This is a genomic window from Streptococcus sp. 400_SSPC (assembly GCF_001072745.1).
Classification (GTDB): Bacteria; Bacillota; Bacilli; order Lactobacillales; family Streptococcaceae; genus Streptococcus; species Streptococcus xiaochunlingii.
On record NZ_JVIQ01000057.1, the window covers coordinates 1 to 57,504 of the forward strand.

57 protein-coding genes, 1 riboswitch and 1 other annotated feature (1 of these 59 only partly in view) are annotated in these 57,504 nt (G+C 40.8%); of the genes, 15 read left to right on the plus strand and 42 right to left on the minus strand.

Annotated features, from left to right (window positions below; genetic code table 11):
• Positions 1-242: 242 nt before the first annotated feature.
• The 8 genes from ADH49_RS07220 to ADH49_RS07255 all read left to right on the plus strand — a co-directional run bounded on the left by ADH49_RS07220 (position 243) and on the right by ADH49_RS07255 (position 10,152).
• A complete protein-coding gene (locus tag ADH49_RS07220) occupies positions 243-1,211 on the plus strand; it encodes a thiamine pyrophosphate-dependent dehydrogenase E1 component subunit alpha (protein ID WP_048691175.1) in 969 nt (322 codons plus the stop codon).
• Positions 1,212-1,227: 16 nt separating this feature from the next.
• Positions 1,228-2,220 (plus strand): alpha-ketoacid dehydrogenase subunit beta, encoded by a 993-nt coding sequence (locus ADH49_RS07225; RefSeq protein ID WP_023026810.1) that lies wholly within the window; start codon positions 1,228-1,230, stop codon positions 2,218-2,220.
• A gap of 218 nt (positions 2,221-2,438) precedes the next feature.
• Entirely contained in the window at positions 2,439-3,482 is a 1,044-nt protein-coding gene (locus ADH49_RS07230; protein WP_048691178.1) for a dihydrolipoamide acetyltransferase, read from the plus strand.
• 41 nt (positions 3,483-3,523) lie between these two features.
• Positions 3,524-5,230 (plus strand): dihydrolipoyl dehydrogenase, encoded by a 1,707-nt coding sequence (lpdA, locus tag ADH49_RS07235; RefSeq protein ID WP_048691180.1) that lies wholly within the window; start codon positions 3,524-3,526, stop codon positions 5,228-5,230.
• A gap of 228 nt (positions 5,231-5,458) precedes the next feature.
• Positions 5,459-6,448: a lipoate--protein ligase gene (locus ADH49_RS07240; RefSeq protein ID WP_048691183.1), complete on the plus strand. Its 990-nt coding sequence runs from the start codon at positions 5,459-5,461 to the stop codon at positions 6,446-6,448.
• A 219-nt stretch (positions 6,449-6,667) separates the two neighbouring features.
• The gene (locus ADH49_RS07245) at positions 6,668-8,677 is read left to right on the plus strand and encodes a DUF1430 domain-containing protein (protein WP_048691185.1); all 2,010 of its coding nucleotides are present in this window, start codon (positions 6,668-6,670) and stop codon (positions 8,675-8,677) included.
• A 1-nt stretch (position 8,678) separates the two neighbouring features.
• Positions 8,679-9,305 (plus strand): ABC transporter ATP-binding protein, encoded by a 627-nt coding sequence (locus ADH49_RS07250; protein ID WP_048691188.1) that lies wholly within the window; start codon positions 8,679-8,681, stop codon positions 9,303-9,305.
• Between the two features lie 205 nt (positions 9,306-9,510).
• Positions 9,511-10,152: a hypothetical protein gene (locus ADH49_RS07255; protein ID WP_048691191.1), complete on the plus strand. Its 642-nt coding sequence runs from the start codon at positions 9,511-9,513 to the stop codon at positions 10,150-10,152.
• A gap of 83 nt (positions 10,153-10,235) precedes the next feature.
• Here the strand turns inward: ADH49_RS07255 and xerS are convergent, their stop codons facing one another.
• The 7 genes from xerS to ADH49_RS07290 all read right to left on the minus strand — a co-directional run bounded on the left by xerS (position 10,236) and on the right by ADH49_RS07290 (position 16,416).
• Positions 10,236-11,306, minus strand: a complete 1,071-nt coding sequence (gene xerS, locus ADH49_RS07260) for a tyrosine recombinase XerS (RefSeq protein WP_048691193.1) — start codon at positions 11,304-11,306, stop codon at positions 10,236-10,238.
• 192 nt (positions 11,307-11,498) lie between these two features.
• Positions 11,499-12,482 (minus strand): acetylxylan esterase, encoded by a 984-nt coding sequence (locus tag ADH49_RS07265; protein ID WP_048691195.1) that lies wholly within the window; start codon positions 12,480-12,482, stop codon positions 11,499-11,501.
• A 105-nt stretch (positions 12,483-12,587) separates the two neighbouring features.
• A complete protein-coding gene (locus ADH49_RS07270; protein WP_048691197.1) occupies positions 12,588-13,355 on the minus strand; it encodes an alpha/beta hydrolase in 768 nt (255 codons plus the stop codon).
• A 65-nt stretch (positions 13,356-13,420) separates the two neighbouring features.
• Entirely contained in the window at positions 13,421-14,992 is a 1,572-nt protein-coding gene (ffh, locus tag ADH49_RS07275) for a signal recognition particle protein (RefSeq protein WP_009731038.1), read from the minus strand.
• Between the two features lie 17 nt (positions 14,993-15,009).
• Positions 15,010-15,225, minus strand: a complete 216-nt coding sequence (locus tag ADH49_RS10390; RefSeq protein ID WP_048691199.1) for a hypothetical protein — start codon at positions 15,223-15,225, stop codon at positions 15,010-15,012.
• 2 nt (positions 15,226-15,227) lie between these two features.
• A complete protein-coding gene (locus tag ADH49_RS07285; protein ID WP_003001435.1) occupies positions 15,228-15,560 on the minus strand; it encodes a putative DNA-binding protein in 333 nt (110 codons plus the stop codon).
• Between the two features lie 157 nt (positions 15,561-15,717).
• A complete protein-coding gene (locus ADH49_RS07290) occupies positions 15,718-16,416 on the minus strand; it encodes a GntR family transcriptional regulator (RefSeq protein ID WP_048691202.1) in 699 nt (232 codons plus the stop codon).
• Between the two features lie 138 nt (positions 16,417-16,554).
• Between ADH49_RS07290 and guaA the strand changes: the two genes are divergently transcribed.
• The 3 genes from guaA to ADH49_RS07310 all read left to right on the plus strand — a co-directional run bounded on the left by guaA (position 16,555) and on the right by ADH49_RS07310 (position 21,052).
• Complete coding sequence (gene guaA, locus ADH49_RS07295; RefSeq protein WP_048691204.1) at positions 16,555-18,120, plus strand: glutamine-hydrolyzing GMP synthase; 1,566 nt, start codon at positions 16,555-16,557, stop codon at positions 18,118-18,120.
• 353 nt (positions 18,121-18,473) lie between these two features.
• Complete coding sequence (locus ADH49_RS07300) at positions 18,474-19,856, plus strand: hypothetical protein (protein WP_048691206.1); 1,383 nt, start codon at positions 18,474-18,476, stop codon at positions 19,854-19,856.
• Between the two features lie 890 nt (positions 19,857-20,746).
• Positions 20,747-21,052, plus strand: coding sequence for a hypothetical protein (locus tag ADH49_RS07310; protein ID WP_048691209.1), 306 nt, complete (start codon positions 20,747-20,749; stop codon positions 21,050-21,052).
• A gap of 203 nt (positions 21,053-21,255) precedes the next feature.
• Here the strand turns inward: ADH49_RS07310 and ADH49_RS07315 are convergent, their stop codons facing one another.
• Genes ADH49_RS07315 through ADH49_RS07350 form a run of 8 tightly spaced genes read right to left on the minus strand, consistent with a single transcriptional unit; the run spans position 21,256 to position 27,744 of the window.
• A complete protein-coding gene (locus tag ADH49_RS07315; RefSeq protein WP_048691211.1) occupies positions 21,256-21,858 on the minus strand; it encodes a lysozyme family protein in 603 nt (200 codons plus the stop codon).
• On the minus strand, positions 21,858-22,832 hold the full coding sequence (locus ADH49_RS07320; protein ID WP_048691214.1) for a nucleoid-associated protein: 975 nt from the start codon (positions 22,830-22,832) through the stop codon (positions 21,858-21,860). The genes ADH49_RS07315 and ADH49_RS07320 overlap by 1 nt, the downstream gene beginning before the upstream one ends.
• A gap of 8 nt (positions 22,833-22,840) precedes the next feature.
• A complete protein-coding gene (gene glyA / locus ADH49_RS07325) occupies positions 22,841-24,097 on the minus strand; it encodes a serine hydroxymethyltransferase (RefSeq protein WP_048691216.1) in 1,257 nt (418 codons plus the stop codon).
• Positions 24,098-24,135: 38 nt separating this feature from the next.
• The gene (locus ADH49_RS07330) at positions 24,136-24,747 is read right to left on the minus strand and encodes an L-threonylcarbamoyladenylate synthase (protein WP_048691218.1); all 612 of its coding nucleotides are present in this window, start codon (positions 24,745-24,747) and stop codon (positions 24,136-24,138) included.
• Positions 24,740-25,570 (minus strand): peptide chain release factor N(5)-glutamine methyltransferase, encoded by an 831-nt coding sequence (prmC, locus tag ADH49_RS07335; protein ID WP_048691220.1) that lies wholly within the window; start codon positions 25,568-25,570, stop codon positions 24,740-24,742. Before prmC ends, ADH49_RS07330 begins: the two co-directional genes overlap by 8 nt.
• Entirely contained in the window at positions 25,570-26,649 is a 1,080-nt protein-coding gene (prfA, locus tag ADH49_RS07340) for a peptide chain release factor 1 (protein ID WP_048691222.1), read from the minus strand. The genes prmC and prfA overlap by 1 nt, the downstream gene beginning before the upstream one ends.
• A gap of 9 nt (positions 26,650-26,658) precedes the next feature.
• Positions 26,659-27,138 (minus strand): GNAT family N-acetyltransferase, encoded by a 480-nt coding sequence (locus tag ADH49_RS07345; protein WP_048691223.1) that lies wholly within the window; start codon positions 27,136-27,138, stop codon positions 26,659-26,661.
• A gap of 21 nt (positions 27,139-27,159) precedes the next feature.
• Positions 27,160-27,744: a thymidine kinase gene (locus ADH49_RS07350; RefSeq protein ID WP_048691226.1), complete on the minus strand. Its 585-nt coding sequence runs from the start codon at positions 27,742-27,744 to the stop codon at positions 27,160-27,162.
• Positions 27,745-27,856: 112 nt separating this feature from the next.
• Between ADH49_RS07350 and ADH49_RS07355 the strand changes: the two genes are divergently transcribed.
• Complete coding sequence (locus ADH49_RS07355; protein ID WP_001117401.1) at positions 27,857-28,039, plus strand: 4-oxalocrotonate tautomerase; 183 nt, start codon at positions 27,857-27,859, stop codon at positions 28,037-28,039.
• A 177-nt stretch (positions 28,040-28,216) separates the two neighbouring features.
• Here ADH49_RS07355 and ADH49_RS07360 read toward each other — a convergent pair whose 3' ends face one another.
• The 14 genes from ADH49_RS07360 to nox form a co-directional block, all read right to left on the minus strand.
• Positions 28,217-29,563 carry an MATE family efflux transporter gene (locus ADH49_RS07360; RefSeq protein ID WP_048691228.1) on the minus strand — a complete coding sequence of 449 codons (1,347 nt, stop codon included), beginning with the start codon at positions 29,561-29,563 and terminating at the stop codon, positions 28,217-28,219.
• Positions 29,564-29,678: 115 nt separating this feature from the next.
• Positions 29,679-30,941, minus strand: a complete 1,263-nt coding sequence (locus ADH49_RS07365; protein ID WP_048691230.1) for a nucleobase:cation symporter-2 family protein — start codon at positions 30,939-30,941, stop codon at positions 29,679-29,681.
• Complete coding sequence (locus ADH49_RS07370; protein ID WP_048691232.1) at positions 30,941-31,522, minus strand: xanthine phosphoribosyltransferase; 582 nt, start codon at positions 31,520-31,522, stop codon at positions 30,941-30,943. Before ADH49_RS07370 ends, ADH49_RS07365 begins: the two co-directional genes overlap by 1 nt.
• Positions 31,523-31,597: 75 nt before the next feature.
• Positions 31,598-31,693: riboswitch (purine riboswitch) on the minus strand.
• Positions 31,686-32,669, minus strand: coding sequence for a GMP reductase (gene guaC, locus ADH49_RS07375; RefSeq protein ID WP_048691233.1), 984 nt, complete (start codon positions 32,667-32,669; stop codon positions 31,686-31,688). It overlaps the preceding riboswitch by 8 nt.
• A 191-nt stretch (positions 32,670-32,860) precedes the next feature.
• A complete protein-coding gene (locus ADH49_RS07380; RefSeq protein ID WP_239681823.1) occupies positions 32,861-33,526 on the minus strand; it encodes an alpha/beta hydrolase in 666 nt (221 codons plus the stop codon).
• 41 nt (positions 33,527-33,567) lie between these two features.
• Positions 33,568-34,128, minus strand: coding sequence for a sugar O-acetyltransferase (locus ADH49_RS07385; RefSeq protein WP_048691238.1), 561 nt, complete (start codon positions 34,126-34,128; stop codon positions 33,568-33,570).
• A gap of 56 nt (positions 34,129-34,184) precedes the next feature.
• On the minus strand, positions 34,185-34,310 hold the full coding sequence (locus tag ADH49_RS10430) for a hypothetical protein (RefSeq protein WP_023023285.1): 126 nt from the start codon (positions 34,308-34,310) through the stop codon (positions 34,185-34,187).
• 254 nt (positions 34,311-34,564) lie between these two features.
• Positions 34,565-34,762, minus strand: a complete 198-nt coding sequence (locus ADH49_RS07390; RefSeq protein ID WP_048691241.1) for a twin-arginine translocase TatA/TatE family subunit — start codon at positions 34,760-34,762, stop codon at positions 34,565-34,567.
• A gap of 2 nt (positions 34,763-34,764) precedes the next feature.
• A complete protein-coding gene (tatC, locus tag ADH49_RS07395; protein ID WP_048691243.1) occupies positions 34,765-35,484 on the minus strand; it encodes a twin-arginine translocase subunit TatC in 720 nt (239 codons plus the stop codon).
• Positions 35,474-37,156: an FTR1 family iron permease gene (locus tag ADH49_RS07400; RefSeq protein WP_048691245.1), complete on the minus strand. Its 1,683-nt coding sequence runs from the start codon at positions 37,154-37,156 to the stop codon at positions 35,474-35,476. Before ADH49_RS07400 ends, tatC begins: the two co-directional genes overlap by 11 nt.
• Complete coding sequence (gene efeB, locus ADH49_RS07405) at positions 37,134-38,342, minus strand: iron uptake transporter deferrochelatase/peroxidase subunit (protein WP_048691247.1); 1,209 nt, start codon at positions 38,340-38,342, stop codon at positions 37,134-37,136. The genes ADH49_RS07400 and efeB overlap by 23 nt, the downstream gene beginning before the upstream one ends.
• Before the next feature lie 2 nt (positions 38,343-38,344).
• Positions 38,345-39,214: an iron uptake system protein EfeO gene (gene efeO, locus ADH49_RS07410; RefSeq protein ID WP_048691249.1), complete on the minus strand. Its 870-nt coding sequence runs from the start codon at positions 39,212-39,214 to the stop codon at positions 38,345-38,347.
• 93 nt (positions 39,215-39,307) lie between these two features.
• Positions 39,308-40,849: a ClC family H(+)/Cl(-) exchange transporter gene (locus ADH49_RS07415; RefSeq protein ID WP_048691251.1), complete on the minus strand. Its 1,542-nt coding sequence runs from the start codon at positions 40,847-40,849 to the stop codon at positions 39,308-39,310.
• 107 nt (positions 40,850-40,956) lie between these two features.
• Positions 40,957-42,333: a H2O-forming NADH oxidase gene (gene nox / locus ADH49_RS07420; protein ID WP_048691253.1), complete on the minus strand. Its 1,377-nt coding sequence runs from the start codon at positions 42,331-42,333 to the stop codon at positions 40,957-40,959.
• 245 nt (positions 42,334-42,578) lie between these two features.
• On the opposite strand from nox, the gene ADH49_RS07425 reads away from it, so the two are divergent.
• Genes ADH49_RS07425 through ADH49_RS07435 form a run of 3 tightly spaced genes read left to right on the plus strand, consistent with a single transcriptional unit; the run spans position 42,579 to position 45,356 of the window.
• Positions 42,579-43,472 carry an FAD:protein FMN transferase gene (locus tag ADH49_RS07425; protein ID WP_048691256.1) on the plus strand — a complete coding sequence of 298 codons (894 nt, stop codon included), beginning with the start codon at positions 42,579-42,581 and terminating at the stop codon, positions 43,470-43,472.
• Between the two features lie 24 nt (positions 43,473-43,496).
• Positions 43,497-44,102 (plus strand): NADPH-dependent FMN reductase, encoded by a 606-nt coding sequence (locus ADH49_RS07430; RefSeq protein WP_006596326.1) that lies wholly within the window; start codon positions 43,497-43,499, stop codon positions 44,100-44,102.
• An 18-nt stretch (positions 44,103-44,120) separates the two neighbouring features.
• On the plus strand, positions 44,121-45,356 hold the full coding sequence (locus tag ADH49_RS07435; protein ID WP_048691258.1) for an NAD(P)H-dependent oxidoreductase: 1,236 nt from the start codon (positions 44,121-44,123) through the stop codon (positions 45,354-45,356).
• Positions 45,357-45,540: 184 nt separating this feature from the next.
• Here ADH49_RS07435 and ADH49_RS07440 read toward each other — a convergent pair whose 3' ends face one another.
• The 13 genes from ADH49_RS07440 to clpX form a co-directional block, all read right to left on the minus strand.
• Positions 45,541-46,113 (minus strand): TlpA family protein disulfide reductase, encoded by a 573-nt coding sequence (locus ADH49_RS07440; RefSeq protein WP_048691260.1) that lies wholly within the window; start codon positions 46,111-46,113, stop codon positions 45,541-45,543.
• 22 nt (positions 46,114-46,135) lie between these two features.
• Positions 46,136-46,843: a thiol-disulfide oxidoreductase-associated membrane protein CcdA2 gene (gene ccdA2, locus ADH49_RS07445; protein WP_023023299.1), complete on the minus strand. Its 708-nt coding sequence runs from the start codon at positions 46,841-46,843 to the stop codon at positions 46,136-46,138.
• 159 nt (positions 46,844-47,002) lie between these two features.
• The gene (gene brnQ, locus ADH49_RS07450; protein WP_048691263.1) at positions 47,003-48,316 is read right to left on the minus strand and encodes a branched-chain amino acid transport system II carrier protein; all 1,314 of its coding nucleotides are present in this window, start codon (positions 48,314-48,316) and stop codon (positions 47,003-47,005) included.
• Between the two features lie 197 nt (positions 48,317-48,513).
• Positions 48,514-49,068: a GNAT family N-acetyltransferase gene (locus ADH49_RS07455; protein WP_048691265.1), complete on the minus strand. Its 555-nt coding sequence runs from the start codon at positions 49,066-49,068 to the stop codon at positions 48,514-48,516.
• 120 nt (positions 49,069-49,188) lie between these two features.
• The gene (locus ADH49_RS07460; RefSeq protein WP_048691267.1) at positions 49,189-50,970 is read right to left on the minus strand and encodes an ABC transporter ATP-binding protein; all 1,782 of its coding nucleotides are present in this window, start codon (positions 50,968-50,970) and stop codon (positions 49,189-49,191) included.
• Positions 50,971-50,983: 13 nt separating this feature from the next.
• A complete protein-coding gene (locus tag ADH49_RS07465; RefSeq protein WP_048691269.1) occupies positions 50,984-52,720 on the minus strand; it encodes an ABC transporter ATP-binding protein in 1,737 nt (578 codons plus the stop codon).
• A 185-nt stretch (positions 52,721-52,905) separates the two neighbouring features.
• Positions 52,906-53,358 (minus strand): hypothetical protein, encoded by a 453-nt coding sequence (locus ADH49_RS07470; RefSeq protein WP_048691271.1) that lies wholly within the window; start codon positions 53,356-53,358, stop codon positions 52,906-52,908.
• Positions 53,359-53,669: 311 nt separating this feature from the next.
• A complete protein-coding gene (gene rplL, locus ADH49_RS07475; RefSeq protein ID WP_001196965.1) occupies positions 53,670-54,038 on the minus strand; it encodes a 50S ribosomal protein L7/L12 in 369 nt (122 codons plus the stop codon).
• A 76-nt stretch (positions 54,039-54,114) separates the two neighbouring features.
• Positions 54,115-54,615: a 50S ribosomal protein L10 gene (gene rplJ / locus ADH49_RS07480; protein ID WP_048691273.1), complete on the minus strand. Its 501-nt coding sequence runs from the start codon at positions 54,613-54,615 to the stop codon at positions 54,115-54,117.
• A 38-nt stretch (positions 54,616-54,653) separates the two neighbouring features.
• Positions 54,654-54,788 (minus strand) — a sequence feature (ribosomal protein L10 leader region).
• Positions 54,789-54,849: 61 nt separating this feature from the next.
• Positions 54,850-55,647 (minus strand): formate/nitrite transporter family protein, encoded by a 798-nt coding sequence (locus ADH49_RS07485; RefSeq protein ID WP_048691275.1) that lies wholly within the window; start codon positions 55,645-55,647, stop codon positions 54,850-54,852.
• 189 nt (positions 55,648-55,836) lie between these two features.
• Positions 55,837-56,535, minus strand: coding sequence for a glucosaminidase domain-containing protein (locus ADH49_RS07490; RefSeq protein WP_048691276.1), 699 nt, complete (start codon positions 56,533-56,535; stop codon positions 55,837-55,839).
• Positions 56,536-56,681: 146 nt separating this feature from the next.
• A complete protein-coding gene (gene yihA, locus ADH49_RS07495) occupies positions 56,682-57,278 on the minus strand; it encodes a ribosome biogenesis GTP-binding protein YihA/YsxC (RefSeq protein WP_048691278.1) in 597 nt (198 codons plus the stop codon).
• An 11-nt stretch (positions 57,279-57,289) separates the two neighbouring features.
• Positions 57,290-57,504: the final stretch of an ATP-dependent Clp protease ATP-binding subunit ClpX gene (gene clpX / locus ADH49_RS07500; protein WP_048691279.1), read on the minus strand. 1,018 nt of this gene lie beyond the right edge of the window; only the last 215 of its 1,233 coding nucleotides appear in the window; its start codon lies off the right edge, out of view; it ends in the stop codon at positions 57,290-57,292.

Below are 57,504 nucleotides of genomic sequence, written 5' to 3' on the forward strand. Positions count from 1 at the left end.
TGCGTCTTGCTCGACAATCCAAAGACAATTGAGAGGCTAGGACTTTTGTCCCAGCCTCTTTTTGATGTGACTAAATTAGTATGTGAAAGTTTGTGAAATATCAAATTAATCCACTTGAAAGCCTGCCTTTAGTACTATTAGAGGGTGTTTGGATTGTGATTTATTTGAGCAAATTCTTTGACAGTGCTTACATTTTTGGCTAGAATAAAAGAGAATGAATAATTGCTTAGAAAGGCGAAATAATGGCAACATTAGATAAAAGTCTCTTATTGGAAATGTTCCGTAAAATGGAAGAAATCCGTCGCATGGACTTAAAAATTGCACAGTTAGTAAAAAAAGGAAAAGTGCCAGGAATGACGCACTTTTCTGTTGGGGAAGAAGCGGCTAACGTTGGAGCGATGTTGGCTTTGAACGAGGATGATCTGCTAACTTCAAACCACCGTGGTCATGGACAAGCCATCGCTAAAGGAATCGATTTGAATGGTATGATGGCAGAAATCCTTGGTAAGTATACCGGTACTTGTAAAGGGAAGGGTGGATCAATGCACATCGCCGACCTGGATGCAGGTAACCTTGGTGCCAACGGTATTGTTGGTGGTGGTATGGGGATTGCAGTAGGAGCTGCTCTTACTCAACAAATGCATAAGACTGGCAAGATTGTTGTCTGCTTCTTTGGGGACGGCGCAACCAACGAAGGTGTCTTCCACGAAGCAGTGAATATGGCTTCTATTTGGAATCTTCCGGTAATTTTCTACTGTATCAATAACGGTTATGGAATCTCTGCTGACATCAAAAAAATGACCAATGTCAAGCATATCCACGAGCGTAGTGCTGCTTACGGTATTCCTGGAATGTTTATTCCTGATGGAAACAATGTTATCGATGTCTATGAAGGATTCCAAAAAGCTGTTGAACATGTCCGCTCTGGTAAAGGCCCTGTCTTGATTGAAAGTGTCACTTATCGTTGGCTCGGTCACTCATCTTCAGACCCTGGTAAATACCGGACCCGTGAAGAAGTTGAAGAGTGGAAGAAGAAAGATCCAATCGAAAACCTTCGCAAGTATCTCCTTGAGAATGAGATTGCGAGCACAGAAGAATTGGATCAGATCCAAGAAGAAGTAAAAGAAGCAGTGGAAGCTTCAGTTAAATTTGCGGAAGAAAGCCCATTCCCTCCACTCGAATCAGCTTTCGAAGATATTTACGCAGACTAAGGGGGAGTAAAGAATTATGGAAACTAAATTAATGTCTTTCCGCGATACCATTATCCTTGCTATGTCTGAGGAAATGCGTCGCGACGAAAACGTATTGTTGATGGGGGAAGATGTCGGAGTTTTCGGTGGAGACTTCGGAACTTCAGTAGGAATGCTTGAGGAATTCGGTCCAGAACGTGTTCGTGACTGTCCGATTTCTGAGGCTGCGATTTCAGGTGCGGCAGCAGGGGCAGCCATGACCGGACTTCGCCCAATCGTTGATATGACCTTCATGGATTTCTCAGTAATTGCCATGGATGCTATTGTCAACCAAGCTGCTAAAACTCGCTACATGTTTGGTGGAAAAGGGCAAGTGCCGATGACCGTTCGCTGTGCTGCTGGTAACGGAGTTGGTTCTGCAGCCCAACACTCCCAATCCTTGGAATCATGGTTTACTCATATTCCTGGTTTGAAAGTTGTTGCTCCTGGTACGCCAGCGGATATGAAGGGGCTTCTCAAGTCATCTATCCGCGATAATAACCCCGTTATCATTCTTGAATACAAATCAGAATTCAACCAAAAAGGGGAAGTGCCTGTTGATCCGGACTACACGATTCCACTTGGTGTCGGAGAAATCAAACGCGAAGGTACAGATGTCACTGTCGTAACCTATGGGAAAATGCTTCGTCGCGTGATGCAAGCTGCTGAAGAATTGGCAGAAGAAGGCATCTCAGTAGAAGTAGTAGACCCACGGACCTTGGTCCCACTTGATAAAGAGATCATCATTAATTCTGTCAAGAAGACAGGAAAAGTAGTGCTTGTTAATGATGCCCATAAAACGAGTGGCTATATCGGTGAGATTTCAGCTATCATTTCTGAATCAGAAGCATTTGATTACTTGGATGCACCGATCCGCCGTTGTGCGGGGGAAGATGTGCCAATGCCTTACGCACAAAATCTTGAGAATGCAATGATCCCAACAGTTGAAAGCATCAAAGATGCCATTCGTAAAACATACAACAAAGAATAATACATAACATAAATTATGTAATGTTAATTAAATTAGACTAGGAAACTTTGTATCTAGTGATGCAAAGTTCTCTACGTCCTTGATATCTTAGATTAGAGCATGGGCTAAAAGCTCGGAAAAAAGATAAATCTCCTTGACTTCATCGAAGTCTGCGTTGATTTCCTATTTTTCAGTCGCTTTTAAACGCCCTTTGCATCATAAATAGAATAGGAGAGGTCATGGCTGATGATAAGCTAAGAGCGACTCCTGCGGCTAGAAAATTAGCGGATGATCTTGGGATCAACCTCTATGATGTTTCTGGTTCAGGCGCAAACGGTCGTGTCCACAAAGAAGACGTGGAAACATATAAAGACACAAATGTGGTTCGCATTTCACCACTTGCAAAACGAATTGCTTTAGAACACAATATTGCTTGGCAAGAAATCCAAGGAACTGGTCATCGTGGTAAAATTATGAAGAAGGACGTCCTTGCTTTCCTTCCTGAAAATATTGAGAATGAGACCATTAAGTCACCTGCTCAAATTGAGAAAGTCGAAGAAGTTCCTGATAATGTGACACCTTATGGTGAGATCGAGCGGATTCCGATGACACCAATGCGTAAGGTAATCGCTCAACGGATGGTGGAATCTTACTTGACAGCACCAACCTTTACTTTGAACTATGACATTGATATGTCTCAAATGTTGGCCCTTCGTAAGAAGGTATTGGATCCAATCATGGAGGCCACTGGCAAGAAAGTCACTGTAACAGATTTGCTTTCTCTAGCAGTGGTTAAGACCTTGATGAAACATCCATACATCAATGCGTCATTAACAGAAGATGGCAAAACCATCATCACTCACAATTATGTCAACTTAGCGATGGCAGTTGGGATGGACAATGGATTGATGACTCCAGTTGTCTACAATGCTGAAAAGATGACCTTGTCAGAGTTGGTCGTAGCCTTCAAGGATGTTATCGGACGTACCTTGGATGGTAAGCTTGCTCCAAGTGAATTGCAAAACTCAACCTTTACCATCAGTAACTTGGGAATGTTTGGCGTTCAATCATTTGGACCAATTATCAACCAACCAAATTCTGCCATCCTTGGCGTTAGTGCAACGGTTGAAAAACCAGTGGTTGTGAATGGTGAAATTGTTATTCGTCCAATCATGAGCTTGGGCTTGACCATTGACCACCGAGTAGTCGATGGGATGGCTGGTGCCAAATTCATGAAAGACTTGAAAGCCTTGATTGAAGACCCGATTTCAATGTTGGTCTAATCAACGAGAGAGAATAGAAACAAGAAAAAGAGGGAAATAAAATGGCCTTAGAAGTAATTATGCCGAAAGCCGGCGTAGATATGACCGAAGGACAAATCGTTCAGTGGAATAAAAAAGTTGGCGAATTTGTAAAAGAAGGAGAAGTTCTCCTTGAAATCATGACAGACAAAGTCAGCATGGAGTTGGAAGCGGAAGAAGACGGTTACTTGATTGCTATCTTGAAAGGGGACGGCGAAACTGTTCCTGTAACAGAAGTGATCGGTTACCTTGGTGAAGAAGGGGAAAACATCCCTACAGCTGGAGCAGTAGCACCAGAAGCGAGTCCAGCACCAGCCACAGTAAGTGCTTCAAACGATGACAATAAGAGCGATGATGCTTATGATATCGTAGTAATCGGTGGGGGTCCTGCTGGTTACGTATCTGCTATTAAGGCAGCTCAATTAGGTGGTAAGGTTGCACTCGTTGAGAAATCTGAACTTGGTGGAACGTGCTTGAACCGCGGATGTATCCCAACTAAGACTTACCTCCACAACGCTGAAATCATTGAAAATATTGGTCATGCGGCAAACCGTGGTATTATCATTGAAAATCCAAGTTTCTCAGTGGATATGGATAAGGTTCTTGAAACCAAGAACAAGGTCGTAAATACCTTGGTTGGTGGTGTTGCTGGACTTCTTCGTAGCTACGGAGTGGATGTTCATAAGGGTATCGGTACCATTACGAAAGATAAGAATGTCTTGGTCAATGGCTCAGAATTGCTTGAAACCAAGAAAATCATCCTTGCTGGTGGTTCAAAAGTTAGCAAGATTAACGTTCCAGGTATGGAATCATCCCTTGTCATGACCAGTGACGACATCCTTGAAATGAATGAAGTTCCAGAAAGCCTTGTCATCATCGGTGGTGGGGTTGTTGGTATCGAACTTGGTCAAGCCTTCATGACCTTTGGTTCAAAAGTTACTGTTATCGAAATGATGGACCGTATTGTTCCAGCTATGGATGCAGAAGTATCTAAGAACCTTCGCTTGATCCTTGAACGCAAGGGTATGACCATCTTGACGGATACGAAATTGCAAGAAATCATTGAAGAAGATGGCAAACTCCGTATCAAGGTTGAAGGAAAAGATGATATCATCGCAAACAAAGCTCTTCTTTCAATCGGTCGTGTTCCAGATCTTGAAGGAATCGGTGAAGTCGAGTTTGAATTAGACCGTGGTCGTATCAAGGTTAACGAATACATGGAAACTTCTGTTCCAGGTATCTATGCACCAGGTGATATCAACGGTACTAAGATGTTGGCCCATGCTGCCTTCCGTATGGGTGAAGTGGCAGCTGAAAATGCTCTTAAGGGAAATCATGCTGTTGCAAAATTGAACTTGACTCCTGCAGCCATCTACACACTTCCAGAAGTGGCGGCTGTTGGTTTGACAGAAGAACAAGCTCGTGAGAAATACGACGTTCAAATCGGTAAATTTAACTTTGCGGCGAACGGTCGTGCCATTGCATCAGATGCGGCTCAAGGCTTTGTTAAAGTCATTGCAGACAAGAAATACGGTGAAGTTCTTGGGGTTCATATCATTGGTCCTGCAGCAGCTGAATTGATCAACGAAGCTTCAACCATCATTGAGATGGAAATCACTGTGGAAGAAATGCTCAAGACCATTCATGGTCACCCAACCTTCTCAGAAGTGATGTACGAAGCCTTTGCGGATGTACTTGGCTTGGCAGTTCACTCACCTAAGAAGAAATAATACTATTCTTTCAACTAAATTTTCTTAAAGTAGTACGGACGGCAGCGACCTCTCTTAGAGTTCCATGCCTAAAAATTGAGCCACTTGTCTCAATTTTTCCGAGAAATGTAACGAGTTATCGTTACATTTCTTTTTACTACTTCAGAAATTCAAGTGAAATTCAACTATTTCTGTCTAATGCTTATCTTACTATGAGTAGGATTTATAAAACGAATTTTTGGAATTACTATGAAATACATTATTAATTATTCAAATGATACTGCTTTTAATATTGCTTTAGAAGAGTATGCTTTTAAGCACCTCTTGGATGAGGATCAAATCTTCCTTCTTTGGATTAACAAACCTTCGATTATCGTTGGTCGTCACCAAAATACCATCGAAGAAATCAACCGTGACTATGTTCGGGAGCATGGGATTGAAGTGGTTCGCCGAATCAGTGGTGGTGGGGCTGTTTATCACGATTTGAACAATCTCAACTACACCATCATTTCAAAAGAAGATGAAAACAAGGCCTTTGATTTCAAGAGCTTCTCAACTCCTGTGATCAACACCTTGGCTCAACTTGGGGTTAAGGCTGAATTCACGGGTCGTAACGACTTAGAGATTGATGGCAAGAAATTCTGTGGAAATGCCCAAGCTTACATCAATGGTCGGATCATGCACCATGGTTGCCTTCTTTTTGACGTTGATTTGTCAGTCCTTGCTAATGCGCTTAAGGTGTCTAAAGACAAGTTTGAGTCCAAAGGGGTTAAATCAGTCCGTGCTCGTGTGACCAATATCATCGATGAGTTGCCAGAAAAAATCACGGTTGAAGAGTTCCGTGACTTGCTTTTGGACTACATGAAGAAAGAATACCCTGAGATGACAGAATATGTCTTCTCGGATGAAGAATTGGCTGAAATCAATCGTATCAAGGAAACCAAGTTTGGTACCTGGGATTGGAACTATGGAAAGTCTCCTGAATACAATGTCCGTCGTGGCACTAAATTCCCTAGCGGTAAGGTTGAAATCTTCGCAAACGTCATTGAATCCAAAATTCAAGATATCAAGATTTACGGTGACTTCTTTGGTATCGAAGACGTAGCAGCAGTAGAAGATATCCTTCGTGGTGTCAAATACGAACGCGAAGACGTCCTCAAAGCCCTTCAAACCATTAACCTAGGTCGTTACTTCGCAGGTATCACTGCAGAGGAAATTGCTGAAGCAGTGGTTGAATAAAGTCGTAAGAGATTCGCAGAAGCGGGTCTCTTTTTTGAAACTAGTTTCACATAGAAATTATTGTTTTACTAAGGATTTTGTAGTATAGTAAAGGTGGAAAAATGTATTCGATTACAAAAATATAAATATGATTTTTTAATACTCAGTAACCACTAAACAACGAAATTAATTGACTAGCTAGGTATTACTTTCCTTTTCTGCTTTAGAAAGTGTGATGATATGAAACGTGTCTTTATTATTTTATCAAACCTTTTCATCTCTAGCTTTTTGATTTGGATTGCCTTTATTTCTCCAAATACGGTTATCCACCGCAGTCTTCCGGTAGTAGGTGTGGTAAGACAAGAAAAGAGCATCAAATATGAAGACTTATCTACCTCTTTAGATCTCTTGGCAAGGGAAAATCATAGTATAATTGCTCGTCAGATACAAAGAACAGATTCTAAAGGGCAGGTTGTTTTCACCTATGATATCTACGGAGAGGGAAAACTTCCTTCTGGAATTAAAAGAGAGAAGAAAGAACTGGCTGCCAATGAAAGCCTGGTAGTGAATTATTATGTATTAACAGGTGATTTAGAAACTGAAAAGCTGGATCAAACGCTTCATACTCTTGGTTTCTCACAAACTTTTATAGAGAAACCAAATCCTCTGCAGACCTTTATTGCCTTTTTTGGCTCAGGTTCACAATCACTTGCCTTGGTTATTTTTATCATTAGTTTTAGCGCTTTGACGATTATCCAGAAAACACTTGAAATGAGAAGCGCTGGGATTCGATATATCTCAGGAATGAGACGCTTGCAGCTTTTCGGACATTCTTTAAAAGATGATAGTATAGAGTTGCTTTTGGGATGTATTGGCGCAAGTATAATGGGTGCGGTTCTGATTTATTCCTTTCAATTAACACCTTTTACCTATTCCGTCATCATTTCGAGTAGTATTATTTACAATGGGATGTTACTTATTTTATCTGCTATCTTATCCTTCCTCTTTGCATATAGTATTCAAACAATGCATTTAGTCACCCTTCTAAAAGGGAAAGTTCCATTAAAGCGCATTTTGCTCTTCCTCTTTATTTGTCAATTTCTTGCTGTCACACTAATTGGTCTTGCAGTTCATCGAATCAGTATTTATGGATCCGTCTGGCAAACTTACCAAGAGGGAAGTGAGGCTTGGTCTAAACAATCAAATTGGGTTCAAATTAGTACAAATCGAGAATATTTCTATCAGATTACCAGCAAAGAGACTATGAAGGAAAATGGTAAGAAATGGTCTAAGCTCATCGAGTCTGGTATTGAAAATGGTGGTCTTTTAGCTTATCATAATCTCGTATCTTTTAGCTCAAAAGGAGTTATGACGGATCCTAGTACAGGTAAAGAGTTTTCAATTACAGATTATGATCCTCTTGCACGAACTCTCTATGTAACTCCAAATTATCTTGATATTCAGAATGTTCCAGTTTCTCCTGAAGGAAAAGATCACTTAAATCATTTACAAGCAGGAAAATTTGGTCTCTTACTTCCGGAAAAACTAAAAAGTCGTGAAGAGGAGATGATCAAACGATATGAAGATTATCTATCTCCTCGAGATGATCAAGGGAACATCGCTTTATCGATGAAAGCACGGGTAACCTATCTTCCTAACAACCAAAAACGATTTATCTACAACAATACACCAATCAGCTATAAGCAATTCTTTACCGATCCGGTTTTAGTGATTGTTCAACCTGAAAGTTTTGGAGGCTACGAGAATCCTTATTTCACCCAACTAAATTCCTACCTTTATTTTAATGGACTTGAGAATAGTAAGAAGCTCGTTGCTGAGTATGATCTTGAAAAAAATGTTAGTCAATATGACTATGCGGCGTCTGTATACCAGCAGATGATCCAATCCATTCAATTAGAGAATCTCATTATCATTGCAGGAGGAATCTTTGCAATAGCTACTTCCATACTACTCTTTAACACCATGAATTTCCTCTATTTTGAAGAGTTTAGAAGACCAATCTTCTTGAAGAAGATTGCAGGTCTAGGATTTGTAAACATTCACCAAATGATTTTGCTTTCAGAAAGTATCCTCTTACTATTAGGAAGCCTCCTGACATTCCTTCTCACTCAAGAATGGTGGATTGCTCTTGCCACTCTCTTGCTATTTATTACTAATGCTTGGTTCATTCTCCTATACCGGTCTCATAAAGAAGACCACTTGCTAGCCACTGTATTGAAAGGAGCCTAATATGATTAGCATAGAACATTTAACCAAATCATTTGGCCAACGAACAGTCTTTCAAGATTTGAGTTTGCAGTTTACAGCTGGAAAAGTTTATGCTCTGATCGGAAATAGTGGGTGTGGTAAAACAACCTTGCTTAATATCTTGGCGAAGTTAGAGCCTTATGAAGAAGGGAGTATAAGCTATCAAGGGCAAGAACTGAAACAAATCAAACAGCATCACTTTTTTAAGCATGAATTAGGCTATCTCTTTCAAAACTTTGGCCTACTTGAAAACGAGACTATCGCTAAAAATTTAGACTTGGGATTGATTGGGCAAAAATTAACGAAAAAAGAGAAGAAGCAGCAAGAAGAAGAAGTGCTCAAAAAAGTAGGATTGGCTTACCTAGCTCTGGATCAAAAGATTTATGAATTATCGGGGGGAGAGGCGCAACGTGTCGCATTAGCTAAAGTTATTTTAAAAGATCCACCTTTGATTTTAGCGGATGAACTAACTGCAGCACTGGATCCAGAAACCTCACAAGAGGTGATGGACTTGCTCTTAATGTTAAAGAATCAAGAGCGTATAATCATTATTGCAACCCATAATCCAGTGATTTGGGAACAAGCTGACGAAGTGATAAGGCTTAACTAGTTCATGGTTGAAAAATGGTAGGATCTTCTAGTTTATCTTTTATAGCTATTCAGAGGAAAAGCTGATGAAAAAAGATTATGTCAAACAAAAATTTTTAAGTTTTATCATCAAAAGTTAGTTCATGACACGGCCTCTTTTCTTGATATTCAAAAATAATGAGAGTAGAATATAGAAGAAATCTGAACACAAAAGGGGATCATATTCAATGATGAAAATTCCAGTTGAAAATCTTGGTCTATTTGAACAGTTAGATCGTATAGTAGTGGCTTTTTTTAGAAAGAAACAATCTTCAAGTCCTTATGATTTGAATGTCAGTATTACACAAGAACACCTTGACCAGAAAAAGCAAGAGCTCGAACCATTAGGCTATCAAGCTGTCCAACTACCATTAGGAATGGCTTTAGATAATATCATTCAGCAACCTCATTATAAAAATTTAATCCTTGGCGGACTTGCTCCCGACGAAATTATAGTCAGCAAAGAAGAATTATTGCCTTTGAAAGATATTGTGGATAGTTTTTGTATTATGTACGCTGCAGCGAATAACAGACTGGAAAATAGTAAGGCTTATGAATTAATGAAAGATAAGACGGTTTATTTTATTGGTAAACTATTTACAGATTTTCCAAAAGCCGGTGATGAAATTGCTTATTTAGGAATTGATCGAATAGCGACTGATGGTACACCATATGAAGCAGTTAAATGCTTTCTAACGGAAGAGAGTGCAGAGAAGTTCAATGGTGAAAAAAGACCTGTCACCCCTGCAAACTTGGCCTATCTAAAATCATTCTGGGGAAAACCAGTCATTATTGAGCCACACCGTAATTATTGGATTGAATTTTTATAGAAAGTATAAAAGAGCGGTAGACATTCAAAAAATCTATCGCTCTTTTTAAAACTAATATATTACATAATTTACGTTATGTAATTTTATAAACTATCCAAGGCATTTTTCTGTTCATCATTAACGATATGCGTATACAAGTCGGTAACTTGGGTGCTAGCATGTCCCAGCTGGTGGCTGACCAAAACCTGTGATTTGGTTGCATCATAGAGACGCGTTGCTAATGTATGGCGAAGCTTGTGGGGTGTCACGCGGACTTTGAAGTCTTCTGAATACTTGGCGACCATCTTTTCCACGCTAGAAGCATCGATCCGGTTTGGAACACCTCGATACAAGGTCAGAAAGAGGGCTGTATCAGTCTTTTCTGTCTTGTAACGTTTGTCTCGAATAGCGAGATATTGCTCTAAATAAGGCTTAGCAAAGGCAGCCACATTGACTGAGTCTCGTTTTCCACCTTTTCGAGTGACGTCAATCACCATCATTTTAAGGTTGAGATCTCGAAGATCTAGGTTAACTGCCTCAGAAAGACGGACACCAGAGGCAAGAAGAAGTGCGATAATGGCTAAATCTCGCTCCTTATTCTTGTTAAAGGACGATAAGGCTCGATTTGAGAGAGTTTTAGGGTATTCCTCATCTATATAATTCAAAAATCCCTCTGTTTCATCACCTAAAAAGAGCTTTTGCTTGATATTTTCAGCTCGCGCAGCCAAGGTTTCTTTCTTTTTCTTGGTAGCAACCTTCTTCATGACATTGCGATAGAAATAAGGTTCACCTTGTTCATTTTCAACCTCCTCAGTCAAGTACTTATAAAGACTAGAAAGTGCCGAAAGGGTACGGTTAATGGTTGTTTGAGAAACCCCGTTTTTCGTCGTATTGGCATTGAGCAGTGGACGTTCACGCAAGTAAAGAATAAAAGATTCCATGTCTTTCTTGGTCATGTGCTCCAGAACGTCTAAGGGAATATTGACCATGGTGTCAGCATCTGATATGCCAGATTCTAAAACCCAGGTGAAAAATCGATCGTATTCCTTTAAGTATTCGTATAAGGTCGTAAAACTGTACGGAACAGCCAGTTTTGATTGGTAATATTCTAAGACGTACCAAGGCATGACTTGTTTGAGTTTATCGATACGTTCTAATAAGATCTCGCGTTTCATGTTTTTCTCCAAATCTTTCTATACTAGTAGTATAGCATAGCCAGATATATTTTTCAAGAAAATTATAGTTTTTCGGAAAGATGTTGTAGGGTTTATATAGGACTGTTTTGTATCTCTTTCTATACTAGATCACTTTTAAACACAATAAAATCAGCAAATCACATGGATCTACTGATTATTTTCTTCTCTAACTTATTTTTCTACATATTGAAATGGAATCTTGCTACCACAGAGCCAATTATAGACTCGATCATTGACTTGAACGTTCATAGCTTCGTGGGCATATTCTGGCATGATTAAATGCTCTTTTGGACATTCTAATCGATTATAAATGGCAAACTGTGTCACAGGATAACAGACATCATCATCTAGACCGGTAATCATGTGAACCTGTCCTTTGATGCGATGGGCAAAGTTTTTTACATCAATATAGGCCAATGTCTGCATCAAACGATCTTCGGTTTCGTGGAATGGATCATGGAACTTGAAATAACGGAAAAGCTCGTCATAGGCCTCACTGGTGTTCCCGATCTCTAATACTCGTCTGAAGTCTGATAAGAATGGATAAATGGCTACTGTTCGGCAAATTCGTGGATTCAATCCGGCAGCAACCAGAGCTAGGGCACCACCTTGAGAGGCTCCATAGCTGGCGAGTTTGCTGTCGTCTACTTGAGGAAGGCTGGCTACAATTTCAATTAACTGGTAAAGATCCAAGTAGACATCCTTATAAAAGAGCTCCTCAGGACCATCCACGGCTCCGCGGATAATCTGTCCTTTTACCGTATTACCAAGTGGTGAACGGTCACCGTCTGTTGAATAGCCTGACTGCCCTCTTACGTCCATAGACACAACACCATGGCCGGCTACTGTATAAGCCAGCATATCAGCCCAATCCCAACAACGACCCATATAGCCATGAAAATGGAAAATGACGGGAACCTTTTTATCCGTTTTTGGAAAAACAACCCGCGCATAAACTAGTCCATCTCGTGTTCCTTTAAAGGTTAATTCATAACAAATCACATTTGGAATGCTGAAATCTCGTTCTTCGAGCTTGTATTCAGGCAGTTCAGTCATCTTTGCTAGGGCTTGATCCCAAAAAGCATCAAAATCTGCGGGAACCTCATCCCGTCCCTTGTAATCTTTCATTGTTTCTAATAATTTGGGATCTTTCATAAAATCCTCCTTAAGTATGTGTAATCGCTACCAAAAATGTATCATATTTACTTAAGGATTGCAAGAGACAAACAAAAATTACATAACCGAAATTATGTAATTTCACTATAGATTCAAAAATAGACTTAATTGTTTCACTAGATCTGGATTAGTGGGTAAAGCTGAATGATGAGCCTTACGACCGTTTAAATTCACTTCTGTATAGGTTTGATTGTCAAAAATAGATTGTGCTGCTTGGGCACTAGAGAGAGGGACGATGCCATCTGATTTCCCAGCAAAGCTACCCACAAAGTTAAGGACCTCTACTTCTTTATCTAATCGATGCTTCCATTTTTGAAAATCATCATACATCTCTTGGTTGAATTGGTAAGGACTACCAATAATAGCGAGCTTCCTTACGGTCAGTTTTTTCTTTTCTAAAAAGCCACTTTCCAATAAACCAGTCAAAACTAGTCCACCATTGGAGTGCCCAACTGCCTTGAACTCTGTAAAATAATAGTGATCAAGAAGATAGGTTAAAGCAATCTTAAGGGATTCGATTTGCTGCTTGATATTGCTGTAGCCGTCTCGATTGTTCTCGAAGCCAATCACAATCATCGGATTCGGCTCTTTCGTATTCAGTCTTCCTTCCATCTCTATAGAATCATCTTTGTTGACTTTTATTTTTAAAAGACTTTGCTTTTTTCTAGAAAAGCGATGGAGCATGCGGATGGTTCCGTTGAATCGCTGGATACCGGCTGAACTCCCAGGTACAAAGATAATCGGTCTGATGGGTGGTTTCTTTGACCCTTTAGGAAATTCAAAGGGCTTTCTGTGCGAAGAAAACAATCTTGTAAAGAAACGAATGACTTGTTGAATTAGTTTTTTTAACATCTTTCCTCTAGTAGTAGTTTCTAAAAGAACCCAGAACAGTGTGTTCCAGGCCCTCTTATAAACGATTATTTCCGTTTTTTCTTATTTTTGCGCATTTGTTTGGCCATCTTGTTCATCGCCCGTTTCATCATGAATTCACCGGCTTTTCCTTTGAGACCACCACCAAACATTTGGCTCATATCAGGCATTCCAGCGCCTCCACCAAGAGCTGACAAGTCAGGCATCCCTCCTTGTCCCATCATCCCTTCAAGAGCAGACATATCAGGCATTCCACCAGGCATATTCTTCGGCATATTATTTGGATTGAGCCCCATTTGTTTCATCATCTTGTTCATATCGCCAGAGAGGACGCCTTGCATCATCTGTTTGGCTTGGTTAAAGTCCTTGATGAATTTATTGACTTCGACAAAGCTATTTCCTGATCCAGCAGCAATCCGACGGCGACGACTAGGGTTCAACAAATCTGGATTCTCCCGTTCAGCTGGGGTCATAGAAGATACAATGGCGCGTTTCCGAGCAATTTCTCGTTCATCGACCTTGAGGTTCTTCATGGCTGGATTGTTGGCCATCCCTGGAAGCATCTTGAGCAGGTCTTCCATTGGTCCCATGTTTTGAACTTGATCTAATTGATCGATGAAGTCATTAAAATCGAAGGTATTTTCCCGCATCTTCTCAGCGAGTTCAAGGGAACGTTTCTCATCGTATTCTTGAGAAGCCTTCTCGATCAGCGTCAGCATATCCCCCATACCGAGGATCCGACCAGACATGCGGTCTGGGTGGAAGGTTTCGATATCAGTGATTTTTTCACCAGTACCAGTGAACTTGATTGGCTTCCCAGTAATCTGACGGACAGAAAGGGCCGCACCACCACGGGTATCCCCATCAATCTTGGTCAAGATCACCCCGGTCACTTCGAGTTGTTCGTTGAACTCACGCGCCACATTGGCCGCTTCTTGACCGATCATGGCATCGACAACCAAGAGGATTTCATTTGGCTCAGCAAGGGCTTTGACATCACGCAACTCGCCCATGAGTTTTTCATCGATTTGCAGACGACCCGCCGTATCGATCAAGACATAGTCATTGTGGTTGGCTCTCGCTTGCTCCAAACCTTGACGAACGATCTCCACTGCAGGGACTTCTGTACCAAGTGAAAAGACAGGGACATTGATTTGTTGACCAAGAGTCTTTAACTGATCAATGGCAGCTGGACGATAGATATCGGCTGCAATCATCAAAGGACGTGCATTTTCTTCCTTGACCAATTTGTTAGCCAATTTACCAGCAAAGGTTGTTTTACCAGCCCCTTGAAGACCGACCATCATGATAATGGTTGGAATCTTTGGAGATTTGATAATGTCTGCTGTCTCAGAACCCAAAATCGCTGTCAATTCTTCATCGACAATCTTGACGATTTGTTGGGCAGGGTTGAGGGTTTCGATGACCTCATGACCTACGGCCCGCTCGCGGACGCGTTTGATAAAGTCTTTTACAACTGGAAGGGCAACGTCGGCCTCTAAGAGGGCTAGACGAATCTCTTTGGTCGCCTCTTGGACATCCGCTTCAGAGATTTTCCCTTTCTTACGAAGATTTTTAAAGACGTTCTGTAAACGTTCGGTTAAACTTTCAAATGCCATTATTTTCTCCTATTTTTTCAATTCAGTGGATATCGTCCGAAATGTTGCAAACATTCTAGTTCTTCGGGTGTGACTTCTTTCATGATTTCATTTGGATATCCCCAACAGCTAAAACCTATTTGCATAGCTTTGGAGATATCATTGGGCGAGATAATCTGTAGTCGAGTAGGAAATACTTCCTCTGCTACTAATAGTTTGCAAGGTATTCCTTGATAAATGACGAGACTGCTCATAATCACTCCCGATTGTCAATGCTTGATAAAATTTCAACCTGCTCTTGTAGAAAAGTATCTTCCGGATAGCGTTCTAAAATCTGATCAAAAATCTGGCTGCGTACAATGTAGTCAGAGTACATATGCAACTTCATCTCATAATCCTCTAGAATCTTCTCTGTCCGCTTGATATTGTCATAAACCGCCTGACGACTGACCCCAAACTCTTCTGCAATCTCAGCCAAGCTGTAGTCATCTGCGTAATAGAGCTCGATATAATTCATTTGCTTGTCTGTCAAGAGCGCTGCATAAAACTCAAAGAGCGCATTCATTCGGTTGGTTTTCTCAATTTCCATACCTTTCATTATATCAAAAAAGCCCGCCAAAGACTAGCGGGACTTACCTATTTTGACTCACGAGAAACAAGAAAGTCAGATTCTAAATGGTCTAAAACTAGATTGATGTTTCCTAGCGAAAGACTTCTGTGAATTACGTAATATAAATTATGTAAATCTAATTATTTTCTAAGTAAAACTCAAAGCGTTCTCCAACATATTGGCTCTTTACATACTCAAAAGCGACACCATTATCAAAATAAGAAACCTGGGTCAAACCAAGGATGGCCTGTCCTTTGGGGATTTCTAAGTAGTGGGCGATCTTTTCTTTGGCCAAGCGTGCGTAGATGGTTTGTTGAGATTTGCCAATTCGAAAGCCGTGCTTTTCCAAGGTTTGGAAGAAATGACTGGTCACTTCTTCTTTTTTGAAGTTCTTGATAAATTTCTCTGGGATGGATGTAACTTCATAAACGACTGGTACACCATCCGCATAACGAACCCGTTCCATTCGAACAATTGTTTCGGTCTTGTCGATACCAAGCTTATCTACTTCTTGAAGGCTAGGAATGGTACGTTTGTAGGAAATAACCTGTGTCGAAGGGATCTTCCCCTGTGCCTTCATGATTTCAGTAAAACTAGTCGTCCCCCGCATCTTTTCCTGGACGCGCGTGCTAGCGACAAAGGTACCACTACCAACACGGCGCTCCAGTACTCCTTCTTCTACCAAGAGTGTAATAGCTTGACGGAGGGTCATGCGACTCACTTGGAACTTCTCAGCCAAGTCCCGCTCACTAGGGAGGCGTTGTCCAATTTTCCAGATTTTCTGGTCAATTTCGGCTTTAATTTGATCGTGAATTTGTATGTAAGCTGGAATCATCTTGCTACTCTTTCTGTGTGTTATAACCTATTGTAGCGCAATTTTGTTAAATCTTCAATCCTAGTCAGTCTTGATTGGTAATGAAGGGGCTTTTGTGTTAGAATAGAGGAAAAGAATTTTCTAGAAGAAGGGGAAAAGATGACAAACCTATCAACTGATTTGCATGATGTTGAAAAAATCATCGTGCTTGACTACGGTAGCCAGTACAATCAGCTCATCTCTCGTCGTATTCGTGAGATCGGTGTCTTTTCAGAATTGAAGAGTCACAAGATTACTGCAGCTGAAGTGCGTGAAATCAATCCAGTTGGGATCGTTCTTTCAGGCGGACCAAACTCAGTGTATGAAGAAGGATCTTTTGACATTGATCCTGAAATTTTTGAACTTGGAATTCCAATTTTGGGAATCTGCTACGGGATGCAGTTATTGACACACAAACTTGGAGGAAAGGTTGTTCCTGCAGGTGATGCTGGTAACCGTGAATACGGTCAATCTGAGCTTAGCTTGACGGAGTCTTCTGCTCTCTTTGCAGGCACACCGGATAAACAATTGGTCTTGATGAGCCACGGGGATGCTGTTACAGAAATTCCTGCTGACTTTGTTCGTACAGGTACTTCTGCTGACTGTCCGTATGCATCGATTGAAAACCCAGATAAGAAAATCTATGGTATCCAATTCCACCCAGAGGTTCGTCACTCAGTACATGGCTATGATATCCTTCGTAACTTTGCCTTGAATATCTGTGGTGCCAAAGGCGATTGGACCATGGATAATTTCATCGAGATGCAAATCAAACAAATCCGTGAAAAAGTTGGAGACAAACGTGTTCTCCTTGGACTTTCTGGTGGTGTTGACTCTTCTGTAGTTGGGGTTCTTCTCCAAAAAGCCATCGGTGATCAATTGATCTGTATCTTTGTAGACCACGGACTTCTTCGTAAAGGGGAAGCTGACCAAGTGATGGATATGCTTGGTGGTAAGTTTGGTTTGAATATCGTCAAAGCAGACGCTGCTAAACGTTTCCTTGATAAATTGGCTGGTGTATCTGACCCTGAACAAAAACGGAAGATTATCGGTAACGAGTTTGTCTATGTCTTTGATGACGAAGCAAGCAAGCTAAAAGATGTGAAATTCCTTGCTCAAGGTACACTTTATACAGACGTCATCGAGTCAGGTACAGATACTGCTCAAACCATCAAGTCTCACCACAATGTGGGTGGACTTCCAGAAGACATGCAGTTTGAACTGATTGAGCCACTCAACACACTTTACAAGGATGAAGTTCGTGCTCTCGGTACAGAGCTTGGCATGCCAGACCACATCGTATGGCGCCAACCATTCCCAGGACCAGGTCTTGCGATCCGTGTCATGGGTGAAATCACGGAAGAGAAACTTGAAACTGTTCGTGAGTCAGATGCTATCCTTCGTGAAGAAATTGCCAAAGCAGGTCTTGACCGCGATATTTGGCAATACTTCACTGTTAACACTGGCGTTCGTTCTGTAGGTGTTATGGGTGATGGTCGTACTTACGACTATACCATTGCCATCCGTGCTATCACTTCTATTGATGGAATGACAGCTGACTTTGCCAAAATCCCTTGGGAAGTACTCCAAAAAATCTCTGTACGTATCGTAAACGAAGTTGATCACGTTAACCGTATCGTCTATGATATCACAAGTAAACCACCTGCAACTGTTGAGTGGGAATAGTATATAGTACTAATTTTATGTGATTTAATTACTGAAACAGCATTATAATTACGAATAAAGATCGGAAACCATCAGAACCTATTTTGATGGTTTTCTTAATTTTATATACTGCTCTATATTTTATTATTAAATATAACACCTTAGATACTAATTCTTCTTATATTTTAGTTAAAAATCCAAACAGAACCCTTATATTTTTGAGATATAAAAAGATAGGATTTTGTTGTGTTGTTTTTAATGATATTGACAAAGAATGTAATTTTTATTATAGTTATTATGTTATAAATACTTAATGTTAATTAAGAAATTTCTGTTAAGTATAATAATTAATCTACTAATTTTACGAGGAAATTATGGAAGAAAACAATCAGTTAATCCTAAAAGGTCACCAATTAAATAATTTGTCTAATCATCATTTACAAGATGTTATTTCTATGGCTGTTGCTGAGAAAAAACCTGTAGAATTAGCTTGGAACAACTATTATTCTGCATCAGAAAGAGAACAATATAATGACTATCTGTTTGATCTCGGGCTAACTCAATATCAAATAACAAACTCAATGATTGGACAAAAATTACCTTTTTCTCAAAAAGATGTTGAGGAGGCTATACATAATAAAATTAACGAAAATATTAGTATGGCTGAAAATCGCTTAGCCAAACTTGATAAATCTTGGAAGAATGATAGTAAAATATTCTTAGAAAATCTAAAAGCAGAAAATCCTGAGTACTTTTTAGACTGGTCAAAAGAACAGATTAGTAAAACAAAATCTCCAGGCTTCTTTACATTAAGTCTATCGGCAATGCTATCTGGTTTAGTTTTGTTGTATATTTTTTATATGAATGTATACAGTATGGGTAGTGAGCATTTTTTTCATTGGGTATTAGAACCTTTGATTAGTCTAGTCACGTTGGAATTTTTGGAATATCCATTTTTATCCTTCTCATTCTTTGTAGGATTTGTAATTGCATTTGCAGTTTTATTAACTATCACAAGTCCACTAACTATTTCTCTCTGGGAAAAATTTGTAAGAGATCCTTCAGCAGAATCAAAATCTAAAAAGATTGCTAACGATCGTTATATTCACTCACAAACAGTCTTAAAAGAGTATACAAATAAGCCTCTATCAGAATTTATTGAAAAGAATGTTTATAACCAATTAATTACTGACGCAATCCCTACTGATTATTTAAATAAATTAATTAATGACTATAATAAGAATATAGAATTGCTAAAAACAACTGATGCTTGGAAAAATAGATACCCTAAAGCATCAATTAAAAAGGTTTTCAAGTTAAATGAAAAATTGTCTACGGCTTTACAAGACTATAATAATAGAATTGAAAACGGTACTAGTATGATTGCATTACTACCAAAATCGTATCATGATTCTAAAAGTTTATCAGTTATTTGGCAGTTATTAAACGAGGGACGGGCAGATACATGGAAAGAAAGTGTCAATCTTATGAAAACAGATCAATTCCAAGATCAGATGCTCTACACCATTAATAATCTTTATCAATCAGTTGATAACCTTTCATTTCAACTGGCTAATGATGGTAAGAAATTGCGTGAAAGTCTAGAATTCTCTATTCAGCAACAACACTCTCATTACTCTGAACTGAAACAATCAAATTCTAAACAAAATACTCTATTAGAGCAAAATAATAAATTACTAGAAACGCAAAATAATATGACAAGTGCCCTTTTGATGTCAGAGTTAATCTCTAGATAGATACATAAAAATTTATTTAAATACAAAAAATCACTTGATTTTTCAAGTGATTTTTTGATTTACTACTATAGTCAAAAATGATGAAAATACATATAGAGATTTTTATTTGAATAGTATTTATAAAACATGTATCTTATAGGAAATAATTGATCTATTCATTTCAAAAGTTTGCTATAAATCCGTGCAAATGTTAATATGCTTCCCCATAGTAAACTTAAGATGATTATAATCATTTTTCCAGAACTTACTTCTGCTCCGATAATAAATATATGAAAGAGAGGAGCGAGGCTCATGCACATGTAAATTAGATAAGTAAGGAAATTAACTTCACCAATTCCAATAATAAAATATTTCATGAAGTCTTTCATAGTTTTTTTATCTTTAAGCTTCTTAAAAATTGTATATAAGATGTTTGCTCCACTAAGTCCGATTAATAATTCTATTGGTAAGAAGTAATAAGAAAAAATCAAATGAGAAGTTATTACAAATGAAAATATTAGAATATCTAAAAAAATACTCTTAAATTGAGCTTTAATCAGATGATATAAAAACGCAACCAATATAGAAAGTATAAACATCTTCATAATACATTTCCTGACTTATTTTTTACTTTAAAATATAATTATTTGTGTATATACAACTATTTCTTTCATAATTTATAACAGAATGAGATAATTATTTTCAACATGATAATAGCATAAATTTGTAAGTTCTTCAAGCGTAATTAATTATGATTTAAACTTAATTTGAAGAATCTATTCTAATAGATACATACACTATCTTTAGTATAAGATTTAACTTGATTCTTAAAGAAAACAATGCTATGATAAAGCTATCGTTATTTTTATGAATTATTAAGTAAAATACTTTTAAAGTTTAGGAGAAACAAAATGTCAGAAATTACAGTATCGCGTCAAACAGGTCTTGTAGGTGTATTAATGAAGGTAAACGTTTATATCAATGGAGAATGTGTTGCCAACTTAAGCAAAGACGAAACCGTTATACTTCCGCTTCCTGAAGGGCTTGATATGGTTAAGGTCTACGTAGATCAAAGAGGAGCCTTCACTCGTTCTAAGGAAGTGATCGTAAAAGCTGGTCAAACAGCTATTATTAAAGCTTCAGCTATGAAAACACTTCTAGGTATTTTTGGAAAAATCTTAGGTATTCCTTATCTCTCAATCGAAGTAACAGATTAAAAAGCCAATGAAAATTGGTTTTTTTTAGGACTTAAATTTTTAATATAAGCCTACAGAAAAAGGAAGCAGGTTTTATCCCTTTGCCTCCCAACTAGTTTATCCTTTTTATCTTAAGACTGACTTACGGCTCCTTTAAAAACAGATGGCAGTTTGCTCCATAAAAAAACAAGGGATTCTTCCCTTGTTTAGAGTGACTGCTTGTATTAGAACCAGGAAAATAGTTTCATGATGAACTGATTCATTTCAACGAGACGTGAATAATAATAATTTCCCCCATTAACGTAGAGCTCTGAGCCATGTAAAAATGAAATAGGATGGAGATAAAGATAGGTCTTCCCTGTGACATTTCCAAGACTTGGCGCAACCACTTCTTTTGAGTATTTACGAGATAATTCAAGGCTGTTTTTCCCGCCATTTTTTTCTACATATTCAATGTAATCCTGTCCGAAATTATAAGCCTGAACAGCTGTCCAAGGATCGACTCCCTTCTCCTTTGCTTTTCGCAGATTCTCAGAGAGGGTTTGAATTCCTTGGCGGATACTTTCTTTGTTATTGGTGATAGAATTTGTCTGGCCTGTTGCACTTTCACTGGCCTGCATGACATCATCTTCCTTGCCTTTGGTCTCTGTATAAATCATAGCAAGGATCAGATCTTCATTCGTACCAGTATCTTCCTCAGCCAGTACTTCACGCACTAAGGTACGATAAGTCATGACCTGTTTGACATCCCGGTGTATCTGATAGCCCTTGTATATGAAAAAGACGAGCAAGAGGCAAAAGAAAATTTTTATTATTCGTTTCATCATTATTTATTCTGAATGTCCTCTATATTCTTGATGAGGATCGAGTAGGTCCCATTTTCATTCTGGATGAACTCTACCGATTCAGCATCTTCGTAAACATGGTTAGGGACCAAAAGCTCAATTCCGTTTGAAAGGGAGAGTTTTTGGTTTTCAAATTTCTTCAATTGGCGGCTGGCATCAATCTCATCGAAGCGAACAGGATCTGGAATAGTCTCTTTCACCTGATCGACAAAACTGAGTCGAGCCGTTAGGTTGTTATCAAACAAATCATTGGCTAACTTTTCAGGTGACAGTTCATTCTCTTCTTCCAGTTGGTTGAAAATTGCTGATTTGACCTTGGATTGGAACTGAAAATCATCTTGTTGGAAGTTCTCAGCAATCCGTTGGGCTGTTTTTTCGATTTCTTTGATCGATTTTTTAGGTGAAATCTTGGGTTGCTCCTGGAGGAGATTCTCAGAGAAATAGTTCAAGAAATCGCCATTGTACTTGATTCGTTTTTCGATCAAATGGTACTTGCGGCTTTGAAGATTAATGACCAAGGCTTCATCAGCACCCGTTCCAAAGCCAGGTAGATTGTTTTGCGTCAACTTAATCGGATTATCCACTTCCCCACCAAGATGTGTCAAGGTTTCCCGTAAGGCGATCCGAAGAAAGGCAAAATGATCCACCCCTTCTTTTGAGAATTGGATAAACACCAAATCGTTGGTCTTTTGATTCTCAGAGACGACAAATTCTTCTTTCCAGCGATTGGCTAAGGCTACTGAAGTTTCTAGGAGATCATCCGTTATCATCTCAAGGAATGGATTGTCTTCCTTAAAAATGCCGGTCTTCGCCTCATCGGAATAGACCCGCTCAATCTTTTTGCGCAAGTATTCCTCAATTTTGGGGGTGATAATCAGGAATTTGTCTGCAAGATAAAGTTCAGTACCATCTGGGCTAAATTGATGAATGATGGCTTTTTTTACGTAAATGTCCATAAGATGGTTTAGTCCTCGTAAAGTGGGAAGGCATCTGTCAAGGCTTTGACTTGGTTCCGCACTTCTTCTAATACAGCTGGGTTCTCTGCGTTTTTCAAGGTTTTGATCATCAGTTCAGCCACTGTACGGCTTTCCTCTACTCCAAAACCACGCGCTGTGATGGCTGCTGCACCGATCCGAATCCCACTGGTCTTGAATGGTGATAAAGTTTCGTAAGGAATGGAGTTCTTGTTGAGAGTAATGTTGACTTCATCTAGCAAGTTTTGCGCCACTTTCCCATTTTCAACGACTTTCGTCACATCGACAAGGAAAAGGTGGTTCTCAGTTCCGCCTGAAATGACACGGAAATCAGGATCTTGTAAGAAGACATCCGCCATAGCCTGACTGTTTTTAATGACGTTCGCTGCATACTCTTTAAAGGCTGGATCCAGTGCTTCCTTGAAGGCTACTGCTTTAGCTGCGATGACATGCTCCAAAGGTCCTCCTTGAATACCAGGGAAGATAGCTGAATTGATCTTCTTGGCCAAGTCTTCATCATTGGTTAAGATCAAGCCACCACGAGGGCCACGAAGGGTCTTGTGAGTGGTCGTGGTCGTGATATGGGCATAAGGAACTGGACTTGGATGAAGACCTGCCGCTACCAAGCCAGCGATATGGGCCATGTCAACCATGAGCTTGGCTCCTACTGCATCCGCAATCTCACGGAATTTTGAGAAATCAATAATCTGAGAGTAGGCTGATGCACCAGCAACGATGAGTTTTGGCTTCACTTCTTGGGCTTGTTTTAAGATAGCGTCAAAATCCAAGAGTTCTGTTTCGGGATCCACGCTGTAGGATACAAAGTTGTAGGTTTGCCCTGAGAAGCTCACAGAGGCGCCGTGAGTTAAATGTCCCCCTGCAGCCAGATCCATCCCCATAACAGTATCGCCAGGCTCAATCAAGGCCATATAAGCAGCACAGTTGGCCTGACTACCTGAGTGGGGTTGAACATTGGCAAACTTAGCACCAAAAATTTCCTTAGCGCGTTCAATCGCCAAGCTTTCAACGACGTCTACAACATCTGTCCCACCATAGTAACGATGACCAGGGTAACCTTCAGCATATTTATTGGTCAGGATAGACCCTTGTGCAGCCATGACTGCCTTTGAAACGACGTTCTCAGAAGCAATCAACTCGATATTGTTTTGCTGGCGCTCCTCTTCTTTTGCGATGGCATTCCATAGGTCCGCATCATAGGCTTTGTAATCTTCTTTGTCAAAAATCATAGGTCTTCTCCTTTATAAAAAAATATTTATGTACATTATCACTGAGGAAATTCATCATCCTCAAAGGAAAGCTCGGGCACATGTGCAAGCAAATCAGCTTTCGTTATAGAACCTTGCCGCAAAATCCTAGCTTTAGAACCAGAGATATCCAAAATAGTTGAATCTTGGCCAGTCAAGAAGTCATCATCCTCTATACCAGGAACCACTTGATCAAATTTGCTTACAATAGCCTCATACTTTGTTCCACTTGCATGACCTGAAAGATTAGCCGAGGGACCTACCAAAGGGCCGTATTTACGAACTAATTCCAATGTTTTTGGGTGATCCGGAATACGGAAACCAACTGTATCCAATCCTGAATGAATCCAGTCTGGGACCTTGTCATTCGCCTGAAGAATGATAGTGAGAGGCCCTGGTAAGAATGAATCAATCAGTTTTGTTAAATAACTGGGTTGATTTTTCGAATATAGTCTGATATCTTCTTCGCCGGCTACATTTAAATTCAGTGCCTTGTCTCTCGGTCTACGTTTTAACTCGTATATATAATCAACTGCCTCTTGGTCCAAAGCTTTAGCGAAAATACCATAGACTGTTTCAGTTGGCAGAATAACCGCACGGCCTGCTTCTAATTCTTTCTCAATGTTATCCATTGTCTACTACTACCATTCTATCTTGTCCAAATTGGTCTTTCAGAACGCGAACGCGTTTGTTGGGAAATACTTCTTGAAAGAGGTCTTTTACTTTGCCTCCTTGCTTATAGCCGATTTCTAGATAAATCTTTCCATCTGCTGTTAAAACACTTGGTGCCTGTTGGGCAATCTTTTCGTAGATGGCATATCCATCACGATCCGCAAAAAGAGCTAAGTGGGGTTCAGAGGCTAAAACATTGGCTCCAACCTCTTCTACATCATCCCGAGAGATATAGGGTGGGTTGGACACAATCAGGTCATAAGGACCTTCTAGTTCGTCCAGTACATCTGACGACTTGAATTCAAGAACTGCTTCTAGCTGCTTGGCATTTTCTTGAGCAAGGGCTAAAGCTTCTTCTGACACATCGCTAGCTTGAACCTGCCAGGAAGGTCTAGCAAGGGCTAAGCTAATCGCAATGGCGCCACTACCTGTTCCGATATCTAGAACTCGTAAGGCTTCCTCATCGTTTTCCTCAATTATGAGATCCACCAACTCCTCTGTCTCTGGTCGTGGGATCAGCACGCGCTCATCAACTGTAAAAACACGGCCACAAAATTCTGCACTGCCAATAATATACTGGGCAGGGACGTGATGTTTCAACTGCTCAAAGATGGTATCAAGCAAGGCCTGATCCTCTACTTCCACTTCTTTTTGCAAGGCAAGGACAAAGTCTGTAAAGGTCCATTTTTTTAAAGCACGATATGCGAAGGAGAGGCTTTCTGCTTCCTCTCCAACGGCTATTAATGCTTCTTCATACTGGGCTAATAATGGTCCCAACAACATTATTTGTTCAACTCTTCTAGTTTTTGTGTTTGATCATACAAGACCAAGGAATCGACCACTTCGTCTAATTTACCAGATAAGATAGTATCCAGTTTTTGAAGGGTCAAGCCAATCCGGTGGTCGGTCACACGGTTTTGAGGGAAGTTGTAAGTCCGGATCCGCTCTGAACGATCCCCAGTACCGATAGTTGACTTCCGCTCAGCGTCCTGCTCGTCTTGGGCAATCTGAGCAAAGTGGTCAGCCACACGCGCACGGATGATCTTCATGGCTTTTTCGCGGTTCTTCTGTTGCGTCCGTTCTTCCTGCATCTCTACCTTGATATTGGTTGGCAAGTGGACGATACGAACGGCTGTTGCGACCTTGTTGACGTTCTGTCCACCCGCACCAGATGCGTGGTAGATGTCAATCCGAAGATCTTTTGGATCAATGTCGTACTCAACTTCTTCGATTTCTGGCATGACCAGAACGGTTGCTGTAGAGGTATGGACACGCCCTTGGCTTTCTGTCACAGGAACCCGTTGCACCCGGTGGGCACCAGATTCATACTTGAGTTTCGAGTAGACTGATTGACCAGAGACCATGGCTACGACTTCTTTGATCCCGCCAACGCCATTGTAGGAAGCTTCCATGACTTCAAAGCGCCAGCCTTGGCTTTCTGCGTATTTTTGGTACATCTGCAATAGATCACCAGCGAACAATTGGGCTTCGTCTCCTCCTGCTGCCCCACGGATTTCCAAGATAATGTTCTTATCATCGTTTGGATCTTTTGGAAGAAGTAAGATCTTCAGTTTTTCTTCGTATTCTTCTTTTTCAGCCTTAGCATCCTTAAGTTCTTGCTTGGCCATTTCTTCCAAATCAGCGTCTCCACCTGATTCTTTAATCATTTCTTCAGCATCGACGATATTTTGAAGGACTTGTTTGTACTCACGGTAAGCTGTCACCGTGTCACGAGTGGAAGCTTCTTCTTTTGAAAGCTCCATAAAGCGTTTGGTATCAGAGACCACATCTGGGTCACTCAATAACTCTCCTAACTCTTCGTATCGGTCTTCTACAGCTTGTAGTTGATCATAGATATTCATGTTTGCTCCTTAATTCTTGGTTGTTAGATCATAGATTGCTACAATTTCGTTTTCTATGACTTCGCCAGTTTCTTTAAATCCATAATGGAGATAGCAAGATCTCGCTTGATTATTTTCCGGTTCATAAGATAACCAAAGACTTGTTGCTTTTCCAGCTGGCTCTGTTCGAACAAAGTCAATGACTGCATCCATAGTCGGTTTAAAATAGCCTAAACCTTGAAATCGTTTATCGATCATAAAACGAAATAACAAGTAGTTCCCCTTGCTGATCCCAATTTTCTGGTCATAGGCAATCATAACAAAACCAACTAATACTTCCTCATCATAAACTGCTAAGGGAACTATAAAATCACCATTTTTATCATATACATAGGCTTCAGCTAAACTAATGGAATTGGATGCAATAAAATTCCTTTGGTTTGGCTGAACTTCTAGATTTAAAACGTTAAAATAATTCTCTATTGTAATATCTTTTAAACAAATAGACATTATTATCCTCTCTAAAACGTTCTAGACGCTTTCAGTTGGTATATCAGGATTAAAATAATGCTTACGGCAAACCGAGATATAGGTCTCGTGTCCACCGATCTGGATCTGCTCTCCATCGTAGACGGGTTTGCCCGCTTGGGTACGCAAGACCATGGTCGCCTTGCGGGAACAGTATTGGCAGATGGTCTTGATTTCTTCGATCTTGTCGGCTAACAAGAGGAGGTATTTGGAACCTTCAAAGAGTTCATTTCGGAAATCATTTTTGAGGCCAAAAGCCATCACCGGCACATCCATTTCATCAACAACCCTAGCCAAGTCATAGACATGGTGGCGTTTCAAAAACTGAGCTTCATCGATCAAGACACAATAGGGTTTCTCTTCCAAACTTTGGATATAACCGAAGATATCTGTCTCGTCTTCGATGGCCATAGCTTCCCGTTTCATACCAATCCGGCTAGAAACTACTCCCACTCCATCTCGTGTATCGATGGCAGAGGTCATGATGACCACGCCTTTGCCTTGTTCTTCATAATTATGGGCTACCTTCAAAATTTCGATGGTTTTACCTGAGTTCATAGTCCCATATTTATAATATAATTGTGCCATTTTCCTTCTGTTCTCTCTAAAAGTGTTTCATTATATTTTACCATATTTTTGCCCAGCTTTGTATCCTAAAATGTGATAAAATAAGGTTAAGATTTATGAAGGAGGTGGCGCAATGCCATTTGTACGTATTGATTTATTCGAAGGGCGCACATTGGAGCAAAAGAAAGCTTTGGCCAAGGAAGTAACCGAGGCTGTCGTTCGGAATACAGGTGCTCCCCAATCTGCTGTCCATGTCATTATTAATGATATGCCTGAAGGAACCTACTTCCCTCAAGGTGAGATGCGCACTAAATAAGAGAGTGGGACAGAAATAGGTAATTCGTTAGAATTCGATTTCGTCGTCCCACCTCCGCACAGTTGAGTAGGGCTGTAAAAGCTGATGAAATCAGCGAAGTAGAGCCCACTCAACCACTGCGTTTTGCTCGATAATCCAAAGACAATTGAGAGGCTAGGACTTTTGTCCCAGCCTCTTTTAGGAAATTTGGTATTTCTTTTGAATCTGCCATAGTCGCATCTGGTAACAAATACCACTAACGACAATACTAGAAATTAAGCCAATCCAGTAAGCATACGGACCTAGGTTAGTGACATGGTCTAAAAAGATCCCCAAGGGAATAGAGACACACCAGTAACTAAAGACACCAAGTAAGAAGGGAACGGTAGTATCCTTGTACCCCCGAAGAATCCCTTGAATCGGTGCTGCGACTGTATCTGCTATTTGGAACAGCAGGCTATAGGTCATGAAAATGGCTGTCTGATGAATAAATTCTGAGTCAGTTCCATAGAGACCCGCCACTTGATAGCGATACAGATAGAGGAAAGTAAGGGTAAAGAAGGAAAACCCAAAGGCTGTCCAGCGTCCAATCCGACAATATTGACGAACGACATCGGGACGCCCAGACCCAATCTCAAAGGAAACGATAATAGCCATGGTATTGGAGATACTAGCTGGGAAAGCGTACATAAGGGTTGAGAAGTTCATAGCCGACTGGTGACTGGCAATAGTCATTGATGGGAATTTAGCCATGAGCAAGCCCACTACAGAGAAAATAATCACTTCTGCAAACACAATCCCTCCAATCGGTAAGCCGAGTCGGATCGTCTCTTTCATCTCTTTGAGGTTGAGAGGTTGGATCTTCCATAGTTGGTAGATAGCTACTTTAGGATGTTTGAAAAGAATCAAGAAAGCAATGATGAGGAGAACCCAGTAAGCTAAGGATGTCCCCAGTCCTGCTCCTGCTCCTCCTAGCTCAGGTAGACCAAAAGCTCCATAGATCAACATGTAGTTAAAACTTGCATTTAAAGGCAATAAGAGGAGCATGAGGTACATGGACAAGCGAGTGAGCCCCAAGGTATCCAGCAAGGAACGGACCACACTAAAGAGTAAAAGTGGCAAAATCCCTAGAGAGAGAAAGGCTAAATAATGGGTTGCGATCCCAGCTACGACACTTTCTAGACCAATTTTTCTTAAGACGATTGGTGCAATCAGCAAGACAAAAGCAATCAAAAGGACAGCCATCATGAAAGAGAGATAGATAAATTGATAAAAATCAGAAGCGATTCGTTTTTTATTTCCCTGTCCTAAATGATGACCGATAATCGGTGTTAAAGCTGATACAATTCCCGTTAAAAAGGTAAAAAATGGATTCCAGAGACTTGTGGCAGTCGAGACTCCAGCTAAGTCTAAGGTATTGTATTGTCCCGTCATGGCTGTATCCACAAAACTAGCAGAGTAGTTGGCAAGTTGATAGACCAGGAGGGGGATAAATAGACTGATAAACAAGCGCAAGCGCTCTTTAAAATGATGGGTTAGATACATGGTAGGACTCTCTTCTTATCATGGTGAAATTTTCTCTTACCACTCTACTATATGTCTCCTTAAATGTCAAAAAAATTAAAAAACTGAAGATCTAACGGATCCTCAGTTTTTTAGATTATTTTTTGTTGCGGTTTAAGATGGCGTTCAGAATGATAGCCAAGACACTGGCAACAACAATTCCGTTTGCAAAGAACATTTTAAAGGCACTTGGTAGGCCATTAAAGAGGGTGCTGTTGTTCAATCCTACCCCTGCTGCGATCGATACAGCTGCGATGAGGAAATTGTGCTCATTGTGCTCAAAATCAACACGCGCAAGGATCTGCATCCCTTGAATAGACACAAAACCAAACATGACTAGCATAGCTCCACCAAGTACTGGACTTGGAATGATTTGCGCCAAAGCTCCAAACTTAGGCAGGAGACCAAGAAGAACGAGGAAGCCAGCCGCGTAGTAGATTGGAAGACGGGTCTTGATACCAGACAATTTCACCAAGCCGACATTTTGTGAGAATCCAGTGTATGGGAAGGTATTGAAGATGCCGCCAAGAAGGACGGCCAAACCTTCAGCGCGGTAACCATTACGGAGGCGCGTGCTATCAATTGGATCTTTGGTAATATCTGATAGGGCAAGATAGACACCAGTCGATTCGACCATGGAAACAGTTGCGATGATACACATCATGACGATTGAAGTGATTTCAAACTTGGGAGCTCCAAAGAAGAATGGTGTTGGAACGTGAACAACTGGAGCTTGTGCTACTGGTGCGAAGTCCACCAAGCCCATTGAAGCTGCGATGGCTGTCCCAACGATCAACCCAATCAAAATAGAGATGGATTTGATAAAGCCAGTTGTATAGATGTTAACCACCAGAATGATGAGAATGGTAATCACGGCCAAGATCAGACTTTGAACTGTTGGTTCTTCAGCATTGTTACCCATGTTTCCAATGGCGACTGGAATCAATGTCAAACCAATGGTCGTAATGACAGATCCCGTCACAATGGATGGGAAAAGGTTAGCGATTTTAGAGAAGAAACCTGAGACCAGAACCACATAAATCCCGGAAACAATCAAGGCACCAAACATGGCACCACTACCATGACTAGCCCCAATCATGCTGAGAGGTGCCACAGACTGGAAGGCAACCCCAAGGACGACTGGAAGACCAATCCCGAAGTATTTGTTTAATTGCAATTGCAGGAAGGTGGCTACCCCACACATAAAGATATCTGTGGAAATGAGATAGGTCAATTGTTGGGCATTATAACCCAAAGCACCTGCAATCATGATCGGTACTAAAATAGAGCCCGAATACATAGCCAATAGGTGCTGCAAGCCTAGAATGGCCGCCTGTGAATGGTTTTCTTGTTTTTGCATTAGATGTCTGCCTCCTTAAATACAACCTGACCATTTTCAAAACGGTCCAAACGAGCAAGTGAAACAACTGGGTAGCCGAGTTCTTCTAGCAATCCACGGCCATCTTGGAAGGATTTCTCGATGACGATACCGACTGCTTCTACAATCGCACCAGCTTGTTCGATAATCTGGATCAAGCCTTTAGCTGCTTGGCCATTTGCTAGAAAGTCATCGACGATTAAGACGCGATCATCAGGTGTTAAAAACTTGCTAGCAATGGAAACCGTACTGGTCACTTGCTTGGTAAAGGAATAGACTTCTGCAGTCAAAATCCCTTCATTCATGGTAATATTCTTGGCTTTTTTGGCAAAGATCATGGGGAGTTCCAAAGCTTCTGATACATAAAGGGCAGGTGCAATTCCTGAAGCTTCAATGGTCACAACCTTGGTCAAACCAGCATCTTTAAAGCGGTCCGCAAAAGCCTTCCCAATTTCTTTCATCAACTGGTAATCCACTTGGTGGGTCAAGAAGGAATCGACCTTGAGGATGTTTTCTCCCAGGACATTTCCGTCTTTCAATATGCGTTCTTCTAATAATTTCATGTTTTCTCCTAAACAGTTTGGAACAAAAAATAGAGACTTACCAAGTAAGCCTCTACAGAATCCAAGTATCCCTGGATCAATCTAGGACTTACTTATTGTTAGGTGTTCCGGCACCTTGTAGAGACCTTGCGCCAATCCGCAAGATAAATAAGTAATTGTAGTTTTAATGAGAGTCACCATTCCAGATAGAATTCTTTACGATGACATAATCGACATGCTTGAGATCAGCAACCTTGCGACCACCAGCATAGGAAATAGAGCTTTGCAAGTCTTGCTCCATCTCTGTCAAGGTATCTTGAAGATGGCCTTTGGCTGGTAGGAGGATTTTCTTGCCTTCAACATTTTTATAGGCCCCTTTTTGGTACTCGGAAGCAGATCCGTAATACTCTTTAAAGGATTCCCCATCTACTTCAACGGTTTTCCCTGGGCTTTCAATATGACCTGCAAAGAGAGAGCCAATCATGACCATGCTAGCACCAAAACGAATGGATTTAGCAATATCTCCATGGGTCCGAATGCCACCATCCGCAATAATGGGCTTGCGCGCTGCTTTTGAACACCAACGAAGGGCGGCTAACTGCCAACCGCCTGTACCAAAGCCAGTCTTCACTTTGGTAATGCAGACCTTACCAGGACCGATCCCGACCTTGGTAGCATCTGCTCCAGCGTTTTCCAACTCACGAACGGCCTCTGGAGTTCCGACATTTCCTGCGATGACAAAGGTATCTGGTAATTCCTTCTTGATATGCTGGATCATTTGGATCACACTATCTGCATGACCGTGAGCGATGTCGATGGTGATGTATTCAGGTGCATCGTCCTTGAGTTGAGTCACGAAGTCGTACTCATAGTCTTTTACTCCAACTGAGATAGAAGCAATCAAGCCCTGATCGTGCATCCGTTTGATAAAGGGAATGCGACCAGCTTCGTCAAAGCGGTGCATAATGTAAAAATAGCCCCCTTTAGCCAGTTGTTCAGCTACATCTTCATCCAGGATGGTCTGCATGTTGGCAGGGACAACTGGTAGCTTAAAGGTGTGCTTACCAAACTGAACTGTTGTGTCTGCTTCTGCACGACTTTTGATAATACACTTGTTAGGGATTAATTGAATATCTTCGTAATCAAAGATTGGAAATTCGTTTAACATACGGATTGAAATCTCGTTTCTAAATTTTAAATCGTGATGGGTCATCACTTCGTCTTCCGACGTTTCCATTCAAGATTATAACAAAGATACGGAGGCGATTCAAATAGAATGCTGATTATATAAATAATGTTCGGAAATTACTAGACAATTAGTTAGAACAACTTCTAAATATGAGTTATTTATGAACAAATTTAAATCCAATTGATGATTTCTTTGCTGACAAACTCGGGAACTGCTGTATAAAAATCGTGGCCTAGATCCTTTAAGAGCACCTTCTTGATAGAAGGATCTAAATTTTCAAGTGCTCTTGCTCTCCATTCAGGCTCATCCTCGTATTTAGGACCGATAAACAAAGCCTTGGTATCCGTTAGTGGAGCTTGATAAGATCGGAGCTCTCGTCTGAGTCTCAGCAAGGAAAGAACAGCTTGTGGATCCAAAGCTAGTTCATAATGATGGAGATCAGGATTCCAACGATAACTGGCTTGGATGGCCTTTATAGTCGCTGGCGAAGGAATGACAGTATCTCCAAGTTCACTTGCAACAGCTTCCTCTAGAGACGGAAATACCTGTTGCTTCAGATAGGCGAGTGTCTCTTCGATTTCCTGCTCTAGTGGTAAGATCTGGTCCATGTCAAGATAGCCACCATCTAGCAGAACCAGATGTGTAATTTGTGGCATATTGGATGCTAGGTATCGAGCCAAATCTCCACCCAGTGAATGGGCAATGATACAAGTCTTTTCATTAGAATCGGCATGGGCTTCAAACCAGTCAACTAAATCTTGGGGAGATTCCAGTTTCAGATTATAGGGATCTAGATAGGTGATGGGGTATGGAAAGTAATGAGCAAATTCGCTCATATGATTCTCATTACTTCCCAGTCCTCCGATAAAGTAAAACTTCACTCTTTCACCTCTATTTCCTTAATGATTCTGGCTGGATTACCAGCTAGGACTACATTATCCCCGAAGGATTTGGTCACCACTGCTCCTGCTCCAACGACGACATTATCGCCTAAGGTCACGCCTGGAAGGATGATAGCTCCACCACCCGACCAGAAGTTGTCTCCAATCGTTATTGGAGCTCCATATTCCTTTCCTGCATTCCGTTCATGCGGATCTAGCGGATGGAGAGGGGTAAGAAATTGGCAATTGGGACCAATCATGGCATTATTACCAATCCTGATTGGGCAGACATCCAGCATGGTTAGGTTCCAGTTGGCATAAAAGTTCTCTCCCAAGTGGATATTAACTCCATAGTCACAAGCCAAGAAGGGATGCAAGGATAGATTTTCTCCAGTAGACCCGAACCAACTTTTTATGAGTTGACTCCGCTTCTCACCGTCTGCTTCTTGGTTAAAGGCAAATTGCTTGGTCCGAGCTTCTTGGGCTAAGGTCCTCAATTCTGGATCCATGGGACTGTAAAACTCACCAGCAATCATCTTTTCATATTCTGTTTTCATAATTATCTCCGTCCTATAGTAAAAAACCACTCATAGTGAGTGGGCTTGTTTATCTCTTAATGGTACATCAGGTAGCCATCGAAGAGCTCAAAAATTTTTCCTATCGCTCGGAAAACAAGAGCCGCAACAAGGGCAACCAACAAAAAGTAAGCTACAGCAAAAATCACACTAATGATCATCATGACACACTCCTTTTTAATGTACTTTTTCCACCCTCTATTATACTCCTGGCTGATTTTAGATTCAAGGAAAACGCTATCAAAATTTGATTTGTTTTCAATTTGTAATTTACAAAAATTTTCAGACGGTTCAATAATAACAAAAAGCAGGATTCATACTTAGATATCGTATTAACGATCTACTCCTGCTTTTGCTATTATTGAAAATGAAAGAACAAAAGATAGTTCTGTCAGAAAATATCATGAAAGGTAAGCTATTATTCTTCAGTCTTACCAGTCTTTTCTTTGTCCTCTTCTTTTTCAGCAGCACCATTGTTGACGGCTGACTTGAATTCAGAGAACATTTTCCCAAGCGAGTGTCCTAGCTCAGGCAAACGCTTTGGTCCAAAGATTAAGAGGGCTCCCAGGATGATAATAATCAGTCCTGGTGCACCGATATCACGTAAAATTCCCATATTTATCTCCTTTTTTGTATACGGTTAAAGATGATGCGACTGATGCCCAGACTTACTTCGTAAAGCAAGATCAGAGGCATGGTCATTGCTAAGTCACTGATAAAATCAGCTGGCGTCAGGATTACCGCTAGTACTAGCAATAGAAAGTAGGCTATTCGACGATAGCGCCTTAACCAGTCTGGCGTTAAGATATGAATCGAGGTCAAAAAGGCTACAAGGACCGGCAATTCAAACAAGACACCCAAAGGTATTGTCGTATGAAAGATGAAGGCCAAGTAGTTCTGTGCCGTTAACTGGATGGTAAACTGGCCTTGTCCCAACTTCAAGAGCACCTCGAGAATAGCTGGACTAACCAGATAATAGCCGAAGAGTAAGCCTAGCAAGAAACAAATCAAACTGGCGGGCACATAGAGCAGAATAGCTCCAGCTTCTCCTTTTCTTAAAGCTGGTTTTACAAATTGCCAGACTTGAAAGAGGGTGAAGGGCAGGGTGATGGTAAAGGCCATTAAGCTCGCCAACTGAAGGTAGATGCTTAAAATGTCATTAGGGCCAAGGACCAAGAGTTTCTCTCGAAATCCTGCCGTCAAAAAGGCATAAAGCTGGTCAGAAAACAAGAGGGCTCCACAAAAGACAAGGAAAAAACAAAGGATACAAGCGATGAAGCGTCGTCTAAACTCGCTTAAATGCTCTACAATAGTGAGCTTACTATCTTCATTTTTCATGCTGTTTCACCGTTACAATCCCGACAATAAGAACGAATAGAACTTGGCAAGCAAGAACTTCCCAGCTCGGATAGATCCCCGCCCAATCAATGGTTGGGAAATTACTCAAGATATGATTGGGAAGCATATTGGTTAATTGGAGCGCATGCAGGCTCACCCCTAGCATCTTAAAGGCCAGTGCATAGATCATCCAAGTCAGAATGAAGAAAATCTTATGTGGCTTGACTAGATGGCTTGACTTGGTCATGAGAATAGCAAGAATGGCTAAAACTGCAAGTGCCAATCCAATCCCTAGGAAGAAATCAAAGGAGCGAACACGAGGGAGAATTCCCACATAGAAAAGGATAGTCTCAGCTCCTTCACGGAAGACAGCTAAAAAACTGAGGGCAAACATGGAAATGAAACTTCCAGTTGCTGTCACAGCCTTCATCTGACTTTCCATGAATTGGTTCCATTTTTTTACAGAGGACTTACGATGTAGCCAAATCCCAATGACAATCATCATGCCTACTGCGATAATCCCTACTACCCCTTCGATCACCTCGCGGTTGGAAGCTGAGGTCACAGCTGGGAATAAGAATTGAAGAGCGACTGCAATGGCTGCACTGGCTAGGATACCTAGAAGAGCGCCTGCATAGACCCATTTCAAACCTTTGATCAATTTAGCAGATTTGAGAACTGTCACCAAAGCCATGACAATCAAGAGCGCTTCGACACCCTCGCGTAAGAGGATCAACATAGCGTCAACCGCCGAATAAGAGGCGGTGGTATCAATAGCAGACAGATCACTAATCAGAGCTTCCAGTTGTTTTTGGTACTTGCTCTCCTTCCCCTTGACCATAATAACTGGACTTTGACTTTCTACTCGGGTATAGAGAACTGGATTGGTCGTGCTGACATCGCCCTCGATTGTTGGCCAAATGGTAATGAACTCCTTCATGACTTGACTAGCTTGGCTAGTGTCATTGGCTTGAAAGAGGCTTAGAGCTTTCTTGAGGAGCTTGATTCCGTCTGAAAGGGTCAGATTGGAGCTTGTCTCCTCAATCTTTTCCCCACTGATAAATTGATCCAGTACATTCTTTAAGTCGTTGTATGAAGATTGGATGGCGTCAAAGTTTGTAGGCTCCGTTTCAATGGCACTTCTCAAGAAGGAGATGGCTGTTTCTACCTTTCCGTAATAGGCGGTACTGTGATCTCTGACAACCGCTTCATTCCGGGTCCAGGTATTGTTTAAATCGGCATAAGCCTTTCGTGTCGCTTGGAGATCCTTTGCTGTGATCGCCTCTTGTAGCTTCTCAAAGTAAGGTTGCAAGCGAGTTTCTAGCTTCTCTTTTTCAGCATCCAGATCGACTGGATTTTGCTCTTTTTCAAAGGCTAGCAAGGAAGTGGAGACGGTCACCAACTGCTTTTCTGTGATTTCTCCTTCCAAGTCCAGACTCTTCTGGACCTCTTTTCCTGCTTTGGAATCATGATTGGCCTTCTTTAGAAACTCCTCTTTTATCTCTGCGACCAGAGTGTGAGCCTTTTCTTGGTCCTTATCCCGAACTGCTGTCGTTGCATCAGTGATTTTGATAAAGAGATCACTATAGGATTCGGCCTGAACAGGAGTCACGATGAAAAAGAGACAGGCTACTAGGACGACTAACAATTTATTCAAATAAGTCTTGACCAATGTACCCTCCTTCCTTCACACCTCCGAAGCAGGCAAAGAGGCCACTGCCAATATGGGTTACATATTCATTCATCTTATCGTCTGCCCCAAGATTGGTTTGGATTTTCACAAAGCGGTCTGGATCCTTTTGAAAGGCAATAAATAGCAATCCTGCATCAAACTGCCCCGTTTTCGGATCAATCCCATCAGAGTATGAATAAGAGCGTCGCAAAATTGGCAGATCCACTTCTTTAGCCAAACGGACATGTGAGTCAACTGGTAAAAGGGAGAGGTCCACTTCGTCAAACTCGTTTTTCTTTCCAAATGGTGCGCCACTTTCTTTATAGCGTCCAAAAGTGTTTTCTTGCTCCTGCAGGTTGGTACGATCCCAGGTCTCTAAATGCATGATAATCCGGCGGACAGCCATGTAAGAGCCGTTTTTCATCCAGTCTTGACTATCAGCCCAGACGACCTTATCGAAATCTTTCTCTGTCGTGACATTGGCAGTTCCATCTTTGAAGCCAAAGAGGTTCCGGGGCGTTTCCATGCGATCCCCAATAGCAGCAAATCCTGATTGGCTCCACTTCATGGTCACCTTATTGCGTCCTTTACGAATCAGATTGCGGACAGCATGAAAGGCCACCTGCTCATCATCTGCACATGCTTGGATAACGATATCACCACCCGTATACTGCTCTCTCAACTGTTCCTTAGGAAAAGCTGGCAGATCCCGGAAGAGTTTGGGACGTTTCTTTTCAAGGCCTAGTTTGGTCAAAAAGCTAGCCGAAACACCAAAGGTTAGGGTGAGGCGGTAAGGATTTAGTCCGACTGTTTCCCCAGTATCACTTGGAGGCAAGAGAGCGTTGGATCCATCTTTTTTGACCAGTTCTCCATTGACTAATTTCTGGCTATAATCTGTCCAGTCTTTAAACAACTGAATCAATTCGTTTTTATCTGTCGTCCGGAGATCGAGCACCACAAAATAGATATTCTTCTGCATGGGGGTGGTAATTCCAGCCTGATGCTTGCCGTAAAAGCTAATTTCTTCTTGACCGTCTGCGATATTTTTGGAGCCTTGCTCCTTATTAGCGAAAAAAGCAGAAGCACCGGATAGACCAAGTGCTAAGCCTGCTCCCCCAATACCTGCTTTTTTCAGAAATTCGCGACGATCCATCTTCTTTTCAAAAAATTTTTCGTCTTTTGTCATTGTTATTTACCGTTTAAAATGATTCCCATTTGAGAGAGTGGTTCTCCCAATTTTGTAACTGCTTCTGCTAGTTCTTTGGTATCTTCTTCTGTTAGGTCTGTATATGATTTATAGTTGGAATCATCTGTCATATGTTTGTCTAACAAGTCATTCACCGCCTTGAATTCTGTTTCAAGGGTTTTCACTAGTTTGGCATCCTTCTTCTCAATGAGAGGTTTGAAGAGAGCAAAGATCTTCTCAGCCCCTTCGATATTGGCACGGAAGTCATAGAGATCTGTATGAGAGAAAATTTCTTCTTCCCCAGTGATCTTTTGTGTCGCCACTTCATTCAAGAGGTCAACCGCACCTGTCAACATCAAATCTGGCGTTACTTCTACTGTCGCAATCTTAGCTTTCAACTCTTTGATATCATTTACCAATTGCTCTGCATATTTTTCAGTGCCTTCGGTTGTATTTTGTTCCCAGAGGATGCGTTCGATACGGTGGAAGCCTGACCATCCTTCTTCTGATTTATTTTCATCGACATAGTCAACCAAACGGAAGTCAATCTTCACATCAGACTCCCCAAAGCTTTCAGCGATTGGTTCAGAGCGTTCATAAGACATCCGAATCAAAGGATAAACCTTCTTAGCTTCTTCTAAATCACCACTTTTGAGGACTCTTTGAAATTCCTCTGTATCTTTTAACAACTGATCAATTTGTCCTTGCACAAACTCCTTGTATTCACTTGTCGCCTGGTCCAAGGCTTTTTGGTCCTCTTTAGACAATTTCACTGTCGAAGAGGAACTATTTGTAGTTGTATTTTTTGAAGATGTATTGGCACAGCCTGCTAATAAAGCGACTGATAAGAGTGCTACTGCAAGTTTTTTCATGAGAATTTCTCCTGGATTCGTTTTTTACGTGGTCTATTATAGCAAAGATTTTCTCATTTTTCAACAATTGTCAGAAAACTTTAATAAAATGAATTAAAGGAGTAATTCTTTCACCCGGCCGATATCTGTCTCTTTTACCACGAGGTAGATGCTATCTCCTAGATAGAGGCGGGTACTACCATGCACCGTACTGTTTTTTCCATTATGCTGATGAGTTGTGATTAGGAGGTCTCTCGGTAGATCTAAATCTCGAACCTGACGGCCTGCTATTTTCTCTGATACTGGAATTTCGATCAGGGTTAAGACATCTGAACCGCTGGTCACCTCAGGCATCAATTGCTCCAGCATAGCCTCGTAGACAGGGGCCCCTTTTAGCAGATCCATAGTAATGTAAGCTGTCAAAGTCACCAAGCCAATCGGCATCAAGGTTCGTATATCTCCTACCATTTCAGTCACTAGAATCATGGCTGTCAAGGGCGCTTTTGAAATGGCACTGAAATAACCACTCATTCCTAAAATGACAAACAAGGGAAGTTGATTAGAATGTATGAGACCAAACTTTAATAAAACAGCCGCAACCAAGGCTCCTAAAACAGATCCAAGAGCTAGAATCGGAAGAAAGATGCCACCAGGAAGACCACTACCGTAACTAATCATGCTCCAAATAAATCGTATCGCAAAATAGAAGATCAGCATCTGGATACTAAGAGGGACATGCGCTAAGTTCAAAACCAACTGATTTCCACCACCTAATAAGTGAGGGAAATAATAACCGATCGGTAGGATCAAAAGAAAGGCAAAGAGTGGATAGTAAGGAGCAGTCACCTTGAAACAGCTACCAAGCTTTTGGTATAGCCGACCAATATTTAAAACAGCAACTTCATAGAAATAACCAGTTAGGCCCAGAAAAATTCCCATGACTAAGAAAATCCAATAACTGGATAAATCGATATGGGGGATGTGGTCCGGCATATTTAATACAGGTGTTTGACCGAAAATATTGAGGGAGACAAAGTTTGCGACCAAACTCGCAGCCAAGGTCGATACCCAGAAGACACGAGAAAAATGATGGTAGACTTCTTCTACTACAAAGAGTAGACCAGCGATCGGAGCGTTAAAGGCTGCTGCCAAACCTGCTGCGGCACCGCTGGCAATCAAGGCTCTTTCTTCTACAGGACTAAGTGCAAGTTTCTTAGCCAGCCCCTTTCCTCCCATGGCGCCAAGTTGGATACTGGGTCCTTCACGCCCCAACATCAGACCACTAGCAATTGCTAAAATCCCTAAAATGTACTTCTGCCAAAGCGTAGCCCACCAGTCTATCTGTAGCAGTCCTTTTAATTCTGCTTCTACTTGAGGAATACCAGATCCTTTAACGTTTTTGTTCTTTTTGATGAGCTGTCTAGCTAGCAAAATAATAAAAAGATACATCGAAAGGATGATGATCCAATTGATCGGACTTCTTCCAAGATCCTTATACAATCCCTGTACAATATGAAAGAGATGCTCAATAAAAAATCGAAAACTCGAGACAATCGCGCCGACTACAAGCCCTACTAAAACACCTCTGCTAACCTGAGACAAAATAGATCTCGAGGTCGATTGAAATTCTCTTTGGATTTGCTGACTTTGTTTCATAAATTCTCTTTAACTCCCAGATTGATTGCTTTTATTATACTATTTTTCATAGCTCTTGAGTAAGACAACAGCAAAAAAACGCCCTAATGAGCGTTTTTGGGACAACATTATTTAGCAGTAAGTGCTGCCATTGTGATGTAGTTGTATGGTTTGTTGAAGTGCGGCAAGAAGAATAGGTCAGTCAATGCCAATTTTTCAATCGTTACATGCTCTTGGATGGCCAATGAGAACATGTGAATACCCATTGAGATTGCAGCATCACGTGATACCATTTGAGCACCAAGGATTTCACGGCTATCTTGATCATAAACGATCTTGATGGCAACTTCATGGTTGTCATGTTTGATAAATTCTGGTTTTTGAAGATCATTAAAGCCAGTTTCAACAGCGTTGTAGCCTGCTGCTTTCGCTTTTTCAAGAGTCAAACCTGTTGAAACCATGTGAAGACCATAGATAGAGATACCGTTTGATCCTTGCACACCGATTCCTTCAAGCTCATGTCCACAAGCGTTGTAAGCACCTACGATACCAGTACGGACCGCATTTGATGCAAGAGCGATGTAACTAGTGTCTTTACGAGCGTTGTCATATACGGTCGCACAGTCACCAACAGCGTATACACCTGGGATTGATGTTTCTTGTTTCTTGTCTACAAGGAAGGCACCGTTGCGGAAGAGTTCGATCTTACCATCAGCAAGCGCTGTGTTTGGACGGAAACCAACAGCAAGAATGACCATATCTACGTCGAATGTTTCTTTATCAGTTACCAAGCGTTCTACTTTACCGTCACCTTGGATAGCTTTAACAGTTTGACCAAGTGCCAAACGGATGTTATGGTCTTCCAAGTTTTGCGCCATCATTTGAGTGAAGTCTTTGTCATAGTATCCGTTCAAGACAGTGTCTACGATATCAACAAGGACAACTTCTTTTCCAAGACGTTCGAATGCTTCAGCAAGCTCAACACCGATGTAACCACCACCTACAACAGCGATGCGCTCAAGGTGTTTGCTCTTGTCTTCAAGTTTCTTAATAACTTCTTCAGCATTTTGGTACAATTTAACGAATTGTACATTTTCAAGAGTCGCTTTGAACTCACGGTTCCCTTTGACAATTTCAACACCTTCAATTGGTGGCAAGATTGGAGTTGAACCAGTTGCGAAGATCAATTTTTCATATGATTCTTTGTGTTCTTTACCATCTACTTCTGCAGTTACAACTTTGTTGTCGTAGTCAATTGAAAGAACTGGTGAGTTCATGTAAACTTTAGCGCCTTTAGCTTCTAATTTTTCTTTATCTGAATAGAACAAGCCCTCAGGTCCGTCGATTTGTTCACCAATCCAAAGAGCCATTCCGCATCCAAGGAATGAGATATTTGAGTTTTGGTCAAAGACAACGATTTCATTTTCGTTTCCAAAATTATCCAACATTGTGTTGATACATGCAGTTCCAGCGTGGTTAGCACCCACAACTACGATTTTACTCATAGAAAAAATCCTACCTTTAATTTTATTTACCATACAATTATAACATGAAAATGATATCGTTTCCAAATTTTTTGCTTACAATTTGTGATATTATTTTCAAATCCATTTGCATAAGTCCTGAAAAATGTCAATAATTTTGCTTGGGGGGATTGTGAAATGGCTTTCTTTTTGATAAACTTGAAGTAGGTGAATATTGGAAAGGTGGTTTACTATTTGTGGAACTAACTAGTCGATCCGAACGCCTAATGGGCTCCACCATAACCGTTTCGATTTCTCATCAACAAGCTGACCAAATACTGGCCGATTGCTTTAGTCTCCTGCGATCCTATGAGCATCGCTTTAGTGCCAATGACCCTTCTTCTGAATTGATGGAGGTCAATCAAAAGGCTGGCATTGAACCCGTAAAGGTTCATCCAGATCTTTTTTCACTGATTGCTCTAGGAACCAGCCATAGTCAGGCGCAAGGAAGTCATTTAAACATTGCGATTGGTCCACTTGTCCAAACCTGGAGAATTGGTTTTTCAGATGCTAGGAAGCCTGATCAAGGGGAAATTGAACAAGCCCTAACAGTCATTGATCCTCATCAGATTTGCTTAGATCCGAATCAACAAACTGTTTTTCTCAAAAGAAAAGGGATGAAAATTGATCTAGGTGCTTTAGCTAAGGGATTTAGTGCGGATTTACTAGCTAGTTATCTCAGGAGTCAGGGGATCGAGCGGGCTTTAATTGATTTGGGGGGCAATATCCTTACCCTTGGTCAAAACCCTATCAGTCATCGCCCTTGGCGAATTGGGATCCAAGATCCTCAGCTTCCAAGAGGGGAACATTTACTAGTTCTATCTGTTACAGATAAGTCCGTTGTGACATCAGGTACCTATGTTCGTCACCTTGAGGTTGACGGCCGGTCCTTCCATCATATTTTTGATCCTCAAACTGGCTATCCTGTCGAAACAGAACTGGCAAGTCTCACGATTATTTCTGATCGATCAGTCGATGGGGAGATTTGGACCACGCGCTTGTTCGGTGAAGAACCGACCAACATTTTAAATATTGTTGAAACCTTACCTGGCATGGATGCTATTCTAGTCTATCAGTCAGGTCGCCTCGCCTATACCAGTGGGCTACATGATTATTTGTAATTTTAATTTCAGAAAGGAATTTCCATGACAAAACTTATTGCGATCGTTGGAACAAACTCCAAACGTTCAACAAACCGCCAACTACTTCAATACATGCAAAAGCATTTTGCTGATAAGGCAGAGATTGAATTGGTTGAGATTAAAGATATCCCTGTCTTCAACAAGCCAGCCAACAAACAAGTCCCTGAGGCTATTTTAGAAATTGCTGCTAAAATCGAGGAAGCTGATGGTGTCATCATTGGCACACCAGAATACGATCATTCCATCCCTGCTGTCTTGATGAGTGCCCTTGCTTGGTTATCTTATGGGATTTACCCACTCTTAAGCAAACCAGTGATGATTACAGGTGCTTCTTATGGTACGCTTGGTTCATCTCGTGCTCAATTGCAACTTCGTCAAATCTTGAACTCACCAGAAATCAAAGCCACTGTCCTTCCAGACGAATTCTTGCTTTCTCACTCTCTTCAAGCATTTGATCAAAATGGTGACTTGGTAGACCTTGATGTCATCAAGAAATTGGATGCCATCTTTGATGACTTCCGTATCTTTGTAAAAGTTACTGAAAAATTGCGCAACGCTCAAGAACTGCTTCGCAAAGATGCCGAAGACTTCGACTGGGAAAACTTGTAAGATAGGAGACATATTAGCATGAAATTTGTAGGACTTGTAGGATCGAACTACGATCAATCATATAACCGCAAACTTTTGGAATTCATCCGTCGTCACTTCAAGATCAAATTTGAATTGGAAGTTCTTGAAATCGATGAAGTTCCAATGTTTAACCAAGATGAGAAATGGGACGAAAGCTTCCAATTGCGTCTCCTCAACAATAAAATTACCCGTGCTGACGGTGTGATTATCGCAACTCCTGAACACAACCACACTATTTCCGCTTCCCTCAAATCTGTACTGGAATGGCTCTCCTATGAAGTGCATCCTTTTGAAAGCAAACCGGTCATGATCGTGGGTGCTTCTTACTATGACCAAGGGACTTCTCGTGCCCAAGTTCACCTTCGTAAGATTCTGGATGCTCCAGGTGTCAATGCCTATACCCTTCCAGGGAACGAATTCCTTCTAGGAAAAGCGAAAGAAGCTTTTGACGCAGATGGCAACATCATCAACGAAGGGACTGTAAAATTCCTTGAAACTTGCTTAGATAACTTTGTGAAATACGTAGGAGTCGTTTCTAAATTGAAAAAACCAAAACCAATTGAACCAGAAGATTTGGATTGCGGAAAACCAATCGCTACTACTATTACTGAGGTTGATCCGGATGATCCAGATTGGGTAGAAAAAGTAGCAGAAATTACAGGAGCTGTATCTGGTGATACTTATGTCAAATTGGACCACGGTATCCTGACTGTTAATCAAATCGATATGTTCTTGAAAGCTATGCCTTTCGAATTGACATACGCTGATGATAACAACCAGTTCCTCTACTACAACAATGCCCACCAAGATCCAGATACCATGTTTGCAAAACGCGTGCCACCTCAATCAGGTAGCCGGATGTCAACCGTTCACGGTTCTCTTCCACCAGCACGTATGAAAAACGTTGAATGGGTCATCGGTACTCTTCGCAATGGAAACCAAGAATATGTTCGTACCATTGTTCCAGGATCTCCTGAAGGCGTGATCAATACTCACAACTATCAAGCTATGTACTATCCAGATGGTTCATATGCTGGTATCAACGAAATTGTCTTTAACTTCCAGCCATGGTTGGACTGGTACCTTCAAACAACTGGTCAACGCTTAGTAGGCGGTAGCGGACCATTCGCTCCTGCTGGCGGCCATGGGGATGCAGACGCAACTTCAGGTGCTTCAGATGCTGGAGGACACGGTGACGGAGCTGCTGATGCTACATCTGGTGCAAGCAACTAATAACAAGAGGCTAGGACAAAAATCCTAGCCTCTTAATTGTCTTTGGATTGTCAGCAAGACGCAGTGGTTGAGTGGGCTCTACTACGCTGATTTCATCGGCTTTTACAGCCCTACTCAACTGTGCGGAGGTGGGACGACGAAATCGAATTCTAACGAATTACCGATTTCTGTCCCACTCTCTTTTTTATTTCAATTCTTTGATAATCTTCTTGGCATCTTCGTTTGAAATTGCCCCTAATTGAACATGTCCAATCTTTCCTTGGCTATCGATAAAGACTTCTGTAGGGATCGAACGAACTTGGTAATTCATAAAGGCAGATCCGTCTGGATTGTACAAAACAGGCACTGATTGATAATCTTGTTGGGCAAACCATTTAACGAACTCTTCTTCTGTTTTTTCCCCTTGCATCCCCGGTGCCATGACGGTAAGAATCTCAAAGTCCCGGTCCTTTTCTTCGACCAGTTTATTCAGTTCAGGCATACTTTGTCGGCAAGGACCACACCAAGTCGCCCAGAATTTCAAGTAAACCTTTTTGCCTCTATAGTCTGAAAGTTTGACCGTATTCCCCTTCATATCCTTTAGCTCGAAGTCACTAGCTTCTTTTCCTACTAAAGGATGTTTACTTGTGCTAGTATTGGTCATTGATTGATTATCCATAGATTGATTGTTCATGCCACTTTCGGACCGATTCATAGAGCAAGCAGTCAAGATGGATAGAGAAAGAAGCGAAAAACAGGCGTATTTAATAACTTTCATAATGAGTAAACCTCCATTTGATTTATGAAAAGATAGCAGACAAGCTATTCAATTGTCCCAAGAGTAACAAAATCCCCATAATGATGATGATCAAGCCACCAATTTTCTTCAGTAACAAGAGATGGGGTTTTAGACGATTAAAGTATGGGAGAACAATCCCAGACGCTAAGGCCAAAAGTAAAAACGGAATAGCCATCCCTAGTGTATAGATAAAGAGATAGAGAGCACCCATGAGGGCATCTTGACCATTGGATGCTGCTAAGGCAAGTACAGAGCCTAGAACCGGACCGATACATGGCGTCCAGCCAAAGCTAAAACCAAGCCCAAGCAGAAAAGCTGAAAGTAATTCATTCTTGTGCTTGTTCGCCCCGAAATCCATTGTTTTTTGCTTTTCTAAGAAATTAAAGTGAAAGACTTCCATCTGATGAAGACCAAGGATAATGATCAGCGCGCCCATCAAGTATCGGAACCAGTTGGTGTACATGATTTGACCAAGTAGACCTGCCCCGAAACCAATAATGAGGAAAATAACAGAAATCCCTGCGATAAAACACAAGGTCTTTACAAGACCATGCCAGCGAATCTTCTTCCCAAAAATCTGAATGGATTTTTCCTGATCACTTCCTAGCAAGACCCCGATGTATACCGGAAGCAAAGGAAAGACACAGGGAGAGAAAAAGGAAAGAATCCCTGCCAGAAAGACAGTAAAGGAGAAAACGATTTGATTCATAAAACACTCCGTATATTGATATGCTACAACTAGTATAACATTCCAGCTCCTAAATTAAAAATTTCTGCTACGCTTTGATTTCTAAACGATCATTTAGAAACTAGTTTCAAAGCCAAACAAAAACTCCAAAGTATTTCACTCTGGAGTTCAATTGACGACTTATTCTTCTTCTGCACTTTGTTTATTTGGCAAGAAAAGAGAGAGGACAATCCCGACTACTGCTGGGAGTAACCACGGAAGGGACTGGGCAGCAAATGGTAAAGTTTTAATGACGTTTGCCAGACCTGTAAGTTTGAAGGTGCTTGCAAGAACATCTGCAATCGCCACCAAGCTAACTAAGAAAATAGTTAGTTGCATTCCTGGTTTTGATAGTTGAGTAAATTTGTTTACAATCACAATCAACACAATAGTAATGGTGATTGGATAGAGGATCATCAAGACAGGTAATGAATAGGCAATAATGGCGCTCAAGCCAAGATTGGCAATCGCAAAACCAATCAAAGTGAAGATTGTCGCATAGACCTTGTAAGAGATTTTAGGGAAGGTATTATGGAAGAATTCCCCTGTTGACACAATCAAACCGGCTGTTGTCGTGAAACAAGTCACCGTCACCATACCCGCAAGGAAGATTTGAGCAGCTGGGCCAAAGATAGCCTTGGTCGCTTCTGAAAGGACATAGACCCCTTTATTGGCATCAGATGCCATTACTTTTGCTGGAATTGGGAAATGATTTCCAAGGTAACCCAAGCCAATGTATAAAATACTAAAGCCAATTGCTACGACAATCCCAACGATCCAGATGGTTTTAATGTATTCCTTCTTGCTGGTGAAACCAAGTTGATTGAGGGTGGTTACTGCAATCACACTAAAGGCCACTGAAGCGAGGGCATCCAAGGTATTATACCCTTCAAGGAAACCTTGACCAAAGGCAGATGCTTGGTAGGCTTCTGTTGCCACTTGTGGCGCGTGTCCGCTGTACTTGAGAGCACCTAGAACAACCAGTACAACGATCAAAATTGCAAAGATCGGTGTCAAAATCCGACCAATGCTATCTAGGATCTTAGATGGATAAAGGGCAATCAAATAAGCTAAACAGAAATAAACCAAGGTGAAAATGAAGAGTCTGCTACCTGATTGTCCTAACAAGGGGGCAATTCCAACTTCGTAGGAAACAGTAGCCGTTCTTGGAATGGCAAAGAAAGGACCAATAGACAAATACAAAGCTACCAGATAAACGATAGCAAACCAAGGGGCGATTTTACGTGAAATCTCATGAATATAGCCTTTAGGATTGAGCGTCCCAATGATCAAGGTAATAATCGCAATTCCTACTCCTGATAAGACAAATCCAGCAATAGCTGGCCAAAAATGGCTACCCGATTGGGCGCCTAGTGCAGGCGGAAAGATTAAGTTCCCTGCACCGAAGAAAATACCAAATAACAGTAAACCTGTTAAGGAACCTTTTCGTAACATGTGTTCTCCTTTACATTTTTCAATCTTATCTAGTATATCAGCTTTCTTCCACCACGGCAATTCTTTTTACTGGAATAATTGCATTTTAAAATTACTTAAGACAAAGAAGACTCTACTGTAGATTCTTATATACTTCTTCATCCATTAATCAAAAAAAAGTGCTTCTCTGCTATCTAACAGAGGAGCACTTTTTGTTTCTAATCTTCACTAAAGCGTCGGTATTGGATGCGAAAATCAAAATAATTTTCTTCCTGAAGTTTACGGAAGATATCACGGTAGGCCTCCTCATCGAAGCCCTCTCCTCGATAAAGAATCTCAAAACTCAGATCATCGTATTCTAAAAAGGCATTGGCTGTTTTGAAGCCGTTCCGCAAATAGAAGTCCATCCGAGCCCGTCGTTGTTCTAGATTGTCACATTCTTCATCCAATCGCTCAACTTCTAACAACATTGTCCGTTGGTAAAACTCGACTAATTTTTCAATGATTTCTTGACCATAGCCGTGGCTTCGCAAGTGTGGCATAATGGCAAAGAAGCTGACGTAAAAGGCCTTGGCATTTGAAATAGCAAAGGCAAATCCGACAAATTCTTCCTCATTGTAAAAAGCGAAAAAGTGAGCGTCATCATTATCCGTATAGCGTAAAAACTCCGATAAAGGAATCCGTTCCTCTTCTGGAAAAGCTTCAATGTTAAGCCTTTCGACCTTATCCAAATCTTGGAACGTTTCAGTGATTAATTGGCTGGTTAAGCGCATAAAGCCTCCATTTCTGCTACGATTATAGCAAATAAAACAACCACCTTCAAGAAATCCGACTTCTAACAAATTGAAGTGTTTTGCCTAACAAAAAAGAGCGACTGCTCTTTTTTGACGTTTTTATTGAGCTTCTACTTTCTTGGAGAATTGGCTCATGTACAAGTCGTAATAGAATCCTTTTGCAGCCAAGAGAGACTCATGATTCCCTTGTTCGATGATTTGGCCCTCTTTAAGGACTAAAATCTTGTCTGCTTCTTGAATCGTAGACAAGCGGTGAGCAATGACAAAACTGGTCCGCCCCTTCATCAAGTTCTTCATGGCCTTTTGGATCAAGAGTTCCAGACGGGTATCCACTGAAGACGTCGCCTCATCCAAAATCAATATTTTAGGATCAGCTAGCAGGGCACGCGCAATAGTCAACAACTGCTTCTGTCCCAAAGAGATATTGCTAGACTCTTGGTTCATCTCCATATTGTAGCCCCCTGGAAGCGTCCGGATAAAGTGGTCTACATTGGCAGCCTTGGCAGCAGCGACAATCTCTTCGTCTGTTGCGTCCAAGTTCCCAAAGCGCAGATTTTCTTTAATGGTCCCTTCATAAAGCCAAGCATCCTGAAGAACCATCCCAAACTGCTTGCGATAATCTTGGCGAGGTAGGTCACGGATATCATGTCCATCTACCGTAATAGCCCCCTTGGTCACATCGTAGAAACGCATGAGCAGATTGATGAGCGTGGTTTTGCCTGCACCTGTAGGTCCGACAATGGCCACCATCTCACCTGGATTGACTTCAAGATTAAAGTCGCGGATCAATGACTTATCTTCCACATATTGGAAGTCCACATGGTTAAAGCTAACCTGTCCAGTCAATTCCTTGTCCAGAGCTTCATTTTTACCAAGTACTTCATCTGGTTCATCAAGTACTTGGAAGACCCGATCCAGTGAAGATTTGGCACTTTGTAAGGTTCCAGCCAACTGGCTCAAATTTTGAATAGGCTGATTAATCTGCCAGACATACTGGACAAAAGCCTGCATGTTCCCAACTGTCAGACGACCGGCAAGAACTTGAATGGCTCCGATAACTGCGACCAAAAGATAGGTCAAATCAGAGATTGCATTCAGAATAGGCATCATCAGTCCAGAAATAAAATTCGCTTTAAATCCAACTTGCTGGAGGCGACGGGTAATGTCGCGGAATTCTTCTTGCGATGATTCCTCCCGTACATAGAGTTTTAAGACGTTGAAGCCACTCAAGTTTTCCTGAACAAAACCATTTAAAGCTCCAAGGACATCTGCTTGCTCTTTAAAGTATGGCTGGGATTTCTTCATAATCAACTGGGCACCGAAGAAGGTGATTGGGATAGAGGCAATCACGATCAGCCCCAAAGTGAGGTTGAGATAGAGCACCATAGCAATGACCAAGCTTAAAGTGAAAATGGCATTCACAATTTGAAGGAAGGACTGTTGCAAGGCGTTTGAAACTGTCTCGACATCACTGGTAAAGCGACCAAGAAGATCTCCGAATTGGTGCTGATCAAAGTAAGAAACAGGGATGCGATTGATTTTTTTAGATAGGTCGTTACGCATATCCTCGATCATGCTTTGGACGGCATTGGTCATGAAATAGTTGGAATAATAAGATCCAAGCTCATACAAAACTCCTCGGAAGAGATAGACAATCATGACCCAACCAACATAGCCAACATTAATCTCAGCTCCCGCTACTCCTCTAGCCATATCTGTTAGGTTAGCGGTCAATTCTGTGATAGCGAGTCCAAGAATATAGGGCTCAATGACACTCATAACCACACTCAGAATCTTTAGGAGTGTAGCGAAAATAACGGCAAAACGATAGGCTCTTAGATAGCCCCAAAGACGTACAAAACTGGAACGTTTTTCTTTCATTTTCTTCTCCCTCCTATTCTTCTGTTAATGATTGGTTATTCAACTGAGAGCGAGCAATCTCACTGTAGATTTCATTGGTTGTCAGGAGTTCCTCGTGGGTTCCACGACCGACGATTTCTCCATGATCCAAGACAATGATTTGATCCGCATCCATAATCGTTCCAACCCGTTGAGCTACGATTAAGACGGTTGCATCTCCTGTTACTTCCTTGAGACGTTTTCTCAGTGTAGCATCTGTCTTGTAGTCAAGAGCCGAGAAGGAATCATCAAAGATATAGATATCCGGCTCTTTAACAACTGCACGCGCAATGGATAGACGTTGTTTCTGTCCACCAGAAAGGTTGCTTCCCCCTTCTGCTAAATGAGTGTCAAACTGTTCTTCCTTGCTTTCGATAAATTCTTTAGCTTGGGCCACATCTGCTGCCTTGTCTAGCTCCTCAATGCTGGCATCTTCTTTTCCGTAACGAAGGTTTTCAGCAATAGTCCCCGTGAAGAGCAAGGCCTTCTGCGGGATAAAGCCAATCTTTTGGCGAAGGGCTTTGATATTGTAGTCTCGTACATCTACACAATCCACCAAGATTTTCCCTAAAGTAACATCATAGAAACGTGGAATGAGCTGGACCAGAGAGGACTTCCCAGAACCGGTCGATCCGATAAAGGCAATGGTCTCCCCCGGCTTAGCCTTAAAGGAAATATTATGAAGAACTGGACTCTCTGTCTCACCAGGATAGGCGAAGGTTACATTGTCAAACTCCAAATAACCCTTGGTTTCAGTCTCAGTAACTCCATTTTCATTTGGATCGATAGAAATCGGCATATCCATGATTTCCTTCAAACGATGACTAGAAACAGCTGTCCGTGGATACATGGTAAAGAGATTAGCTAGGAATAGGAAAGAAAGCAAGGCATGGAAACTGTATTCGATAAAGGCGACAAGATTCCCGATTTCTAAACTTCCATCCCCTAGAGGATCCAAGGCGAACCATACAATAGCTACAATCATGGCGATGATGATTTGGACAAAGAGCGGCTCCGTCAAGCCGGTCAATTTAAAGAGTCTATTGGAGTTGTCCGCATAGATTGCATTGGCTTGGCCAAATTTTTCCTCTTGGAATTCCTCACGCGCAAAAGCACGAATGACCCGAAGTCCCGTAAGGTTTTCGCGAGCATATTGATTGAGCTTATCCAGGGTTTCCTGCTGCTTCTCTGACAAAGGTTTGGTCTTGATAGCTACATACCAGACGACCACAGCCAAAAATGGCATCGAAATCGCCACAATCCAGGCAAGAGATGGACTCGTCTGTAAAATTAACAGAATACTGGACAGCATCATGATAGGAGTGATGACGCCAAGCTTCAACATCTGGTCAGAAAACTGCATCAAGACGAAGGCATCAGACGTCATCCGCGTTACCAAGGAAGAAACCCCAATCTTCTCATACTCATGGTGGGAATATTCCTGAAGCTTCTCATAAAGGTCATTGCGCATATCCATGACCATGGTTGTAGTAATCTTCCCAACCGCATAGGCTAGAACGATTCGCCCGAGAATCCCTACGATGATCACACCAAACATAACCCAGGCCCAAAAATAAACCCGCTCCATATCTCTCGGATTGATCCCCTCATCAATCATACGGGCTAGAACAGTTGGCAAACCGAGATTGACAATCACAAAAAAGATGGCTGCTGTAACATTCAAACACAACCATTTTGGATATTTTCTCAAATAGGACCAAATATATCCCATACCTTTCTCCTCCTTATACAATAAAAAAGCACCCTCAAGTACTTTTTAAGCTATTTTACAAAGCACGTTGGCTCCTTCAAGTCATCCCTATTATATCAGATCCCCCCTAGGCTAGCAAGGAAAAGAGCTGATGTAAAGCAAAGAATAAAAAAGAGGATAGCCTCCGCTATCCCCTCTATATACGATTATTTTTGACGTTTGAATTTTGCATCTTTGAAGAAAGCAAATGTTTCGCTATCGTTAGACTTAAATTTACTCAAGTCCAAAGTTAAAACATCCCCGTCAATCTTATACTTGACTTTATCATTACCACCTTCTTCTGACTCAAGAGTTTTGCTACCTTGATCAGCTTTTAGGTCAAATGATTTCTTTCTATTATTTCCTAGGGCATTCATTTCAACAGTTAATTTGGCTTTTTTATCTTTAATTTCGATCGTCATTGATAATGCAATTTGACCAGCGACTTTCTCAAGCTCCTCATCAGTAGCTCCTTGCTCTTTAAGGATGCTTTCTATTTTCTCCTTATCAGCTTTATAGACATATTTCCCATTATCGCTAGTTGTAGAACCACAAGCTACAAGGAAAATCGCACCAACTGCCAATAAAGCAGCAAAGACAAGACGTTTAAAATATTTCATCAGAAATCTCCTTTTTTGTTTATAGGAACTATTTTAGCAAAAAAATAGAAGTCTAACAACATAATAAATTAGTAAGAACTTGATAAGAATTGTAAATATGTTGATTGACAGAGATTAAATTTAAAGGAGTATGATTTCAAGAATAGACAATCATTCAAGACTCAAAGCTTTCTAATCTTGAAAAATTTAGATAAAATCCTACAGTAGACAAAGTACAGAATTAATCTGTAAAAAATAAAGACTTAAACTCAAAAATGTACACAAAAAAACCGAGATCTAAACCTCGGTTTTCATTTTGATTGGAAACTCTATTATTTAAGAGTAACTGAAGCTCCAGCTTCTTCCAATTTAGCTTTGATTTCTTCAGCTTCAGCTGTAGCAACACCTTCTTTAACAAGTGCAGGTGCTCCATCAACAAGTTCTTTAGCTTCTTTAAGACCAAGACCAGTGATTTCACGTACAACTTTGATAACGCCGACTTTCTTGTCGCCTGCAGATGTCAATTCAACGTCGAATGAATCTTTAGCAGCACCTGCGTCAGCAGCACCAGCTGCAGCAACAGCTACAGGAGCAGCTGCAGTTACACCAAATTCTTCTTCGATAGCTTTTACAAGGTCGTTCAATTCAAGGATTGAAGCTTCTTTAATTTCAGCAATAATGTTTTCAATGTTCAATGCCATTGTTATTTCCTCCAAATAAGTTTTTATATTTTATGTTTTTATTTTTTGTAGCTAGGCTACGCTGCGTAGCATAAGATTAAGCTGCGTCTTCTTTGTTGTCTGCAACCGCTTTGACTGCAAGAGCAACGTTGCGCACTGGCGCTTGAAGTACAGAAAGGAGCATAGAAAGAAGTCCTTCGCGGTTTGGAAGAGTTGCAAGAGCAAGAATCTCTTCTTTAGATGCGACAGCGCCTTCGATTGCACCACCTTTGATTTCAAGTGCGTCAGCGTTTTTAGAAAAGTCGTTCAAGATTTTCGCTGGTGCGATAACATCTTCGTTAGAAAATGCTACTGCAGATGGTCCAACAAAAACAGATGCAAGATCTTCAAGACCAGCTTTTTCAGCTGCACGACGTAAGATTGAGTTTTTGATCACTTTGTACTCAACTTCGCTTCCACGAAGCTCACGACGAAGAACTGTATCTTGTTCTACTGTCAAACCACGAGCGTCCACAACGACGATTGATGCAGCAGCTTTCATTTTCTCAGCTACTACGTCAACTAGTTCCGCTTTTTTAGCAATAATTGCTTCACTCATTAGTGTGTTCACCTCCGTAATTATTTTGCTTGGGGAATTTTTCCAAAAGAAAAACGCGCCCAAACCTAGACACGAAAGTACAATACGCTTCTTTTACATGATACGTTTTGTCCTCGGTAGGATCTTTATGAGTCGAGCTCCCCTACTGTCTTAGGCAGTTTTTTCAAACCGTTATTTAGTGTATCACATAAAAAAAAAGAATGCAAGTATTTTTGCAAACTTTTTTTAAAATAGTTAATCTTTATAGATAGTCTTGGTACGATTGAGCCATGCATAGGCCAAGCCCATGATCACTCCTCCACCTACCCAGTTACCTACAAAAGTGACTGCATAATGACGAAGCACATTGAAGAACTCTAAGTGAGGCAAATCTTTCGAAATCGAGTTAAAAGTAGCTAATGAGAAAGAAGCAAAGTTTGCCGCGATGTGTTCATTTGTAAGGAAAACAAACATATAAATAGCTGACAAAGCCATCAGAACTTTAGCTGTTTCATCTTTAAAAAAGAGGTAGGACAAGATGGCTATATTAACAAAGATGTTAGCAACAACCCCTTCAAAGAAAACCAATTGATTAGAACGTTGCAACTTCATCTCTACAACCGAACCAAGGAAGCCTTTTGGATTCAGATTTGCGAAAGCACTTGTCTGACTGAAGAGAAATGCAAGGAACAAGGCACCAATCAGATTAAAGAACGTACAATACAGCAAAATTTCTAAAGCTTTCTTCCAATTAATTTTCTTTAAATAAACACCAGCTGTCAGGTACATCATATTGGAAGTCGTTAACTCACTATTTAAGAAGAGTAAATAAACCAATCCCCAAGCAAAAATAAAAGGGAACAAGAAACGACCAGAACCAGGCAAGAAAGTATTGAGAAGATCTGCACCCACAATCCCAACTGCTGTACTCATGGTAAGAAATGCACCCGCAAACATAGAGCGAACAGCATACCGAGCCTTAGAAGCTGTATATAGTTCTTCCTTCTTTTGACATGCTGCCTCTACTTTAAGAACAAAATTTGATTCTCCCATCTGAATCTCCTTATATATTGAATTTGTGAACTTCTTCATTATATCATAGATAGAACCTTCTGAAAAGGTTTTCAGAAAAATAATATAAAAAATACTGTTTTCAATGAAAAATGATATAAAACGATTTAAAACGACTAAAAGAAAAAACAGACCTTAATGGCCTGTTTATCATTCAATTTAATTCATATCTTACAAGAAACGATTTGCCCATGCGATATCCAAGTTCAAGATTTCTTGAGTTGTATATTGTTGGCGATAAGGGTTGTAGACCGTACCTTCATAACCTCCATATACACTTGGTGAATCATACTGAGTAAGGTTGTAAGTTTCGATAATATGGTTCAATTTTGCATAGTAACTTGTATCAGTAGCATAGACACCCGTTAAGGCAGATGTAGCATCCTGATAGCTACTTGTATTACTCTTCCAAGCTCCAGCAAAGTGACCTTGTTTTAAAACTGCTACATAGTCTTGTAATGATTCATAGTAGCTAGGATATGAACGGAAAGCATCGTTGATGGTATAGGAATTTCCATTACCGTCATCTTCCCACGTCTGCATCACAGTTGATTGACCAGCATAACTACCTTTAATACCAAAGAGGTTATAGTGTGGATAAGATGACAAACCAGATTGACCAGCTCCGCTTTCTAAGATAGCTTGAGCAATCATAACAGAAGCATAAAGATCATTTTCTTGACCAAGCTGACGAGCAGATTCACCGATTTGTGAGATAAAAGTTTCTGTTGGATCTGCGTATTGAGTATAAGCACCATCATTAGCATCAACGTTCCCTACATGCTCACTCATAGCTGCCGCTACTGTTCCTGCAGCTACTAGAGCCACTAAGGATCCAATCAGTTTCGATTTATTTAGTATTTTTTTCAATGTGATAATCTCCTAATGTTTTAATGAAAACTCTTTAAGATGATTATAGCACAGAAAAGCATTAAATTGTTGAGCTCAATATTACATTTTAATTACAATATCGAGATAAATCAAATAAATAAATAACAGGTTAGTAATAATACGATTTATTCCGAAAAGCTATAGTCAAAAATTGCATCCCAAGCTTCTTCTACTCCCGTCTTATTAACGGATGAGAAGATGATAAAGGTATCTGCTTTATCAAAATCCAATTTCTTCTTGATCATAGATTCATGCTTGTTCCATTTTCCTCTTGGAATTTTATCGGCTTTGGTTGCAACCAAGATAACTGGAATCTCGTAATATTTTAAAAACTCGTACATTTGGACATCATCAGCTGAGGGTTCATGACGAAGATCAACCAGGCTGACAACAGCTCTTAAATTCTCTCTTGATGTCAGATATTCTTCGATCATCTTTCCCCATTTCTCACGTTCTTTTTTAGAGACACGAGCATATCCATAGCCAGGTACATCGACAAAGCGTAATTTATCATCGATATTGAAGAAGTTTAATAACTGTGTTTTCCCTGGTTTTCCAGACGTACGGGCCAAATTCTTGCGATTTAGCATGGTATTAATAAAAGAAGACTTGCCGACATTTGATCGACCGGCAAGTGCAACTTCTGGGATATCATCTTGAGGATAATGGCTTTTATTGGTAGCGCTCAAGAGAATATCCGCATTATGAGTATTTACTTTCATAGAATTTCTTTCTAGGCAGTTTCTAAAATTGGTTTTTCAGTTCCGTTAACTGCTTCTTTGGTGATTCGAACCAATTTGACATCTTCTTGACTTGGAACTTCAAACATCACATCCAACATAGTTTCTTCGATGATGGAGCGTAATCCACGAGCACCTGTTTTGCGTTCAATAGCTTTGCTTGCAATTTCTTCAAGTGCTTCGTCATCAAATTCCAATTCTACGTCGT

Excerpts from the sequence above, each read along its gene's own strand:
- ADH49_RS07220 (WP_048691175.1), top strand. The coding sequence starts at position 243 with ATGGCAACATTAGATAAAAGTCTCTTATTGGAAATGTTCCGTAAAATG.
- ADH49_RS07225 (WP_023026810.1), top strand. The coding sequence starts at position 1,228 with ATGGAAACTAAATTAATGTCTTTCCGCGATACCATTATCCTTGCTATG.
- ADH49_RS07230 (WP_048691178.1), top strand. The coding sequence starts at position 2,439 with ATGGCTGATGATAAGCTAAGAGCGACTCCTGCGGCTAGAAAATTAGCG.
- lpdA (WP_048691180.1), top strand. The coding sequence starts at position 3,524 with ATGGCCTTAGAAGTAATTATGCCGAAAGCCGGCGTAGATATGACCGAA.
- ADH49_RS07240 (WP_048691183.1), top strand. The coding sequence starts at position 5,459 with ATGAAATACATTATTAATTATTCAAATGATACTGCTTTTAATATTGCT.
- ADH49_RS07245 (WP_048691185.1), top strand. The coding sequence starts at position 6,668 with ATGAAACGTGTCTTTATTATTTTATCAAACCTTTTCATCTCTAGCTTT.
- ADH49_RS07250 (WP_048691188.1), top strand. The coding sequence starts at position 8,679 with ATGATTAGCATAGAACATTTAACCAAATCATTTGGCCAACGAACAGTC.
- ADH49_RS07255 (WP_048691191.1), top strand. The coding sequence starts at position 9,511 with ATGATGAAAATTCCAGTTGAAAATCTTGGTCTATTTGAACAGTTAGAT.
- xerS (WP_048691193.1), bottom strand. The coding sequence starts at position 11,306 with ATGAAACGCGAGATCTTATTAGAACGTATCGATAAACTCAAACAAGTC.
- ADH49_RS07265 (WP_048691195.1), bottom strand. The coding sequence starts at position 12,482 with ATGAAAGATCCCAAATTATTAGAAACAATGAAAGATTACAAGGGACGG.
- ADH49_RS07270 (WP_048691197.1), bottom strand. The coding sequence starts at position 13,355 with ATGTTAAAAAAACTAATTCAACAAGTCATTCGTTTCTTTACAAGATTG.
- ffh (WP_009731038.1), bottom strand. The coding sequence starts at position 14,992 with ATGGCATTTGAAAGTTTAACCGAACGTTTACAGAACGTCTTTAAAAAT.
- ADH49_RS10390 (WP_048691199.1), bottom strand. The coding sequence starts at position 15,225 with ATGAGCAGTCTCGTCATTTATCAAGGAATACCTTGCAAACTATTAGTA.
- ADH49_RS07285 (WP_003001435.1), bottom strand. The coding sequence starts at position 15,560 with ATGGAAATTGAGAAAACCAACCGAATGAATGCGCTCTTTGAGTTTTAT.
- ADH49_RS07290 (WP_048691202.1), bottom strand. The coding sequence starts at position 16,416 with ATGATTCCAGCTTACATACAAATTCACGATCAAATTAAAGCCGAAATT.
- guaA (WP_048691204.1), top strand. The coding sequence starts at position 16,555 with ATGACAAACCTATCAACTGATTTGCATGATGTTGAAAAAATCATCGTG.
- ADH49_RS07300 (WP_048691206.1), top strand. The coding sequence starts at position 18,474 with ATGGAAGAAAACAATCAGTTAATCCTAAAAGGTCACCAATTAAATAAT.
- ADH49_RS07310 (WP_048691209.1), top strand. The coding sequence starts at position 20,747 with ATGTCAGAAATTACAGTATCGCGTCAAACAGGTCTTGTAGGTGTATTA.
- ADH49_RS07315 (WP_048691211.1), bottom strand. The coding sequence starts at position 21,858 with ATGATGAAACGAATAATAAAAATTTTCTTTTGCCTCTTGCTCGTCTTT.
- ADH49_RS07320 (WP_048691214.1), bottom strand. The coding sequence starts at position 22,832 with ATGGACATTTACGTAAAAAAAGCCATCATTCATCAATTTAGCCCAGAT.
- glyA (WP_048691216.1), bottom strand. The coding sequence starts at position 24,097 with ATGATTTTTGACAAAGAAGATTACAAAGCCTATGATGCGGACCTATGG.
- ADH49_RS07330 (WP_048691218.1), bottom strand. The coding sequence starts at position 24,747 with ATGGATAACATTGAGAAAGAATTAGAAGCAGGCCGTGCGGTTATTCTG.
- prmC (WP_048691220.1), bottom strand. The coding sequence starts at position 25,570 with ATGTTGTTGGGACCATTATTAGCCCAGTATGAAGAAGCATTAATAGCC.
- prfA (WP_048691222.1), bottom strand. The coding sequence starts at position 26,649 with ATGAATATCTATGATCAACTACAAGCTGTAGAAGACCGATACGAAGAG.
- ADH49_RS07345 (WP_048691223.1), bottom strand. The coding sequence starts at position 27,138 with ATGTCTATTTGTTTAAAAGATATTACAATAGAGAATTATTTTAACGTT.
- ADH49_RS07350 (WP_048691226.1), bottom strand. The coding sequence starts at position 27,744 with ATGGCACAATTATATTATAAATATGGGACTATGAACTCAGGTAAAACC.
- ADH49_RS07355 (WP_001117401.1), top strand. The coding sequence starts at position 27,857 with ATGCCATTTGTACGTATTGATTTATTCGAAGGGCGCACATTGGAGCAA.
- ADH49_RS07360 (WP_048691228.1), bottom strand. The coding sequence starts at position 29,563 with ATGTATCTAACCCATCATTTTAAAGAGCGCTTGCGCTTGTTTATCAGT.
- ADH49_RS07365 (WP_048691230.1), bottom strand. The coding sequence starts at position 30,941 with ATGCAAAAACAAGAAAACCATTCACAGGCGGCCATTCTAGGCTTGCAG.
- ADH49_RS07370 (WP_048691232.1), bottom strand. The coding sequence starts at position 31,522 with ATGAAATTATTAGAAGAACGCATATTGAAAGACGGAAATGTCCTGGGA.
- guaC (WP_048691233.1), bottom strand. The coding sequence starts at position 32,669 with ATGTTAAACGAATTTCCAATCTTTGATTACGAAGATATTCAATTAATC.
- ADH49_RS07380 (WP_239681823.1), bottom strand. The coding sequence starts at position 33,526 with ATGAGCGAATTTGCTCATTACTTTCCATACCCCATCACCTATCTAGAT.
- ADH49_RS07385 (WP_048691238.1), bottom strand. The coding sequence starts at position 34,128 with ATGAAAACAGAATATGAAAAGATGATTGCTGGTGAGTTTTACAGTCCC.
- ADH49_RS10430 (WP_023023285.1), bottom strand. The coding sequence starts at position 34,310 with ATGATGATCATTAGTGTGATTTTTGCTGTAGCTTACTTTTTGTTGGTT.
- ADH49_RS07390 (WP_048691241.1), bottom strand. The coding sequence starts at position 34,762 with ATGGGAATTTTACGTGATATCGGTGCACCAGGACTGATTATTATCATC.
- tatC (WP_048691243.1), bottom strand. The coding sequence starts at position 35,484 with ATGAAAAATGAAGATAGTAAGCTCACTATTGTAGAGCATTTAAGCGAG.
- efeB (WP_048691247.1), bottom strand. The coding sequence starts at position 38,342 with ATGACAAAAGACGAAAAATTTTTTGAAAAGAAGATGGATCGTCGCGAA.
- efeO (WP_048691249.1), bottom strand. The coding sequence starts at position 39,214 with ATGAAAAAACTTGCAGTAGCACTCTTATCAGTCGCTTTATTAGCAGGC.
- ADH49_RS07415 (WP_048691251.1), bottom strand. The coding sequence starts at position 40,849 with ATGAAACAAAGTCAGCAAATCCAAAGAGAATTTCAATCGACCTCGAGA.
- nox (WP_048691253.1), bottom strand. The coding sequence starts at position 42,333 with ATGAGTAAAATCGTAGTTGTGGGTGCTAACCACGCTGGAACTGCATGT.
- ADH49_RS07425 (WP_048691256.1), top strand. The coding sequence starts at position 42,579 with ATGGGCTCCACCATAACCGTTTCGATTTCTCATCAACAAGCTGACCAA.
- ADH49_RS07430 (WP_006596326.1), top strand. The coding sequence starts at position 43,497 with ATGACAAAACTTATTGCGATCGTTGGAACAAACTCCAAACGTTCAACA.
- ADH49_RS07435 (WP_048691258.1), top strand. The coding sequence starts at position 44,121 with ATGAAATTTGTAGGACTTGTAGGATCGAACTACGATCAATCATATAAC.
- ADH49_RS07440 (WP_048691260.1), bottom strand. The coding sequence starts at position 46,113 with ATGAAAGTTATTAAATACGCCTGTTTTTCGCTTCTTTCTCTATCCATC.
- ccdA2 (WP_023023299.1), bottom strand. The coding sequence starts at position 46,843 with ATGAATCAAATCGTTTTCTCCTTTACTGTCTTTCTGGCAGGGATTCTT.
- brnQ (WP_048691263.1), bottom strand. The coding sequence starts at position 48,316 with ATGTTACGAAAAGGTTCCTTAACAGGTTTACTGTTATTTGGTATTTTC.
- ADH49_RS07455 (WP_048691265.1), bottom strand. The coding sequence starts at position 49,068 with ATGCGCTTAACCAGCCAATTAATCACTGAAACGTTCCAAGATTTGGAT.
- ADH49_RS07460 (WP_048691267.1), bottom strand. The coding sequence starts at position 50,970 with ATGAAAGAAAAACGTTCCAGTTTTGTACGTCTTTGGGGCTATCTAAGA.
- ADH49_RS07465 (WP_048691269.1), bottom strand. The coding sequence starts at position 52,720 with ATGGGATATATTTGGTCCTATTTGAGAAAATATCCAAAATGGTTGTGT.
- ADH49_RS07470 (WP_048691271.1), bottom strand. The coding sequence starts at position 53,358 with ATGAAATATTTTAAACGTCTTGTCTTTGCTGCTTTATTGGCAGTTGGT.
- rplL (WP_001196965.1), bottom strand. The coding sequence starts at position 54,038 with ATGGCATTGAACATTGAAAACATTATTGCTGAAATTAAAGAAGCTTCA.
- rplJ (WP_048691273.1), bottom strand. The coding sequence starts at position 54,615 with ATGAGTGAAGCAATTATTGCTAAAAAAGCGGAACTAGTTGACGTAGTA.
- ADH49_RS07485 (WP_048691275.1), bottom strand. The coding sequence starts at position 55,647 with ATGGGAGAATCAAATTTTGTTCTTAAAGTAGAGGCAGCATGTCAAAAG.
- yihA (WP_048691278.1), bottom strand. The coding sequence starts at position 57,278 with ATGAAAGTAAATACTCATAATGCGGATATTCTCTTGAGCGCTACCAAT.